Origin of the sequence: Brevibacillus formosus, from assembly GCF_003013405.1 — a bacterium.
Taxonomy (GTDB): Bacteria; Bacillota; Bacilli; order Brevibacillales; family Brevibacillaceae; genus Brevibacillus; species Brevibacillus formosus.
Genome location: NZ_PXZL01000013.1, coordinates 633,449 through 691,119 on the forward strand (window position 1 = coordinate 633,449; position 57,671 = coordinate 691,119).

Annotated in this window: 48 protein-coding genes (1 of these 48 cut by a window edge); 35 read left to right on the plus strand and 13 right to left on the minus strand. The window is 47.0% G+C overall.

The genetic code is table 11. From position 1 onward, the window contains the following. Positions 1 to 24 precede the first annotated feature (24 nt). From C7R91_RS15680 to ybaK, 8 genes are all read left to right on the plus strand, one after another. Positions 25 to 1,125 carry an ATP-binding protein gene (locus tag C7R91_RS15680; RefSeq protein WP_174769353.1) on the plus strand — a complete coding sequence of 367 codons (1,101 nt, stop codon included), beginning with the start codon at positions 25 to 27 and terminating at the stop codon, positions 1,123 to 1,125. Next, positions 1,086 to 3,488 carry a DUF5682 family protein gene (locus C7R91_RS15685; RefSeq protein ID WP_047069221.1) on the plus strand — a complete coding sequence of 801 codons (2,403 nt, stop codon included), beginning with the start codon at positions 1,086 to 1,088 and terminating at the stop codon, positions 3,486 to 3,488. The genes C7R91_RS15680 and C7R91_RS15685 overlap by 40 nt, the downstream gene beginning before the upstream one ends. Next, the gene (locus tag C7R91_RS15690; RefSeq protein WP_047069222.1) at positions 3,473 to 4,612 is read left to right on the plus strand and encodes a VWA domain-containing protein; all 1,140 of its coding nucleotides are present in this window, start codon (positions 3,473 to 3,475) and stop codon (positions 4,610 to 4,612) included. The genes C7R91_RS15685 and C7R91_RS15690 overlap by 16 nt, the downstream gene beginning before the upstream one ends. 25 nt (positions 4,613 to 4,637) lie before the next feature. Further along, positions 4,638 to 8,105 (plus strand): DUF4132 domain-containing protein, encoded by a 3,468-nt coding sequence (locus C7R91_RS15695; RefSeq protein ID WP_047069223.1) that lies wholly within the window; start codon positions 4,638 to 4,640, stop codon positions 8,103 to 8,105. A 2-nt stretch (positions 8,106 to 8,107) separates the two neighbouring features. Then, a complete protein-coding gene (locus C7R91_RS15700) occupies positions 8,108 to 9,766 on the plus strand; it encodes a hypothetical protein (RefSeq protein ID WP_047069224.1) in 1,659 nt (552 codons plus the stop codon). A gap of 24 nt (positions 9,767 to 9,790) precedes the next feature. Beyond that, the gene (locus C7R91_RS15705) at positions 9,791 to 10,081 is read left to right on the plus strand and encodes a hypothetical protein (RefSeq protein ID WP_047069225.1); all 291 of its coding nucleotides are present in this window, start codon (positions 9,791 to 9,793) and stop codon (positions 10,079 to 10,081) included. A 208-nt stretch (positions 10,082 to 10,289) separates the two neighbouring features. Beyond that, complete coding sequence (locus C7R91_RS15710; protein ID WP_047069226.1) at positions 10,290 to 11,867, plus strand: glutathione ABC transporter substrate-binding protein; 1,578 nt, start codon at positions 10,290 to 10,292, stop codon at positions 11,865 to 11,867. 122 nt (positions 11,868 to 11,989) lie between these two features. Further along, the gene (gene ybaK, locus C7R91_RS15715) at positions 11,990 to 12,469 is read left to right on the plus strand and encodes a Cys-tRNA(Pro) deacylase (RefSeq protein WP_047069227.1); all 480 of its coding nucleotides are present in this window, start codon (positions 11,990 to 11,992) and stop codon (positions 12,467 to 12,469) included. Positions 12,470 to 12,510: 41 nt separating this feature from the next. On the opposite strand, the gene C7R91_RS15720 is transcribed toward ybaK, so the two are convergent. Then, entirely contained in the window at positions 12,511 to 13,335 is an 825-nt protein-coding gene (locus C7R91_RS15720; protein WP_047069229.1) for a hypothetical protein, read from the minus strand. Positions 13,336 to 13,459: 124 nt separating this feature from the next. Here C7R91_RS15720 and C7R91_RS15725 point away from each other — a divergent pair, with 124 nt between their 5' ends. The 4 genes from C7R91_RS15725 (at position 13,460) to C7R91_RS15740 (ending at position 17,644) form a co-directional block, all read left to right on the plus strand. Next, positions 13,460 to 14,437 (plus strand): AraC family transcriptional regulator, encoded by a 978-nt coding sequence (locus C7R91_RS15725; RefSeq protein WP_047069230.1) that lies wholly within the window; start codon positions 13,460 to 13,462, stop codon positions 14,435 to 14,437. A 144-nt stretch (positions 14,438 to 14,581) separates the two neighbouring features. After that, entirely contained in the window at positions 14,582 to 15,559 is a 978-nt protein-coding gene (locus C7R91_RS15730) for an ABC transporter substrate-binding protein (RefSeq protein ID WP_047069231.1), read from the plus strand. Positions 15,560 to 15,638: 79 nt separating this feature from the next. After that, positions 15,639 to 16,664, plus strand: a complete 1,026-nt coding sequence (locus C7R91_RS15735) for an AraC family transcriptional regulator (RefSeq protein WP_047069232.1) — start codon at positions 15,639 to 15,641, stop codon at positions 16,662 to 16,664. Between the two features lie 188 nt (positions 16,665 to 16,852). Further along, the gene (locus tag C7R91_RS15740; protein ID WP_047069233.1) at positions 16,853 to 17,644 is read left to right on the plus strand and encodes an SDR family NAD(P)-dependent oxidoreductase; all 792 of its coding nucleotides are present in this window, start codon (positions 16,853 to 16,855) and stop codon (positions 17,642 to 17,644) included. Between the two features lie 54 nt (positions 17,645 to 17,698). Here the strand turns inward: C7R91_RS15740 and C7R91_RS15745 are convergent, their stop codons facing one another. Continuing rightward, complete coding sequence (locus C7R91_RS15745; RefSeq protein WP_047069504.1) at positions 17,699 to 18,133, minus strand: VOC family protein; 435 nt, start codon at positions 18,131 to 18,133, stop codon at positions 17,699 to 17,701. 75 nt (positions 18,134 to 18,208) lie between these two features. Then, positions 18,209 to 19,111 carry a glutamate biosynthesis transcriptional regulator GltC gene (gene gltC, locus C7R91_RS15750; protein ID WP_047069234.1) on the minus strand — a complete coding sequence of 301 codons (903 nt, stop codon included), beginning with the start codon at positions 19,109 to 19,111 and terminating at the stop codon, positions 18,209 to 18,211. Between the two features lie 124 nt (positions 19,112 to 19,235). Between gltC and gltB the strand changes: the two genes are divergently transcribed. Further along, complete coding sequence (gene gltB, locus C7R91_RS15755; RefSeq protein ID WP_047069235.1) at positions 19,236 to 23,849, plus strand: glutamate synthase large subunit; 4,614 nt, start codon at positions 19,236 to 19,238, stop codon at positions 23,847 to 23,849. A 159-nt stretch (positions 23,850 to 24,008) separates the two neighbouring features. Beyond that, positions 24,009 to 24,479, plus strand: a complete 471-nt coding sequence (locus tag C7R91_RS15760; protein ID WP_236697836.1) for a YfbM family protein — start codon at positions 24,009 to 24,011, stop codon at positions 24,477 to 24,479. A gap of 61 nt (positions 24,480 to 24,540) precedes the next feature. Here the strand turns inward: C7R91_RS15760 and C7R91_RS15765 are convergent, their stop codons facing one another. Next, positions 24,541 to 24,843 carry a glycine zipper domain-containing protein gene (locus C7R91_RS15765; protein WP_371863596.1) on the minus strand — a complete coding sequence of 101 codons (303 nt, stop codon included), beginning with the start codon at positions 24,841 to 24,843 and terminating at the stop codon, positions 24,541 to 24,543. Positions 24,844 to 24,961: 118 nt separating this feature from the next. Between C7R91_RS15765 and C7R91_RS15770 the strand changes: the two genes are divergently transcribed. Then, positions 24,962 to 25,384: a VOC family protein gene (locus tag C7R91_RS15770; RefSeq protein WP_047069237.1), complete on the plus strand. Its 423-nt coding sequence runs from the start codon at positions 24,962 to 24,964 to the stop codon at positions 25,382 to 25,384. Positions 25,385 to 25,459: 75 nt separating this feature from the next. Here C7R91_RS15770 and C7R91_RS15775 read toward each other — a convergent pair whose 3' ends face one another. From C7R91_RS15775 to C7R91_RS15785, 3 genes are all read right to left on the minus strand, one after another. Next, positions 25,460 to 26,788 (minus strand): GntP family permease, encoded by a 1,329-nt coding sequence (locus C7R91_RS15775; RefSeq protein ID WP_047069238.1) that lies wholly within the window; start codon positions 26,786 to 26,788, stop codon positions 25,460 to 25,462. A 25-nt stretch (positions 26,789 to 26,813) separates the two neighbouring features. Beyond that, positions 26,814 to 28,355, minus strand: a complete 1,542-nt coding sequence (gene gntK / locus C7R91_RS15780) for a gluconokinase (protein ID WP_047069240.1) — start codon at positions 28,353 to 28,355, stop codon at positions 26,814 to 26,816. A 195-nt stretch (positions 28,356 to 28,550) separates the two neighbouring features. Continuing rightward, positions 28,551 to 29,417: a MurR/RpiR family transcriptional regulator gene (locus C7R91_RS15785; protein WP_047069242.1), complete on the minus strand. Its 867-nt coding sequence runs from the start codon at positions 29,415 to 29,417 to the stop codon at positions 28,551 to 28,553. A gap of 172 nt (positions 29,418 to 29,589) precedes the next feature. On the opposite strand from C7R91_RS15785, the gene gnd reads away from it, so the two are divergent. Next, on the plus strand, positions 29,590 to 30,486 hold the full coding sequence (gene gnd / locus C7R91_RS15790) for a phosphogluconate dehydrogenase (NAD(+)-dependent, decarboxylating) (protein WP_047069244.1): 897 nt from the start codon (positions 29,590 to 29,592) through the stop codon (positions 30,484 to 30,486). A gap of 71 nt (positions 30,487 to 30,557) precedes the next feature. Here gnd and C7R91_RS15795 read toward each other — a convergent pair whose 3' ends face one another. Then, complete coding sequence (locus C7R91_RS15795) at positions 30,558 to 31,262, minus strand: MerR family transcriptional regulator (protein WP_047069246.1); 705 nt, start codon at positions 31,260 to 31,262, stop codon at positions 30,558 to 30,560. A gap of 179 nt (positions 31,263 to 31,441) precedes the next feature. Here C7R91_RS15795 and C7R91_RS15800 point away from each other — a divergent pair, with 179 nt between their 5' ends. Next, positions 31,442 to 32,707, plus strand: coding sequence for a class I SAM-dependent methyltransferase (locus C7R91_RS15800; RefSeq protein ID WP_047069248.1), 1,266 nt, complete (start codon positions 31,442 to 31,444; stop codon positions 32,705 to 32,707). A 2-nt stretch (positions 32,708 to 32,709) separates the two neighbouring features. Then, positions 32,710 to 35,295, plus strand: coding sequence for a metallophosphoesterase (locus tag C7R91_RS15805; RefSeq protein ID WP_047069249.1), 2,586 nt, complete (start codon positions 32,710 to 32,712; stop codon positions 35,293 to 35,295). Positions 35,296 to 35,347: 52 nt separating this feature from the next. Here the strand turns inward: C7R91_RS15805 and C7R91_RS15810 are convergent, their stop codons facing one another. Together C7R91_RS15810 and C7R91_RS15815 are read right to left on the minus strand one after the other, a co-directional pair. Then, positions 35,348 to 36,763, minus strand: coding sequence for an alanine/glycine:cation symporter family protein (locus C7R91_RS15810; RefSeq protein ID WP_047069251.1), 1,416 nt, complete (start codon positions 36,761 to 36,763; stop codon positions 35,348 to 35,350). Positions 36,764 to 36,806: 43 nt separating this feature from the next. Next, entirely contained in the window at positions 36,807 to 37,784 is a 978-nt protein-coding gene (locus C7R91_RS15815) for a glutaminase (RefSeq protein WP_047069252.1), read from the minus strand. Positions 37,785 to 38,048: 264 nt separating this feature from the next. Between C7R91_RS15815 and C7R91_RS15820 the strand changes: the two genes are divergently transcribed. From C7R91_RS15820 to C7R91_RS15850, 7 genes are all read left to right on the plus strand, one after another. Beyond that, entirely contained in the window at positions 38,049 to 39,308 is a 1,260-nt protein-coding gene (locus C7R91_RS15820; protein ID WP_047069506.1) for an ATP-binding protein, read from the plus strand. A gap of 4 nt (positions 39,309 to 39,312) precedes the next feature. Beyond that, the gene (locus C7R91_RS15825; protein WP_047069253.1) at positions 39,313 to 40,245 is read left to right on the plus strand and encodes a response regulator; all 933 of its coding nucleotides are present in this window, start codon (positions 39,313 to 39,315) and stop codon (positions 40,243 to 40,245) included. 156 nt (positions 40,246 to 40,401) lie between these two features. Beyond that, entirely contained in the window at positions 40,402 to 41,154 is a 753-nt protein-coding gene (locus C7R91_RS15830; protein WP_047069254.1) for an alpha/beta fold hydrolase, read from the plus strand. An 8-nt stretch (positions 41,155 to 41,162) separates the two neighbouring features. Continuing rightward, the gene (locus tag C7R91_RS15835; protein ID WP_047069255.1) at positions 41,163 to 41,762 is read left to right on the plus strand and encodes a TetR/AcrR family transcriptional regulator; all 600 of its coding nucleotides are present in this window, start codon (positions 41,163 to 41,165) and stop codon (positions 41,760 to 41,762) included. 206 nt (positions 41,763 to 41,968) lie between these two features. Next, positions 41,969 to 42,631, plus strand: coding sequence for a GntR family transcriptional regulator (locus C7R91_RS15840; protein WP_047069256.1), 663 nt, complete (start codon positions 41,969 to 41,971; stop codon positions 42,629 to 42,631). Positions 42,632 to 42,642: 11 nt separating this feature from the next. Continuing rightward, positions 42,643 to 43,980, plus strand: coding sequence for a serine hydroxymethyltransferase (glyA, locus tag C7R91_RS15845; protein ID WP_047069257.1), 1,338 nt, complete (start codon positions 42,643 to 42,645; stop codon positions 43,978 to 43,980). A 146-nt stretch (positions 43,981 to 44,126) separates the two neighbouring features. Next, entirely contained in the window at positions 44,127 to 44,609 is a 483-nt protein-coding gene (locus C7R91_RS15850; protein WP_047069258.1) for a MarR family winged helix-turn-helix transcriptional regulator, read from the plus strand. Between the two features lie 18 nt (positions 44,610 to 44,627). On the opposite strand, the gene C7R91_RS15855 is transcribed toward C7R91_RS15850, so the two are convergent. After that, positions 44,628 to 45,524, minus strand: coding sequence for an NAD-dependent epimerase/dehydratase family protein (locus C7R91_RS15855; RefSeq protein WP_047069259.1), 897 nt, complete (start codon positions 45,522 to 45,524; stop codon positions 44,628 to 44,630). Positions 45,525 to 45,713: 189 nt separating this feature from the next. On the opposite strand from C7R91_RS15855, the gene C7R91_RS15860 reads away from it, so the two are divergent. From C7R91_RS15860 to C7R91_RS15900, 9 genes are all read left to right on the plus strand, one after another. Next, positions 45,714 to 46,700 (plus strand): substrate-binding domain-containing protein, encoded by a 987-nt coding sequence (locus C7R91_RS15860; protein WP_083995044.1) that lies wholly within the window; start codon positions 45,714 to 45,716, stop codon positions 46,698 to 46,700. Between the two features lie 64 nt (positions 46,701 to 46,764). Further along, on the plus strand, positions 46,765 to 47,733 hold the full coding sequence (locus tag C7R91_RS15865; protein ID WP_047069262.1) for a sugar phosphate isomerase/epimerase family protein: 969 nt from the start codon (positions 46,765 to 46,767) through the stop codon (positions 47,731 to 47,733). A gap of 11 nt (positions 47,734 to 47,744) precedes the next feature. Next, positions 47,745 to 48,803: a Gfo/Idh/MocA family protein gene (locus C7R91_RS15870; protein ID WP_047069263.1), complete on the plus strand. Its 1,059-nt coding sequence runs from the start codon at positions 47,745 to 47,747 to the stop codon at positions 48,801 to 48,803. Positions 48,804 to 48,826: 23 nt separating this feature from the next. After that, on the plus strand, positions 48,827 to 50,164 hold the full coding sequence (locus tag C7R91_RS15875) for an extracellular solute-binding protein (RefSeq protein WP_047069264.1): 1,338 nt from the start codon (positions 48,827 to 48,829) through the stop codon (positions 50,162 to 50,164). 108 nt (positions 50,165 to 50,272) lie between these two features. Then, positions 50,273 to 51,583 (plus strand): carbohydrate ABC transporter permease, encoded by a 1,311-nt coding sequence (locus C7R91_RS15880; protein ID WP_047069507.1) that lies wholly within the window; start codon positions 50,273 to 50,275, stop codon positions 51,581 to 51,583. A gap of 12 nt (positions 51,584 to 51,595) precedes the next feature. Then, positions 51,596 to 52,423, plus strand: a complete 828-nt coding sequence (locus C7R91_RS15885) for a carbohydrate ABC transporter permease (RefSeq protein ID WP_047069265.1) — start codon at positions 51,596 to 51,598, stop codon at positions 52,421 to 52,423. 19 nt (positions 52,424 to 52,442) lie between these two features. Then, entirely contained in the window at positions 52,443 to 52,934 is a 492-nt protein-coding gene (locus C7R91_RS15890) for an SRPBCC family protein (protein WP_047069267.1), read from the plus strand. Positions 52,935 to 53,380: 446 nt separating this feature from the next. Further along, entirely contained in the window at positions 53,381 to 54,673 is a 1,293-nt protein-coding gene (locus tag C7R91_RS15895) for an NPP1 family protein (RefSeq protein WP_083995045.1), read from the plus strand. Between the two features lie 159 nt (positions 54,674 to 54,832). After that, positions 54,833 to 55,243: a hypothetical protein gene (locus tag C7R91_RS15900; RefSeq protein WP_146142142.1), complete on the plus strand. Its 411-nt coding sequence runs from the start codon at positions 54,833 to 54,835 to the stop codon at positions 55,241 to 55,243. A gap of 253 nt (positions 55,244 to 55,496) precedes the next feature. On the opposite strand, the gene C7R91_RS15905 is transcribed toward C7R91_RS15900, so the two are convergent. Both C7R91_RS15905 and C7R91_RS15910 read right to left on the minus strand, forming a co-directional pair. Next, positions 55,497 to 56,402 (minus strand): hypothetical protein, encoded by a 906-nt coding sequence (locus C7R91_RS15905; protein ID WP_047069269.1) that lies wholly within the window; start codon positions 56,400 to 56,402, stop codon positions 55,497 to 55,499. Positions 56,403 to 56,434: 32 nt separating this feature from the next. Next, positions 56,435 to 56,752 carry a hypothetical protein gene (locus tag C7R91_RS15910; protein WP_047069270.1) on the minus strand — a complete coding sequence of 106 codons (318 nt, stop codon included), beginning with the start codon at positions 56,750 to 56,752 and terminating at the stop codon, positions 56,435 to 56,437. An 893-nt stretch (positions 56,753 to 57,645) separates the two neighbouring features. Here C7R91_RS15910 and C7R91_RS15920 point away from each other — a divergent pair. After that, positions 57,646 to 57,671, plus strand: the start of a protein-coding gene (locus C7R91_RS15920) for a class I SAM-dependent methyltransferase (protein ID WP_047069272.1). The gene runs 856 nt beyond the window's last position; the window shows 26 of its 882 coding nt (coding positions 1-26); the start codon lies at positions 57,646 to 57,648; its stop codon lies off the right edge, out of view.

The following is a 57,671-nucleotide window of genomic DNA, read 5'->3' on the forward strand; positions in this document are numbered from 1 at the left end:
ACCAGAAATGGAGTGGGCATTTGGATGGAAACAATGAAGCCACCTATGGAAGTGTTATATGCGAAACAGCTGAATGCGCTGCGATCCCATGATACAGGGACAAAACCTCCCAATTGGCTGATGTCGCCCAGAGCTGTGCGCGACTTTATTTTAGGAACGGATGAACCCCTCTCTTATGAGGGCGAAAGTATATCGATTACGAAGAAGTTCTATGGAGACGATGTGCTTATTGAGCGCGCGATCGTCACGTTGGCGGGCAATCGCGGCTTGATGCTCGTTGGTGAGCCTGGAACGGCAAAGACGATGCTGTCTGAGCTGCTGTCTGCGGCCATCTCCGGTACGAGCACGAATACGATTCAAGGCACCGCAGGAACGACAGAGGATATGATCAAATACTCCTGGAATTATGCAATGCTGCTGGACAAAGGTCCTTCGTTGCAAGCGTTGGTTCCTTCCCCGTTATACAACGGAATGAGCAAGGGAATTATTACCCGTTTTGAAGAGATTACCCGTTGTCCGTTTGAGGTTCAAGACGTGTTGATTAGTATTTTGAGCGACAAGGTGATGAACATTCCCGAGCTGTCAGACGGCATCCTGTTTGCGAAGCCCGGTTTTAATATCATTGCAACAGCGAACCTGCGGGACAAAGGCGTCAATGAAATGAGCAGCGCGCTCAAACGCCGTTTTAACTTCGAGACAATTGCGCCTATTAATCATGTGAAAATGGAAGCGCAAATTATCGAATCCCAAGCAAAAGTGATTCTGGAGCAAAGCGGCGTAAACATCGAAATCGATCGCGATGTGGTTGAGATATTGGCGACGACCTTCATGGAGCTGCGCATGGGTGAGACCAAGGAAGGGTTCAAAATCGATTCCCCTCAATCCGTGATGAGTACAGCCGAAGCCGTATCCGTTTATGTCCAAAGTGCGATGACGTCCCATTACTATGATGGCAGGCCAATTTCCATGGATCGACTGGTACAGAATATGCTGGGAGCGGTCGTCAAGGAAAACCAAAAGGACGCAAATATCCTGAAAACCTACTTTACCAAAGTGGTCAAAGAACGGGCAAAGGAAGAGGGTCTATGGGGAACGTATTACAACGAGAAGAAATGGATCAAATAAAGAATCAGGACCGATTCATAAAATCATTTGTCGAAGAAGAGGTCTACAATCTCAGCAAACAGGTCGTCTATTTCCCGGTTCGTCATCATAGTCCAGCCTGCTCGTTTCATTTGAAAAAAACGATCGAAGAGTACCAACCGGAAATTATTCTGATTGAAGGCCCGGACCATAGCAATCATATCATTCCGATTTTGACGGATGAACGGACGAAGCCTCCTGTGAGCATTTATTATGCGTACGCCTCAGGGGAGCAAAAATACGTCTGTTACTTTCCGTTTCTTCTTTATTCGCCGGAATATGTTGCTTTGGTTGAAGCAAAACGTCGGCAGATTCCTGCTGCTTTCATTGATTTAAGCTACGGAAGCCGCCTGGAAAGCTTGGAAGACGGCCATGATTTGAAAAAGAAGAATGAAAAGCTGTCCTATCACGATGAGCGCATGCTGGCAGGCTCGCAGTTTATTCAGCGATTGTGCCAGACGATGAAATGCCGGAACTTCGATGAGCTGTGGGAAAAGGTTTTTGAGATTGATGGTATTCGCAAACAGACGCAGGATTTCGTCAAGGATGTCTTTGCCTACTGCTACCTGTCTCGAAAATGCTATGATGACGCTACTTTGGAAGCGGAAGGCGATTTGATTCGTGAGGCGCACATGCGTCAAAAAATTGCAGAGGCAAAGAAAAAACATGCGAGAATTCTCGTGATTACCGGGGGCTTTCATACATACGGACTCATCGAGGAGCGCAAGACCTCCTACAAGATACAAAAGGTGCAGGAAGAAAAAATATATCCGATGGTGTACACGTACCAGGAAGCAGATCAGTTGAATGGATACGCAAGCGGGATGCCGTACGTTCACTACTATGAGAGTGTGTGGAAGGCACTGGAGAAGAAGGAGCCTGCTCCCTTCTCGAAAAGCGCGTTAACGTACCTTCCGCAACTGCTAAAAAGACTGCGTGGCAAGGGAGAAACGACGTCTACTGCGGATGCGATCGAAGCGTACAGCCTCATGAACGGCTTGGCTGTCATGCGGGAAAAGGCTGAGGGCGGTGCCTATGAGCTGATCGATTCCGTTCTCTCTGCTTTTACTAAAGGCGAACGCTCGATTGCAACTTCACAGCCGATTGAGACATTACGAGAGCTGTTGACCGGAGACGGAATCGGTGAAGTTGCCCCAAATTCACTGGATGTGCCTATCGTTCGAGATTGCAAAGACAGATGTAAATCGCTAAAGCTCGCGATCACGACAACAGGGCGCAATCAGAAGGTGCTGGAGCTGTATGCTAAGAAGTCGCATCGTGAAGCCAGCCAGTTCTTTCACTGCATGCAGTTCTTGGGCACAGAATTTTGCGCCAAAGAAGCGGGACCAGACTGGATGAACAATCGAAATGTCAATCTCGTCCGAGAAACATGGCGCTACAGCTATTCCTCCTTCGTAGAAGCCCGTCTGATCGAGAGCTCGGTCTACGGTGGGACGGTGAAGGAAGCAGCCGCGCATAAGCTAGCCGATATGGTAAAAGAACTGCCGCAGCACCAGAGCCATGAACTGGCAAAATGGCTTTTGATGTCAGTCGTTATGGGGTTGGAAGAGCTGTCGGAAAGGCTCTTTGAATCTGTACAAGAGTCCGTTAGGCAGGATGGACATTTTCTCTCTCTTTGCAAAACGTTGAAGACACTCACCATTCTTTTGGAGCAAAAACGGTTGTTCGGTCTTAGCGAAACAGAACGGCTGGAGAACTTGGTGGAAGAAGTATATTACCAGGCTGTGACCAAAATCGTTGAGCAGGGAAACCCGAACCCCAACGAACTGGATGAGTTGGCCGATCAGCTCAAATTCCTCTACATGCTGAGTGAGAAGAGACAGGCGGATGATTCCCGAGAGATTTTCAGTGATCAACTGCTGGATTTGCTGCGTAACGACAAGCTCCCTGCGAAACTGGAGGGGGTAGTGGTCGCGATCTTATGCAATCTTGAAGTGATCGAACGCGCAGAAATCTCCAGACGTGCGCGTGCCTACATGTTCGGCTCGCCTGAGCAAATGCTGCATACCGCCGCGTATTTACATGGCGTTTTTATCGTGGCTCGTGACTACCTGTTTCATCAAGAGGAAATCTTGCGAGATCTTCATCAGATGATTACATCCTTGGCCTACGACGACTTTTTGCAGGTAGTGCCTGAACTGCGATTGGCGTTTACATATTTTAGCCCAATGGAAATTAGTATGCTCTCGGAAAAAGTGGCAGCTCTCTTCCAAACGACGGTGGAACAAGTCACGAATCCAGTCATCGATGAGCGTACCTTGCGTGATGCCCGCATGCTCGATCAAGCGATCAAGGAGGAGTTTGCCAAATGGAACCTGATTTGAGCCGCGAAGCCTTGAACCGCTGGCGGTTGTTATTGGGCTCTCATGCCGAGGAATCATTGGAAGGCAGCGGGGGCTATCAATCATCCGAGTTTTCCTACCAGGAACTAGACTCGACTCTTGAATTTTTATACAACCGGGAATACGGAGAAGAGCAAGGCTACCGAAAAGAAGGCGGCCGAGGAGATTCGGCATTGACGGTTCCCACTTGGCTGAATAAAATCCGCAAGCTGTTTCCCAAGAAGACGGTAGAAATTCTTGAGCGGCAAGCTCTGGAACGTTATAACATGACAGAGCTGTTGACAGACAAAAAAGTGTTGGAAAGCATGGAGCCCAACATGACCCTCTTGAAAAACATCCTCCAATTTAAAGGCAGGATGAAAGGAGAGGTCGTGAAAAGTGCAAAGGAAATTGTGCGCAAGGTCGTAGACGATCTCCGGCGCCAGCTTGAGAATGAAGTGCAGACCAGCATCGTCGGCAAGCGCAATCGCCACAAACGCGGCTATACGAAGTCGATGAAAAATCTGGATGTGCATAAAACGATTCGTAAAAATTTGAAAAACTACGATCGCAAAAATAGCCGTTTTATCATCGATGAGCTGTATTTCCACAGCAATATCCAGCATCACAACAAATGGAACATCGTCATTGTCGTGGACGAGAGCGGAAGTATGATGGACTCTGTGATTTACAGCTCCGTTATGGCAAGTATTTTTTACAAGCTCGCTGCCTTGAAGACGCATCTGGTTATTTTTGATACGAAGGTCGTTGATTTGAGCGATAGACTGGATGATCCGGTCGATGTGCTGATGAGTGTGCAGCTAGGTGGGGGGACTCATATTGCACAAGCGCTCAAATACGGAAGATCACTGCTCGAAAATCCATCGAAGACGATATTTATCCTCGTCAGTGATTTGGAGGAAGGCTATCCAATCAAGGAAATGTATCGCCAAAGCAAGGAAATCATTGATGCGGGCTGCAAGTTCTTAGTGCTGACGGCTTTGGATTTCAATGGTAACGCTACGTACAACCAGCATGCTGCGAGGGTATTGAGCGATATGGGAGCAAATGTCGCCGCCATTACGCCTGATGAGCTCGCGCAATGGATAGGCAAGGTTATCAAATAGAGATAGAAAGAAGGAGGAGTAAGGAATGGTTTTACGAAAGACAGATCTGAATCCGGTTACGAAGAAATTTGTGGAGGAGTTTATCAGTGCAAGTGATCGAAACAAGCATTTGTACGATCAAATCACTGATTACGTTGCAGGTGACACAGACGAATGCCCGGCAATCGCAGAGGACCCGAGGTTTTACAGCTATACGGTTCGATCCGAATTTGACAAGCTGAAAAAACGCGGCGAGGAGCTGGCCTTCTATCGAGCAGCGGTGCTGATCTACAAGGCTAGCAACCGTTTTTACGATAAGAAAAATGTGATGGATGAGTGCTTCCTGGATCAGATCGAACTTCAGGGTATGAAGGACATCGATGATGCTGATATCCGAGCAAAAGATCAGAAAGCATTGGAGGCCATGAGAAAAACGATCGAGCATTTCGGACATGCGTTGTTTGCCGAATTTTTGTTAAAAGCCGCGGAGGATTATCGTGTAAGCATCAGCCGTGACTACTCCTCGACATTTGATCGGGCCGAATTTTTGCTATTCATTTCGTATGCGTACACGATTTCTCCGAGCTTCTTGGAAGAAGCAAAGGAAAAGCTGATGCCGATCTATTATTACCTGATTACAGGCGATACGCGCGAATATATAAAAGAACTGCATGCTATTGCCAAAGAAGTCGTGACCATGCAGTTTTCGAGCAACAATTTGCTGACCAACGAGTCGTTGTATCCTTTATACCTCAAAGAGAAAAAGGCTGCATTGCGAGAAAAATATTATCCAGGAGAGCAGGTCAAGGAAGGCTCCCTTTTGAATCAGAAGCATTTGAAGCGTTATATGGAACTGATCATCAGCCTGCTGTATTTCCGCATTCACGTCAAAGGCGGGACCAGTGCATTCCTGAAGAAGGAAGAGGAGATAGACCGGGAGCTGCACGACACCTTGCAAATCTTTTTTGACATGTTCCCGCTTGATATCATGTCCGAAGATAAGAGACTGGCTGACCTTGTGCAGATGGAGGAGCCTTACGATCTACTGCTGGGACTTCGCGAGCATTTACTATCTCCCCCGACGCTTTGGGAGCAGGTGAAACAGCTGGCGCTTGAAGATGTAACCAAATCAAGACGAGCGCTTGAGCTTGCTTCAATCCCGATGGTCAAAGGATTTTTATACAAAACGCTGGCGGCAGCAGGCGTGGATCTCTCCGATTTCCAGCCTTCTTTGGAAGGGATTATTCAAGACGCGCTGCGACGTGCGAAGGGCTCGACGAAGCTGGCGAGCTATTTGGATGAAAAAGCTGCCCTAGAGGATGTGCTCGAGCATGTGCATCTGGAGGACGTACAACTCGTAAGACAGCAGATGATCCTGTTGAGCTTCTTGCCTGTGGACCATCGGTTTATTGCCCGTCTGATTCCGTTCATGTGCCACTACAAAGACAAGTCCAATCGCAGAGTAGGCCATATGTGCTTTGCTCATGCGTTTCAGGATCGATTGACCGGCATCATCGATCATTACCGGAAGGACGAAGCTGTAGATGTCCAGACACTTTTCTATCAGATTTTGTCCATCAAGGAGATGCACTATTATTATACTGACGTCAATGAAGAGGTGTATCGTTCGTTGGTCGTAGCAAATCCGGATATGAGTCTGGCTCAATTTGACAAGCTGGATACGGAGCTTCGCGTGTTTGTGATGCAAACCCTATTGGCGGCAAAGGAGACGCTGTCAGAGGAATTGCGCAACCAAGCCATTCTGCTCGGGTTGGCTGACAGCTCGAAGAAAGTGAGCGGCCTTGCTGGTGCAGCGTTTCTTCAGGCAAAAGACAAGGAGCTTTATTTGCACGTCTATCAAACCGAGAAAAAAGCAAAGGTTAAGGAAATGGCGCTGGATGCGATTCGCTCTCTGGACGATAACAAGGAGATTTTCCAAGAGCTACTGACAAATGAAAAGAGCAGCAAATTTAAAACGCTGCTGCAAACATTTATCGACGCCGAAGAGCAAGGGCCAGATGCGAGCTTGACCCATTTGGGCAATCTGACAGACAAGCGCAAGCTCACACGGATTAAATGGATGCCACTCGAGCGCATGCCAGTCCTTCGCGACCAAGACGGCAATGAGCTGGGAAAAGAAGTAATGGAGTACATGCTAACCGCCTCAATCGATTTCCCGACAGCGCCAAACCAGCTGGTACTTGACTTGAAACCGTCTCTGCAAGCGGCATCTGCTGCTGACTTTACTACAGAAGTTTTGCGCACATGGATCGATAATGGAGCAGTCGCCAAAGAAAAATGGGTCATGCCGCTTTGCGTCGCCTTCGGAGATCGACGTATAGTCGATACGATCGGTCAGTTGATTAAGGAGTGGACAGATCACTCTCGCGGTGCTTTGGCTGCGGACGGTGTTCGTGCTCTGTCGTTCTCGAATGATTTGACAGCGCTGCGTCTAATCGACCAGATCAAGCGTACGATCAAAAACAGGCAAGTCAAATCAGCAGCAGAAGAGGCGCTGTCCATGGCGGCTGCGAATCAGAACATTTCCGCGATGGAACTGGAAGACCGACTGGTCACGACGCTTGGCTTCGATGCGTCTGGCAAGCAAATGTTTGACTACGGTGACCGCACCTTCACGGTCAAAGTCAGCAACGAGCTGGAGCTGGAAGTTACGAACGACAGCACAGGAAAAGCGGTCAAAAATCTGCCCGCACCGTCCGCGAAAGACGATCAGGAGAAGGCAGAACAAGCGCGATTGACTTTTGCTCAATTGAAAAAAGATCTGAAAAATATGGTGAAAGTGCAATCTCTTCGTCTGGAGGAGTCCCTGTCGAAATCGCGTTATTGGTCAACGGCAGCTTGGAAACGTCTCTTTGTGGAGAACGTGTTGATGCAAAAATTCGCCATTGGGCTAATCTGGGGTGTATACGAGGACGGAAAGCTCATAGATACGTTCCGCTATATGGACGACGGGACATTTAACACCGTGGACGAGGATGAGTATGAGTTGGCAGATGAGAAGCTCATTGGTTTGATTCATCCACTGGAGCTGGACGAAGAAACGTTGAACGGCTGGCGTACTCAGCTAGAAGATTACGAAATTACGCAACCGTTCGAGCAGTTAAGTCGTGAAGCGTTCCTGCCAACGGAAGAAGAAATAAAAGCCAATGAAGTGCTCCGCCTTCCTGTTGAATCGTATTCACCGACTGCTTTTGCGAAAATGATGGAGAAATTCGGCTGGGTCAAAGGAACGCCGCTCGATGCCGGTTATTATTACGAGTTTTACAAACTGTATGACGGTATGGTGGCTGAGTTAAAAATCAGCGGGGCGAGCATTTCGTATTGGGAAGGAATGGAGGATGTGAAGCTGGAAGCGTTGGCTTTCTTTCCAAATAAAGATGCCGAGTACAAGCATTTCTACTTCAAACCAGTGGATCGAATGAAGCTCACTGATATTCCAACACGCATTTTCAGCGAAACCGTCTATGATGTCATGCGAGCAGCAGGAAAATAACGATGGCGGATTTCACATCAGAATTTCATCGGTTTATCGCGCTGTGCAACGAAGAGTATTTGATCAAATACGCGAACAAAGGAATTTACAACCGTTCCATCAAGGAAATGGAAAAAGGAATGACCGTTTCCTACGAGTTCGGGGACGATTACGTCGAGTGTGCGCTGTCAGATGACAGCGTATGCCGACTTCATGCAAATATTGATCGCTTTTCCTGCTCATGTCCATCAGACAAGATTTGCAAGCATGTCATCATCGCCATCGTCTACTATGCCGAAAACCATTTGCAAGCAGGGGCAGAGACCGAGGAAGAGCTGGAGACCTACAAGCCTGACTTTAGCTGGCTCTTGCAATTGCAGCCGTCTCACATTAGCAAGGCTTTTACCCCAGCACAGCTGGAAGAAGTGCTGTTTCGCCTCGACTATTTCGAGGAGATGGATATCGTTGAAACATCCTTTTTAACCATGACATTGCGTACCCAAGATATTTCCGTATCTTTTGACAGTGAATCGGAGATCGGGAAGAGCATGTGCACCTGCAAGGCGAAGGGCAATTGCTTGCACAAGCTGGAGGTCATTTTGCGCTATCGGGCCATGCATCAGCTGCAGGATCGTGAGCAGTTACAAGCATCCGTAACCGATGTCAGCTATGAAACAGATGTCGTAGCGGAAGCCAAAGCGCTAATCGCAGAGATTCTTGGCATCGGCTTGGCAAAGCTATCCCAGACGATTTGTACACGGCTGGAGCTGCTTGCTATCGCCGCGCATAACGGCAATCTTCCCAGCGTGGAAAAAGACATTCGCGGCATTCATGGGGAGCTGAACTTATTTTTTCAGCGTCATGTCAAGTTTTCGACGGAAGCGCTGCTCGACCGGCTTTCCCGGGTGTATCTCAGTTTGCTTGCCCTAGAGAGGACCGATCACATCGAAGTGAAAAAGCAGCTGCTCGGCAGCTTCAAGAGTAAGTACCATATGGTTCCGCAGTTAAGTCTGTACGCTTTGGGAGCAAATCCATGGGAGACGCGGTCAGGGTACAAGGGAATTACGTATTACTTTTATTCGCTTTCTGATCAACGCATCTACACGTATACAGAAGCGCGTCCCGTGTATTATGAAGGCATATCGTTTTCCTTTAAGGACAGCTATAAAGGCAAGGTACCTTGGGGTGGGTTGATCTCCATGGAGGAGCTCTCTCATTCACAGGTCATCCTGACACAGGCAAAGACGAATCGGGAGCAGCGCTTGTCTTCCAGTGAAGAGACGCAGCTAACCATCGTTCCCAGGGACAATATCGAAGAGCTGGATCTCGGCAAGGTACTCGTTCGCGACTGGTCAAGTGATTGGAAGGACGCGGCAGGAGATATGTTTGAGACTGCGTTGGACTCGGTTTTTCTATTGAAAGCGAAGAAGTTCAACCAAGTCGATTTCGATCAGAAGACGCAGCAGTTGATTTTGACGATCGAAGACGAGCAATGTGATTCCCTCCCATTGAGTATCTCCTATCAGGGGGAATTTGCCCGGAATATACGTCATCTCGAACAAAACAAGCGGCTGCTAGAGTTGCGCGATGTGTATTTGCTTGTGCAAAAAATAGGAGATGGGCTTTATCCGATCAGCATCATGCAGGGTAAATCGCTGACGAGCTTTAAGCTAGACCTATAACGGTGAGGGAGTGGACGCAAAATCATGGAGGAGTTATATTCCTTTACCGAAAAGCTGACTGATTGGCAGGAACGCTTGTTACTCAAAGGAATCCATAAACTTGACAAGCAAGATTTGCAGGAATTGAAAAAATTGCAAGAGCTCGCAACCGAATACGATATGAGCTTTCTGGGCTCATTGATAGAAGACCTGCATGTGGAGGGCAATCGCTATTTGCAGGAAGTAAAAGCAGACGCCGAGTTGCTAACACAGCAGTATTTGTATGTGGCGCAGTACATCAATATGATGAAAAAGCCTTTGACTCGATCATCGTAATAGGGTCTAGTGAAGAAAGAGAGATTCTTGAGGAGTCTCTCTTTTTTACTCTCTCGCTACCAAAGGGGAGAGTTTTTTGTTTATATACAAAGTTGTAAAGAAACTGAAAATAAAGGTAAACAAAGTGAAAATACAATGACTGAATATTGTCTAAAATAAAACATGTTTGAATGCTAAAACATTTGCAACAAGAATTGGGGGAACACAGATGAGAAAGAAGAGCTTTTATCACACGCTGATAGCCATGACAATCGCGGTATCTGCGGCTATGGCTGGGTGTTCGTCGGGGCAGGATGCGTCGACTAGCGCCGGACAAGCAAGGGGTACTGCCGAAGCTGGCAAAACCGGAGGAACACTCGTCATCGCGCGTCTGTCCGATGCGAACAACCTCGATCCGCATTTCCTGTCCCAAATCCCTTCAGCAGCAATCATTCATCACAAAGTTTACGAAGGGCTTGTCCGTATGGATAAAGAAAGCAAATACGTCCCATCCCTGGCAAGTGAGTGGAAGCAGCTCGATGACTTGACGTGGGAATTCAAGCTGCGTCAAGGCGTGACGTTCCATGATGGCGCACCTTTCAATGCGGAAGCGGTAAAAGCAACGATCGCTCGCGTTCAAGACCCTGCCGTTGGCTCCAGCCGGATTAATATGTTTGAAGCAATCAAAGAAGTGAAAGTAGTAGATGAGTACACGGTACAATTTATTCTGAATTACCCGTACGCACCGATCTTGTCTGTTTTGGCGAGCGCAGAGGGAAGTATCATCAGCCCGAAAGCCATTGAACAATATGGAAAAGAATTGAGCAAGCATCCAACCGGTACGGGCCCGTACAAATTCGAAAAATGGACGCCGGGTCAAGAAGTGGTTCTCGTGAGAAACGATAGCTACTATGGCGGTACACCAAATTTGGATAAAGTCGTTTTCAAAACCGTACCGGAAGACACAACTCGCCTTGCCATGGTTGAGACCGGAGAGGTTCAAGTGGCAGAAAACCTGCCTGTGACGGACATCGATCGCGTACAAAATTCGCCATCCATGCAATTGGGTCGATACCCTGGATTCTCTGTCGATCACATTGGATTGAATACAAAGAAAAAGCCGTTTGATGATGTGCGTGTCCGCCAAGCCATTGCCCACGCAATCGACAAGAAAACCATTATTGAAGGCGTTTACAACAGCGTGGGAACACCAGCTCACTCCTCGATTACACCAGCGATGGTTGGGTATAGCCCGAATGTAAAAGACATTCCGTATGATGTCGAGAAAGCGAAGCAATTACTCGCAGAGGCGGGATATCCAAACGGCTTCAAAGCAAAAATCGCGTTGAATGACAACAAAGCACGTATTAGCGTAGCAGAGGTTTTACAGCAACAGCTCAAGTCAATCGGTATTGACCTGCAACTGGATGTGATGGAATTCGGGGCTTATATCGATGCAGCATCCAAAGGGGAGACAGACCTGTTCATGAGTGGATGGGGAAATGCTACGGGCGATGCCGATTACAACCAAGCGAACCTGTATCACTCGAAAGCACACGGCGCACCTGGCAACCATTCTTTCTACAACAATCCAGAAGTAGACAAGCTGATTGACGAAGGCCGCCGAGAAACAGACGCAGAAAAACGGAAACAACTCTATGAAAAAGCGCAACAAATCGAAATGAACGAAGCTCCGCTGATTCCGTTCCGATTCTCCGAAACCTTGGCGGCCATTCAAAAGAATGTACAGGGTGTATGGATTAGCCCTGCAGGTCATATCGAGATTGACGAAGTAACGATTCAATAAGAGTAATCAATAGACGCCGCTGACATGCTTGTGTCAGTGGCGTTTTTTGGTTGAAAAGTAGAACGCCATCCCCTAAGATAGATTATATTTTGTTGACCAGCGTGTAGCGGAGGTGGAATGGCATGAAGCAAGGAAAAACGAATGCGATGCGGATATTGGATAAAGAAAAAATCGCATACACCATGCTGACATATGCAACAGATGATGGAAAAATCGACGGAATCGCTGTCGCCCAAAAGATCGGTCGCGAAGAAAACGTTGTCTATAAAACATTGATTTCGCAAGGGACGAGCAAATCGTATTATGTGTTTGTCATTCCCGTTGAAGCCGAGCTTGACCTCAAAAAAGCGGCGAAAGCAGTCGGGGAGAAGAAGATCGAGATGATTCCCGTGAAGGAGATCACAAAGGTATCCGGCTATATTCGTGGTGGATGTTCGCCAGTTGGGATGAAGAAATTGTTTCCGACGGTGATCGATCAACGAGCACAATCGCTAGAGACGATCATCGTCAGTGGCGGAAACATTGGCGTCCAGATCGAGATGGCAGTAGAGGGCTTGTTACAAGCAACGAAAGGCTCTTTGGCGGATGTATCTGCAAGCTAACAGCAAGAAGGCCACGGCATTAGCTGGGGCCTTTTTGCTGTTTATGGAAAAAGCCCCGACCAAACTTGGATAGGGGTGTCGCATGAGCAGCAGTTCAATTCACCAGCAAGATAAGGAAGATGGGCAAGCAGCTTTTTATCCCCAATCTCAAGTGCACGTTGGTATAATCTCTGAAGTCCGCTGTCATTTGTCATGTCCGGTCTTTTGGCGACGATTGAAAATCGTTTCGCTGTACCGTGAGAAACGGGATCATCTTCGTAAGCGAACAAAACCTCTTCATCCTTATCTGGCCATAAGTAGATTGACTGATCGCACGTCGGACACACCGTTACATATTCGTCTCCCTCCAAAAAGGTGAGAAGCATGTTGGCGACATCTTTGTCCCCGCGAAACGCAGCATCCGCAGCTAGTATGTAGCGCTTGTCTGCTTCATGCTCCCCCATCCGTGCTAGGTGAAGGATGGATTCTGTCTGCTCTGTCAGTGATAGAATGGCATGTCGGTATTCACGATAGATCTCTCTGATGGTCTCATGATCCAATAATGGTGTCTGATCTCGTAAAAACTCCGATGGCACATCCAAATGAGGTGCATTTTCGCTACTGGCTTCGAAAATGCCGCAAGTTATGAAGATGTCCAACAAAATATCGGGGTCCTCCGTTTTTAAAGCGATCCCTACTAAATAGGGGAATGCAGCATATGTACATGGATAAATCGTATTTTGATGATACAGAAGCTCCCAATACAACTCTTCTTTTTCCTCGGAAAAATAGTCGTGCCCAATATGCTGTATGAACGCAGGGATGCGATCGGAAAGACCATAAGGACCTTGTAGCTTCCCCCATACAGGGCTTGCTAAATCTAGCATAAGAACAACCCCTCTCTTGCTGAAATGTGCCACTATTCCCATATCATAGTAAAACTTTCCTCCATCCGCTATAATTTGAGAATGATTATCATGTGCATTTAAACATCAGATGGGGTGGACAGAGTTGAGTTCTACAGATATTCAAGAAAACTTTCATCACTTTTTCGACAGCATGAATCTGGATACACAGAATGTGGATCAGAAAACACATCTGACCCTTCATCCAGAGATGGGGGAGGGGTATGTTCGGCGGTTTCTTCCTCGGTATGATATGGAAGTTGTTGTATCCGATTATACATTTTACCGATCTGAGAGCATCTCTCTATGTACGAAAAGCCCTATGGTAGAGCTGAATTTTTGTTTAAAAGGGCAAAGAGGCGTAAGCGTGCAAGGTAAAGAGCACCAATTGGGGCCTGGTCTTTGCTCGCTTCAATTCATGTCAGAAGTGGAAGCGAGGTTTGAATATATTGGAAATGAGCCGTTCTACATGCTTGGCATCGGTATTCCGGTGTCGACCTTTCATCATTTTATGGAGGAGTCGAACGGAAAGCGGTCCATTGAATTCGCACAAGTTCTTGGAAAACAATCGTTCCGTATCTTTCAGGAAAAGCTGTCTCCTGCGGCTTCCGTTGCACTCCAGCGTGTGATGCAGTTCGCCACCAAACCGGGAGTGAAAAAGATTGAGATGGAAACTGGCGTTTTGGGACTGCTTTCGCTGGCGTTTCAATCCTTTCTGTTTGATAGCGAAACGGCGTCTGCTCCTTTATCGAAAAGAGACAAAGAAAAGATCGAGCAAGCAAGGAAGATCATGTTGGAATGCATGGTAGAACCGCCCTCATTACCTGAGCTGTCCCGGATGATTGGTTTAAATGACTACAAGCTGAAGGCAGGCTTTAAAGCAATGTTCGGCACAACCGTTTTTGGCTACTTGCGAGAAAAGAGGTTGGAAAAAGCTTTGTTTTTGCTTCAACAAGGGGAAATGAATGTGACTGAAACCGCGAGTGCCATCGGATATACCAATACGAGCTACTTTGCGGAAGCATTCCGGGAGAAATATGGAGTCAACCCAAGCGAATTTGTGAGACGTTCCTCTAACAGGTAGGCTCAGTATCCCGATAACCAGCAAACTATTCCGTCTACAGGTGGTATGGATGATCGGCCAGTAGTATTATTTGGGGCGTTGATAACGAATCTCATTTACATGTTTTATTATGTAGGAGAACCTCAAAAGGAGAGAAGACGGAGTATGCAGCGACGAGGTACTATTTTTTCGGCCCTTTCTATCATTTTAGTTCTGATGATAACAGGATGCGCCGGAGGATCGAGCCAACAAGCAATTGCACCAGCTACGAACAAACATGTGGAACACCAAGACGCAACGCCTGTAAAGAGCGAGAGTGCTTTTCCACGCACGATCTCGCATCTATCAGGTGAAACAGTCATTCAGGAAAAACCAATAAAAATCGCGACGCCGTACATTGCTTTTGTTGACTACTTGGCCGTTTTGGATGAGTATCCGATTGCTGCCCAAGGTGTATCGACCATTACGGCGAATTTCCCCAGTCTCAGCAAGCGAGTAGCGGAAAAAAATATCATCGATCTGGGGATGGAGGTTGATCTGGAGAAGCTGCTGGCTGTTCAGCCAGATGTCATCATTGCCGCAGAAGACATGCGCGACCAATACGAAAAATTATCGCAAATTGCACCAACTGTCATCTTGCCACAGGCTGGGGATTGGCGTGAAACCCTTCAACAAATAGCAGCCATTATTGGAAAAGAGGAGAAGGCTGCGAATGTGCTGGCTGAGTTTGATCGAAAATCGGCGGCATACAAAGAACAGCTCGGCTTTCGCAGTCAGCAGTCCGTCATGTTCGTCATGTACAGAGGGAAAGAGCAGTTTATTACTTGGAATGATGGACGCTTCGATCCATTTTATGATGGACTTGGCTTGAAGCGAACAGAAGGGGTAAATGAAAATGGGCAGCTCTCCCTGGAGAGCCTCGCTCAATTAAATCCAGACCACCTGTTTGTCATCAATAATTGGCAAGCGCCGATCCAAGGTGGAGTGAAAGAGGCCTTGAAAGGAAGCAACGTGTGGAATAGCTTGAACGCGGTCAAAAACAACCGGGTCTATGAATTGGCAGATCCTTCGTTACCAGGACCGATGGCTCTCGCGAAAATAGACGGGATTGAAGAAATCATGAAAGCGATGGGCAAGCAATAATAACAGATACGATCAGCGTCATGTATACTTAAGCATAAGCGGAATCAATCGGTAAGCAACCAAAGGAGATCCATACGTAATGAAATCAGACCGAATAAAATTCCCGGCGGGATTTTGGGCAGGATTACAACGACTAGGGATTGCCCCCTATGACCTCATTCGCAAAGCGCGCCTGCCGCTCACCATTCTTACAGAACCAGCTGTAGTCACCACTGCTCAATATTTCAGAATATGGAAAGCGTACTCCGATCTAGCTGGTGACATTGCTACCGGAATCATCAAGCTTTCCACCACTTTTGAAACGGCACAATATCCACCAACTGTTTTAGCGACCTACCATGCTCGTGACTATCGCGACGCGCTTAATCGAATGGTACGGTATAAACAACTGTGCCCTCCGGAAAAGTTGCGTATAACAGAGGAGGGAGAGCGCTGTACAATCGAATTGGAGTGGATGCATAGTGAGCAAACCGGACCACCAGTCCTGGTTGGAATCACGCTCGCCTTTCTTTTAGAGCTTGGACGACGAGGCACGGGCAAGCGATTAACTGCACAGTCCGTGGAATTTTCTCACTCGATGGGGGATGTAACTGCACTTGAAGCTTACTTCGGTTGTCCGATACGGATTGGCACCACCGCGAACCGATTAACACTCCATCGACGCGACCTGGACTGCCTCTTTCTTTCGTATAACAAAGAATTGCTGGAGATATTGACACCTGTATTGGATCGATCATTGGATGAACAGTACAGTCATACCGTTGCTGAGATGGTCAAGTGGATTTTGAAGCGAAGTCTAACCGGAGGCCGCCTTGATATTCGAGCTGTTGCGAGCGAGCTGGGCATGAGCGATCGTACCTTGCAGCGCAGACTTACGGATGAATCCACAACGTTCAAGCAACTGTTAACACAGGCTCGGCATGAACAGGCACGAGAATACTTGGCCGACCCCAAGCTCGATATAAAAGAAGTGGCTTTTTTACTGGGATATGAAGATCAGAACTCATTTTACCGAGCCTTTCGCCTTTGGGAAGGCGATACACCTTCAAATTGGCGTTCCGAATACTATCGGGTTAATCCCGCCGTCATAGAAGCCCTGACATAACCCGCTCCTAGCAGGGCTAGCATTTTCAAGGTTTCCATATTTGGCGGGTTCAGCAAGAACTTTGGCGTAGTACGCTAGTTACCCAACGATCCAGAAAAAGTACGATAATCTCTATCCGGAGCACAAGGATGTTCCAAGATGAACTTCTAGTCAGCTTGCCGTAAATGACTACAAAGGAGACAAGTGTCATGGATATGGGATTAAGGAACAAAACTGCTTTAGTTACTGGATCGACGAAGGGTATTGGGAAAGCAATTGCCATTGAGCTTGCCAGAGAAGGCGTCAATGTCCTCGTAAATGGACGGAATGATGAAGAGGTAGAGCGTATCGTAAATGAATTGAAGTCGGAATTCCCGGATACTTCCCCTCAGAATGCTACGGCCGATCTGGTGGATAGGCAGCAAAGAGAAGCTTTATTTGAGAAATATCCCCACGTTGATATTCTCGTTAATAATATGGGTATTTATGAGATCATGTCCTATGAAGATGTTGACGATGAAGTATGGGAAAAATACTTCCGAACAAATGTCCTAGCCGCAAATGGATTATCTAAATTTTACTTGCCTAACATGTTGAAGAACAATTATGGACGAATTATTTTTATAGCAAGTGAAGAAGCAATCATGCCTTCAGGGCAAATGCCCCAGTATTGCATGACGAAATCGATGCTATTATCACTGTCAAAAAGCCTATCTAAACGAACGGTAGGAACAGAAGTCACCTCCAATACAATCATGCCAGGGCCAACGCTTTCCGAAAATGTCTATCAAATCATTGATCGTTTGTTTCCTGATGACATGGCATTTTCGGAAAAAGAGAAGCAATTTATGGCAGCAAACCTGCCCCAATCCGAGTTACAGCGGTTTATCAGGCCTTTTGAAATAGGCAGGCTGGTAGCATTCGTATCCAGCCCTTATGCAACCGCATTTAAAGGTTCACCAATTCGTATGGACGGGGGCATGGTGCCAACTATTTTTTAAAATACGGAGATCGATACACAAAGTCCTGATGCATCTGTTCATCAGGACTTTTTCTTACTCTGGTTGAAACGAAGCGAGAATCTCCAGGTAATGTGCATTGTACATAATGCCGAGGACATTCCCAAATGGATCAAGGACAGAAGCCGTTATGAATCCGTCACCACGCTGGATGAGGGGCTCGTATTCTCTTGCTCCCATGGATAAAAGCTTATCCAGTACGGATTCGATATCGTCGACGTGCCAGTACATCACTGCGCCACCCGGGCCAGGTACCGCTTTTGCAGGCGAGAACCGACGATCAATGAGGCCTAGCTCGTGCTTGTAGTCGCCAATACGAAACTCGACATAGGCGAGCTGTCCATCCGGTCCAGAGCGTTCGAAATATGGCGCAATGCCCAGTAGCTCTGTGTACCACTTTTTTGCCGCCTGCATATCATCCGCCCAATAACTGATCGTAGCAAAGCCCCGCAAGGTTTGGTTGTGACTCATCATCGAAGTTCCTCCTTAAAATGGATGGTACTTCTGATTTTAAGGCCCAACTACTGACAACTGTCTGTCAGTAGTTTAACTGTACTTACTCAGCACATCAAAAAACTCTTTCAGAAAATGATAAAAAAGCTTTTCAGAAGGGGGAAGCTCCCGGTTGTTGGGGATGATAATGCCCACAGTTCGCGTAACCAATGGCTCACTTATCGGGATTTTCACGGTCTCACGAGGAACGTTATCCGTTAACGTAAGCTCTGGCAACAAAGTGACGCCCAAGCCTGCTGCCACCAACCCTTTAATGGCATCGATATCTTCCCCTTCAAACGCAACTTTAGGAGAGAAGCCCATTTGTGAGCAAGCATTGACGGCTATATTTCGCAGGATGAAACCGGATGGAAACAACACAAAAGTATCTTCCTGCAACTGACTGAGACGCAAGCTTGGTTGTTTGGACAGCGGGTGCTTCGCGGGAAGGAGCGCCACGATATTTTCAGCGAAGAAGATGTAACTGCGCACATTTTTTTCCTGAGTGGGAACAGGTCCAAGAAAAGCCAAGTCTATTTCTCCGTTGATGACCGAGTTGATCAATCCCTGATAAGAACCTTGCTTCAATTGAAAGCCGATGTCCGGATAACGCGCGCGAAAACCGGAGATGACCGTCGGAAGGGGATTGGCGGCAAGACTGCTCGTAAAACCAACACGAATCGTGCCCCGAGACGGATCAAGAAACTCTTCGATCTTTTCCTTGGCTTTCTCGATTTCGTTCATCGCCATTTCGACGTGCTGCAAAAAAATTTTTCCAACTGTCGTCAGCTTGATATTGCGACCTTCGCGGAGGAACAGTGACACACCGAGCTCCTCCTCCAGGTTGGCGATTTGCCGACTAAGGGCCGACTGGGCGACGTGCAAATGATGTGAGGCCTCGGTGAAGTGCTCTCGTTTGGCAACCTCGATGAAGTATTGAATCTGTCGTAGCTCCATGAATACCCCCACCTTACCTATTGATCTCGATTTGAGATAGATTTTGCATAAATTATATATTGTTTGTATCGTTTCACTCAATCTAAAATGTACATACCAGAGAGAGCAAGGAGAGTGGAGATACATGACGACACAAGGAATGCCTGCTAAGCAAGGTCTGTACGATCCGATTTTCGAACATGACGCTTGCGGAATTGGTTTTATTGCAAATTTGAAATCCAAATCGACGCATGATATGGTCCGGAAAGGTCTGAAAATTCTGTGCCAACTGGAACACCGCGGCGGTCAAGGCAGTGATCCGGAAACGGGAGACGGTGCAGGGATTTTAACGCAAATTCCACACGCCTTTTTCAAAAAGACCTGTAAAGAGCTGAATATCACGCTGCCGGTGCCAGGAAAATACGGTGTAGGTATGCTGTTTCTTCCGATGGATGAAGCGAAACGGCAAAAGTATGAAGCTCTGCTGGAGGCGATTGTAGCAGCAGAGGGACAAAAGCTGCTCGGCTGGAGAACGGTTCCTGTCGACGCTACGAAAATCGGGAAAACGGCTGTAGCCAGTCAGCCTTATGTCCGCCAAGTATTCATCGGAGCCAGCTCGAATATACAGGACCAAATGGCATTTGAACGGAAGCTGTACGTCATTCGCAAGCAGGTGGAACGGGCAGCAGGTGCTGATTTTTACGCCGCTTCCATGTCTTCGCGTACGATTGTCTATAAAGGCTTGCTCACACCAGGACAACTGGATGCTTTTTACCTTGATTTGCAAGATAATTCTTACACTTCTGCCTTCTCCGTCGTTCACTCGCGTTTCAGCACGAACACATTCCCTACATGGGAGAGGGCACACCCGAATCGTTATTTGATTCACAACGGGGAAATCAACACCTTGCAAGGAAACATGAACTGGATGATGGCTCGTGAAAAAATGTTCCAGTCCGAGGCGTTTGGTGCTGATTTGGCAAAAGTGGTGCCAGTCATTGATATGGCGGGCAGTGATTCAGCGATTTTGGACAACTGCGTGGAGTTTTTCTCGTTGGCAGGTCGCTCCTTGCCGCATGTTGCGATGATGATGATTCCTGAACCGTGGGATCAGGATGAGCGAATCGACGAAAATAAGAAAGCTTTTTACGAGTACCATAGCTGCCTCATGGAGCCGTGGGATGGCCCAACAGCTATTTCTTTTACGGATGGCAGACACATCGGCGCGATTCTCGACCGAAACGGCTTGCGACCGGCGAGATACTATGTGACGTCTGATGATACCATTATTTTCTCATCGGAGGTTGGCGTTCTCGAAGTACCAGATGAAACGATTGTTCAGAAAGGCCGGCTTAGTCCTGGACGGATGCTGCTTGTTGACCTTGAGGAAGGCAGAATCGTATCTGACGAAGAAATCAAGCAAAAAATCGCAAGCGAACAGCCATATCAGCAGTGGGTGAAAAACAACCTGCATGCTATCGAGGATTTGCCGGCAGCAGGTCACATGGAGGAACTGCAAGGAGATAGCTTGCTTGCGTACCAAAAAGCGTTTGGCTATACACAGGAGGAAGTCGACAAGGTACTTGCCCCGATGGTGGCAGAACAAAAAGATCCCATTGGTTCAATGGGCGTAGATACTCCTCTCGCGGTACTGTCTGATCGTGCACAGCTCTTGTACCACTATTTCAAACAGTCCTTCGCCCAGGTCACGAATCCGCCGATAGATGCGCTGCGGGAGGCCTGCGTAACATCGACTCATACTGTGCTTGGTGCGGAAGGAAACCTGCTTGCACCGGATGCGAGCAATTGCCGCAGAATTCGTTTGTCCAATCCGTTGATCTCCAATCAAGAGCTGGCGAAGCTTCGCGCGAACCCATACCAAGAGTTCAAGGCAAAAACATTGTCGATACTCTTCCCGGCCCAAGGGGGCGAGCAGGGCCTAGAGCTGGCACTTGATCAATTGTTCGCTGCGGCGGATGAAGCGATTGCTGCTGGCTGCACCTTGCTGATTTTATCTGATCGCGGAATGAATCAAGATTTGGCTGCAATGCCTGCCTTGCTGGCTGGAAGTGGACTTCACCATCATCTGGTCCGCGCAGGTACACGTACCAAGGCGAGCATCATCATAGAATCCGGTGAACCACGGGATGTGCACCAATTTGCCATGCTGATTGGTTACGGTACCGACGCGATCAACCCATACGTCGCGATCTCAACTGTGAACCAGTTGGTTGTATCGGCTAAGCTGAAGGATACCACAAGCGACGAAGCAGTCGAAGTGTACCTGCAAACAGCAATAGAAGGTGTCGTAAAGGTCATGTCCAAGATGGGCATTTCAACCATTCAGAGCTACCGTGGCGCACAAATTTTTGAAGCGGTGGGCATTCATTCCGCTGTCATCGATCGCTATTTTAGCCGTACGCCTTCTCAGATTTCGGGGATTGGACTGGATGTGATTGCGCAAGAGACTTTGATTCGCCATTCGAAAGCATTTTTGCCAGAGCATTCCGAGGAAGCATTGGAGGCAGGCAGCGATTTTCAGTTCCGCCGTGATGGTGAGTTCCACCTGTTCAATCCGAAGACGGTTCATGCCCTGCAAAAAGCTTGCCGGGAAGGCAGCTATGAGCAGTACAAAATCTATGCGGAGCAAGCGACGGCACAGCAATTCGTAGCCCTGCGGCATTTGCTCGATTTCAAGTCGAATCGACAGCCGATCCCACTGAGCGAGGTAGAATCTGTTGACTCCATTGTTCATCGTTTTAAAACAGGGGCGATGTCATACGGCTCTCTCAGCAAGGAAGCGCATGAGACCTTAGCAATCGCCATGAACCGCTTGGGTGCGAAAAGCAACAGCGGGGAAGGCGGCGAAGATTCGGCACGCTACATCATGGATGAAAACGGAGATTTGCGACGCAGTGCCATTAAGCAGGTCGCATCCGGACGCTTTGGCGTATCCAGTCATTACTTGGTCAATGCCTCTGAAATCCAGATCAAGATGGCACAAGGGGCAAAGCCAGGCGAAGGCGGTCAATTGCCAGGAAGCAAGGTCTATCCGTGGATTGCCGAAGTACGTGGATCGACACCAGGAGTTGGACTCATTTCACCGCCGCCTCATCACGATATTTATTCGATCGAGGATTTGGCACAGCTGATTTTTGACTTGAAAAATGCGAATCCGCGTGCACGAATCAGCGTGAAGCTCGTTTCCAAGGCGGGAGTTGGAACGATTGCGGCTGGTGTGGCAAAAGGTCTTGCGGATGTCATTGTGGTAAGTGGACACGATGGCGGCACTGGCGCTTCCCCCAAATCAAGCATCAAGCACGCAGGACTGCCATGGGAACTCGGTCTTGCTGAGACACATCAGACGCTCTTGCTCAACCAATTGCGCGACCGTGTGGTTCTGGAAACAGACGGCAAACTGATGACGGGACGCGATGTCGTCATTGCAGCTCTACTCGGTGCGGAGGAATTCGGCTTCGCTACGGCACCACTTGTTTCGATAGGGTGTGTCATGGCTCGCGTATGCCACCTCGATACATGCCCAGTGGGAGTGGCGACACAAAATCCCGAGCTGCGCAAACGGTTTAAAGGCGATCCGCAGCACGCTGTGAATTTCATGCGTCTCGTTGCCCGTGAAGTTCGTGAGATCATGGCGGAGCTGGGCTATCACTCCATCGAGTCGATGGTCGGTCAAAGCCATGTGCTGAAGATGAGTGATACGGCAAAAGAACACTGGAAAGCCAAGCACATTGATTTGTCCGCGCTCTTGTTCCAACCGGATGTCTCCGAGGATGTGGGCCGCTATCATCAGCGCAACCAAGATCACAAGCTGGAAGAAACGCTGGATCGTCAAAAACTGCTCAAGCTGTGCAAGCCAGCATTGAATAAACAGCAGCAGGTAGAGGCAAAGCTCGCCATCACCAATACGAATCGAGTGGTCGGTACGATTTTGGGCAGCGAGGTAACCAAACGTTTTGGCGAGCACGGTCTGCCGGAGGATACCATCCGCCTGCATTTTACTGGCTCGGCAGGTCAAAGCTTCGGGGCATTTGTTCCGCGAGGGATCACGCTTCATCTCGAGGGAGATGCAAATGACTACGTAGGAAAAGGGTTATCGGGCGGTAAAATAACGGTCGCACCATCGAAAAACAGCAAATTCGCTCCCGAGCAAAACATGATTATCGGAAACGTTGCCTTCTACGGAGCGACCTCCGGGGAGGCGTATATCAACGGGATGGCTGGTGAGCGATTCTGCGTTCGCAACAGCGGCGTGACTGCAGTGGTTGAAGGAGTAGGCGACCATGGCTGCGAGTATATGACTGGGGGACGCGTTGTGGTTCTCGGCCCCGTAGGAAAAAACTTTGCAGCAGGCATGTCGGGTGGTACTGCCTACGTTCTGGCTGAGGATAAAGAGAAGTTTGCTGCGATGTGCAATCAGGAGATGGTACTCCTGGAGACATTGGAAGATCAACGGGAGATTACTCGAGTCAAACGCTTGCTGGAAAACCACGTCAGCCACACAGGCAGCCGTCATGCAAAAGCTTTGCTCAATGAATGGGAACGTACCGTCCAACAGTTTGTCAAAGTCATTCCAAAAGATTACAAGCAAATCGTCTCCACGATGGAGGAGTTGGAGAAATCCGGTATGAAGCGCCAAGAGGCGATATTGGCAGCTTTTGAAATGAGCCAGAAGAAAGGCGATGCCAAAGCACCGAAAAAGAAAGCGCCCGAGCAATCCTTTGTTTCAGTGGGGAAATAAGGAGATGGCCGATGACTTATTTTGTGAGTCGTCGGCTTTTTTTCTTTTGGTAACCAATGCGACGCGGTAGGGGATTGGGAAGTGGAAGAAACTTTGCTATGATGATGAGTAACTCGAAAAAAGAACATTTTCAAAGGTGGAGGAGGGATCGCAGTGGGCATGTGCGGCAATTACATGATAGCAAATGACGAGATGATCGATTCATGGATTGCAGGGACGATCGATTTATATGAGGTAGAGCTAAAAGAAGAGGATATGCTGGATATAGATAAAACCTGGCAAGCCATTCCCTTTACATTGTGCGGAGAACTGATGGATGGAGAGCCGCCTTTTTGCTACGTGGTACCATTATTAACCGACCAAGCAGCTGAATTCGGGGAGTTTGGCGCATTCTATTTACATAGTGACCAGGTAAAAACAGCGTATGAGGCTATTGCCAATATGACGGAGTCAGATCTAAAAGAAAAATATCATTTTCCTACCTTGTTGGAAAATGATGTATACCCACTTCATGAGGAAGATGAAGCGGAAGGATTTTTCGCGTACATGTATCATCATTTTCAGTTCATTCAAGCATTTTTCAAGAGAGCAGTAGCGCAAGGGAAAGGACTCATTTTCTACATCAGTTAATGGAAAAGAGGTGCAGGTTTGCCCCTGCACCCTGTTTTTTCAAACATAGAAGAAGCTTGTTTTATTCTGTTCGGTCTCTATCGGCATCATTATTCACAACATTATTCACAACATTATTCGCAACATCCCACGTGTCATTGCCATCAGCCGCCACATTTTCCCCCATTTCGTTGCCAAGTGCACCCCCGGCAACAGCGCCTGCAATGGTGCCGAGCGGGCCTAAAATAGAACCTACAGCAGCACCTACTGCCGCACCGCCAACTGTTCCTACAGCTTCAGCAGCTCCATTGCCTGTCAGGTTTGCTTCTACGTTGTCAACAGCATTGTTGTCATTGCGTTCGTTGTCAGTAGCCAAGATTGTCACTCCCTCGATTAGTGTTGGGAAGCTCTGCTATATCAAACGTGCAGCCCCAAGGCATAGGTTGCCCCAAACCATTTATTTCATTCCAAAAATAACCTTGAAGTCTGGAGGTATTGAGATCATGATTCAATCCATCGTTCATATCGCTTTAGTCGTCAAAGATTATGATGAAGCGATTGAGTTTTACACGAAGAAGCTCAACTTTACCTTAGTGGAAGATACGTATCAGCCAGAACAGGATAAGCGGTGGGTTGTCGTATCTCCGCCTGGTTCGGTTGGAACTACGATCTTGCTTGCAAAAGCATCCAAACCTGAGCAAGAGTTATTCATCGGGAATCAGGCTGGCGGGAGGGTTTTTCTCTTTTTAAACACAGACGATTTTTGGAGAGATTATCATGAGATGGTCGCAAGAGGAATCCAATTTGTGAGAGAGCCAAAAGAACAGCCGTATGGAATGGTGGCGGTCTTTCAGGATTTATATGGCAACCTGTGGGATTTGCTGGAGCTGAATGAAGACCATCCGATTGCCAAACGAATGAAGTAGCAAGTTACCCAGCCAGATCAAAAACAGGTCTTACCTCCAGTGATATGGATGGAAAGACCTGTTTTTCATTTTGTGTTACACGATATAGGACAGTCCCATGATCAAAATGATTGCCACAACAGAAAGAATGGTCTCCATCACTGTCCATGTTTTAAGCGTATCTTGTACAGACATATTGAAGTATTCCTTGATCAGCCAGAACCCGGAATCGTTTACATGAGACAGGATCAGGGAGCCAGAACCTGTTGCCAGGACCAAAAGCTCCGGACTCGTTCCAGGGATTTGCAACGCGATCGGACCTACGATACCGGCAGCCGTCATCATGGAGACGGTCGCGGAGCCTGTTGCCACACGGATCAAGGCCGCGATCAGCCAGCCCAGGAAAATAGGGGAGATCGCAGATGCCGTAGCGAGCTCGGCAATATAGTCACCCACACCGCTGTTCAGCAGTACTTTGTTAAATGCGCCGCCTGCGCCGATGACGAGCAAGATTGTCGCGGTTGGGGCCAAGCAATCATTTGTGAATTTGAGAATATCGTCTTTCGTAAAACCACGGTTGAACCCGAGCGTCCAGAAGGAAACAATCACGGCAATCAGCAGAGACGTAATCGGGCTTCCGATAAAATCAGCCCATTGGCGAATCGTATGTTCTTTTGGCAGAGTCACATCCGCAACCGTTGCAGACAACATCAACAGCACAGGGAGCAAGACGGTGAAGACAGTGATCCCAAAGCTGGGCAAATCACGCTCGGATTTTGGCTCCGCCAACTGGGAAGCGAGCTCTGGAGAGATGCTGGCCTTGACTCGTTTGCTAATCCAACTGCCGTAGATCGGTCCTGCAATGATTGCGGAAGGCAGTGCGACAATGATGGAGAGCAGAATCGTTTTACCGACATCCGCCTGGAACAGATCGACAGCGGCCATAGCAGCAGGGTGTGGCGGGACGATCCCGTGAACGATGGAAAGGCCGGCTACGAGCGGAATTCCGATTTTGACAAGGGAGACCCCTGTTTGTCTGGCAATCGTAAACACGAGTGGAATCAAGAGTACAAAACCAACCTGGAAAAATACCGGAATCCCTACGATAAACGCCACGAACATCATGGCCCAGTGTACGTTATTCTCACCAAAGCGGTTGATAAGCGTACGGGCAATGCGTTCGGCTCCGCCAGATTCTGCCATCATTTTGCCAAGCATGGTTCCCAAGGCTAGCACGATCGCGATAAAGCCGAGAGTGCCACCCATCCCATCCTTAATTGAATCCACAACTTTTACAAGCGGCATGCCGGATGCGATTCCCACAAAACCAGCGGCCAATAACAGTGCGATAAATGGGTTCAGTTTGAAGCGAGTAATGAGAACGAGCAGGAAGACGATGGACAGCAGTGTAATGACGAGTGGCATGATGAACCCTCCCTAGTTGTTGTCTCTAGTTGTTCAACCGCTTTTGGAATTCGGCTATCAGCTTGTACTCTTCCAGCAGGTTGTAATAAACACGCTCGTATATATAGAAAAGCTCCAAATAGACACTGGATCGATCCAAATCAGGCTCATGGCGATGGGAAATATGAATCATCTTTTTCACATCTTGCAAATGATCCATCGCTCCCAATGCATGCATTGCCAAAAGAGCGGCACCAAAGCTCGAGCTTTCATGACTCTCCGGAATCAGCACTTCATACCCGAACATATCAGACATAATCTGCCGCCATTCCCGCGAGCGGGCGAATCCACCCGATGCACGGATTTCCGTGGCTCCACCTGCCAGGTCGCGCAGGGCGATACCGATGCTGTAGACGCTAAACAAGATTCCTTCGAGAACAGCTCGAATAAAATGCTCGCGTTTATGATGCAGGCCGATACCGAAGAAGGAGCCTCTTGCTTGTGCGTTCCAATACGGAGCTCGTTCACCCGACAAGAAGGGGAGAAAGAGCAACCCGTCTGCACCAGCTCGAACATGCTCAGCAGCTTGAATCATGACTTCATAGGGATCAACGCCGAGTTGTTTGGCTTTTTCCACTTCGGGCCAACTGAATTCGTCACGGAACCAGCGAAGCATGATCCCACCGTTGTTTGAGGGTCCGCCAATCACCCAATGGTTTTCCGTCAGCATGTAGCAGAAAGTCCGTCCCTTTGGATCCGTAATCGGCTCTGGAACGACTGTTCTAACAGCGCCACTCGTGCCAATGGTGATGGCTACTTGCCCGGGGTCAATAGCTCCAATGCCGAGGTTTGCCAAAACCCCATCACTGGCCCCGACTACGAAAGGCGTATCTGGATCGATCCCGATCTCTTCCGCATAACGAATCTTCATTCCTCGCAGGATATGGGTAGTCGGTACAGGCTCACTGAGATGTTGCTTGGAAATGCCTGCGACTCGCAACGCCTCCTCATCCCAGTCGAGCTTTCTGAGATTAAACAGCCCCGTAGCAGAAGCGATAGAGTAATCGACGATATACTCACCAAATAGCCGATAAATGACATATTCCTTGATCGAAATAAACTTGGCTGCACGGCGAAACGTATCTGGCAAGTTCTCCCGTAGCCACATGATTTTGGGCAGAGGAGACATGGGATGGATAGGTGTGCCCGTTGTTAAGTAAATCTGATGACCGACACCGTCTGCTTTTAGTCGATCTGCTTGTGCCACGCTCCGATTGTCAGCCCAGATGATGCTGTTCGTCAGGGGATTGCCACTCGGGTCGACAGCGATCAGACTGTGCATGGCAGTAGAGAAGCCAATACCACCGATCTCGCTTTTTACAATGCCTGCGTGCTCCAGTGCTTGTTTCAATGCCTGGATGACAGCAGCAAAAATCGTCTCCGGCTCTTGCTCAGCCCAAGACGGCTGGGGAACGAGTAGCTGATAATCGATATTACCCGTACCACGGATGGCACCGGAAGGAGTGAAAACAATTGCTTTGGTACTGGTTGTCCCGATATCAAGCCCGATAAAGTAGGATTGCGTCATAGAAGTCACCCCTAATTGAATACGCTTTCAACGTGTTGTCATGGAGATAACGAGATTATATCGAAATTTTTTTCATTTGTTAAGCAGTAAGAAAAAAATTATTTCGTAATTGAACACTTCACGCGATGTCTGTATGATTTGCATTTTTCACCCGCAAGTTGCAAGAGGAGGCAAGCAAAAGAAAAAACGCCTGATTTACAGGCGTTTAAGTGAGATGGCTTCGCGAATGTGCTGGATATTGGCGATCGTATCATTCTGCCGCCGTAAGGATACAGCTACATAGAGCAGATCAATTAAGCTGAGCTGAGCAAGCCTGGACGACAGGGCTTCTGTACGAAATACCGTTTCGCGCGAAGTCGTGTACAAGCACATGTCTGCCAGACGCACGAGAGGAGATTTTCCATAGCTCGTGATGCCGATTGTTTTTGCTCCGGCTTCCTTGGCAATCTGGAGGGCTGCCAAAATATCTTTATTGGACCCAGAATGCGAGATGCCTACGACGACAGCACCCTCAGTAAGTAGAGAGGCGGACATCACTTGATAGTGAGCATCAGAATGATAGAGACAGGGAATACCTGTACGCATAAATTTGTGGTATGCATCCTGGGCGATGACGGCCGAGCCTCCCGAGCCATAAAACTCGATTCGGCTAGCGTTTTCCAAACAGGAGACGATTTTCATTAACTCATCTTTATTGATAATTTGCTGTGTGTCCCGAATCGTCTCGATATTCGCTGTGAAAATTTTTTCAGCAATCGCACTGACGTCATCGTCGTCGAGATTGATTTCTTGGTGAATCGTTTGCTTAGGATTCGTGACTTCACTAGCCAAGGCGATCTTGAATGCTTGGTAGCCGCGAAATCCAAGTCTGCGACACAGACGAAATACGGTAGCATCTGCACACTGGCATTGATCGGCTAGCTCCGTGATAGAGAAGTGAATAATTTCGCTGGCATGCTCCAAAATATAGTCGGCGATCTGTTGTTCTTTCCCGCTTAATTGTGTATAGATGGCGCGTAATTGCGTGAGCACACGAGGAGCATGCGGGGTGGAAGCGTTCATTAATAGGTACCTCCTAACGTTCCATTGTGACTCTGTACTGATAGTATAAGGAAAATCAGACTCCTTTTCATAGGTTCGAAAAAATTTTCTTCATTTTTGATGAAAGATGAAAATTTTTGTCTTATAATACGTGGTAACGGATATGAATCCAAAAAGGAGTGACGTACACGATATGAAGCTAGCGATCCTCGGATTAGGAAAAATGGGGTACAATCTCACGCTAAATTTGCTTTCGCATCTGCATGAAGTTGTAGCCTATGATGTAGATTCTACGCGTGCAGAAGAGTTGAGTCATGAAGGCGCGATTCCAGCAATTTCGGTGGAGGACGCTGTGGCGAAGCTGCCGACACCTCGCGTAGTATGGCTGATGGTACCGGCGGGAGAAATTGTGGATCAATTGGTTGATCAACTCTCTACCTTGCTTGATGCAGGGGATATCGTCATAGACGGTGGCAACTCTCACTACAAGCAATCATTAGATCGCTATGCACGCTTAAAAGATAAAGGCATTCACTTCATGGATGCAGGTACGAGCGGAGGCATGGAGGGAGCGCGCCACGGAGCATGCATGATGATTGGTGGAGATCGGGAAGCATTCACTCATATCGAGCCGATGATTCGCGACATTAACGTCGAAAACGGATATTTGTACGCTGGGGAAGCGGGCAGCGGCCACTTCTTGAAAATGATCCATAATGGAATCGAATACGGCATGATGCAGGCGATTGGGGAAGGCTTTGAGGTGCTTGCGAAAAGCCAGTATAACTACGATTTTGCCGAGGTCGCACGTGTGTGGGCAAATGGGTCCGTCATCCGGGGCTGGCTGATGGACTTGACAGAGCGAGCTTTTCGAAAAGACGCCAAGCTTGATGAAATCCGTGGGGTCATGCATTCTTCCGGGGAAGGAAAATGGACGCTGGAAACCGCCCTGGATTTACAGGCAGCCACACCCGTGATTGCAATGTCCTTGCTGATGCGTTACCGTTCGTTGGACGAGGATACGTTCCACGGAAAAGTGGTCGCTGCTTTGCGCAATGAATTTGGCGGACATGCCGTAGAAAAGAAATAAGAAATGGGATGACCGTAAAGGTGCTTCGGTGGTTGAAGCTCCGGGGTCATCCTTTTTTATTCAGTAGCTAATCACACGAGCTTCAGCACCTCACACAATTCAACCAACCGCCTAACTCCGTACATCTGGTGGCGATTGCGATCGTGAATGCTTCTGATCGCATCCGCAGTCACTTTTTTGGCCTGCTCAATACTTTGATTTTCTACTGCTTGTACAATTTCTTTCATATTCGTTAAAAAATACACCGTATTGCGCAATGTGCGGATAAGCAAAATCTTTCGTATATCCATGGAGGTGAATTGGCGGTAGCCATTCTCAGGATCACGTGGAAGTACGAGCAAGCCTTCTTTTTCCCAATGGCGAATCGCAGACGTTGTGACTCCTGTGTAAGCAGCGACTTCACCAATCGTCATGCGGTTTCGCCACTTTTTGTTTGGGGCCAAGGAGACGTCGAGATTTTCCAATAGTTCGAGTGTTTGGTCAGCTGCGACCTTCTCTTGTTGGAGGTTGGCCTGTTCTTTATTCACGAGCCAAAAGGCAGCATCCATATCCGCTTTTTGAATCGATCGAAGGACTTCACAGGTGACGGCGACTCCGAAGCCGGGGAACATGGCGCGCAGACAACGAAAATAGGCAAGATGGATCTCTGTATACAGTCGATAACCATTGTCTGCACGATCAGGAGCAGGAACGACTCCCCATGATTCATAATGGCGCAAAGCACTCGTGCTAATATGTAGCTCGCGAGCGATCTCAATCGGCTTGTAATAAGGCATCTGACGCACCTCCCGCTGGTTTGTTATCGCGGATTTCACTATACCAAGAACAGCATTTCGAAGCAAATGTTCCGGTCATTTTTGGTAGGTCGTAATACTTTTACCCTGTTCAGCATGGGCTAGAAAAGCAAAAATTGTCAGTAGGTATTCATTCTTCTATTCCAGAGGTGAGACAACGTATGGCCATTGTTCAGCTACGATCAGAGAACCCGGACTTCTCGTACATGATCAAGAAAAACCCAAATTCCGGACTGAGTTTACGATCCATTCGAAAAGGCATCGCATACGGGTGGTTTTCCAATACGGATACTTATAACGTTTACTTTAAAGATGCAGAAAATGAGGTCTCCTACAAACAATCCGAGCAGGAGCATTTTGAATATTTGAATGTCTCCCGGTACAATACACCCTTGTTTCCGTTAAATGCGATTAATGAATTTTTTTCCGCTCCGATGAAGCAACACGACGAACGGGATGCAGAAGGGTACGAGCATGTTTTTTTCATCAACATGATTCACATCGAACGACTGCTATATCTGTCATTTTTTGAGAAGCATCTGAAGGACTTCACCTTTGAGCTCAAGCATCACGCCGATAAGAGCTATGCTCTGAGCATCACAACGAGAACGAGTCTCCATCAGCTTCTCCACGTGGTGAGTGTGCTCTGTCTATTCTTGAGTATGTTTGGAAAAGAGTACATCGATATTTCCGATAACATCCTGGATAAATACATCAAAAGCATCCATGTCATCGACGCACCTTTTTACATACGAAGTCTGTTCGCTCGCAACTTCCTGACAACCAGAGAGCGCTATCGCAAGTACAAGACCGAGATCGAGAAGACAAGCCGCTACCCCATTCAATTGGAGTATGGCAGCACCGGTTTGCAGAGAAGGAACTATATTGCGCGTAAGCTTCCTTTTACCAAATCGATTGTGGATATCGGATGCGGAGAAGGATTTTATGCGATTCCGTTTGCTACCAAGCTGCCGCAGTATTACTATGCCATCGATATCGATGAACAATCACTGCAATTAGTCCGACGCAGGGCCGAGGAAAAAGAAATCCCGAATCTGATTTTGTTCCGCTCGCTTGATCAGTTTTTACAGGATTACAACGGGGAACAGGTAGATGTCATTTTGACTGAGGTCATTGAGCATATGAGCAAAGAGGAAGCGAGAGTGCTCATCCAGCAAATTTGCAGTCGATTGGATTTTGACCATTTTATCATTACAACACCGAACTCGGATTTTAATCAGTTCTATGAGCTGGAGGGCTATCGCCACGACGATCATAAATGGGAAATGGGACAAGAAGAGTTCCAGGCATGGATGACCGAGATCATGGAAGAAGCCGGAGTACAGGGGCAATTTGTATCCATTGGTGACGGCGTGAACGACATCCACACCACACAAGGCGTCATTGTCCAGAGAAAGGGGGCGTAACGATGCTGTTACAGACGCAGGTTCATACCATTTTTATGCTCGTCGGTCCTACTGAGTGTGGGAAAACGACTTTTGCCAAGGAAGTACTCATGCCGAGACTTTCATTTGAAAATGAGCAAAAAAACGTAAAAGCAAATGTTCAATATATTTCCTCGGACAGCATTCGCCAGGAACTGCTGGGCCATGATTACGACAAGTACGATCAGGTGATGCTGGAAGCCAGCGAGCAGGCATTTCAGCTCCTGTTTGAAAAGCTGCGCCTAGTGACTTCTTTTCCGATCAACGCCGAATTCGTGGTTGTCGATACAACAGGGCTAGCAGAAGACTTCCGCTCGAAAGTCCGCGACATTGCAGCAGAGAACAATTACCGATTGGAAGTGATCCTCTTTGATTATCGCAATCGGGAAGATTACTACGCATCCGAGCGGTCGAAAAAACTGATTACCAACCATATTCTCCGGTTGAAGCAAGAAGTGCTCCGGGCATTATCCAAGGAAGGGTACCACAACATTCACCGGATACGGCACAAAGATTTTTACGCACTAGCAGATGGGGTGGCTAATCCTCGCTATGAGGTCGTGATCGAAAATAAGGATGCCTATCTGGCTACAATCCTCCCAAAAGATCAAAGGTACATCATCATCGGAGACATTCACGAATGCGTCCACGAATTAAAAGGTCTCCTGCAAACTTACGGATTCAAGCTCGAGGACAATCGTCTCATCTCGACTGACAGGGTACAGCATACCAAAATCATCCTAGCAGGGGACTGGATCGACAAAGGAGCGCAAACAAGGGAGATCATCGAGTTTTTATACACGAATCAAGAGCATTTCTTGTTCGTTCTCGGGAATCACGAAAATTTTGTCTACAAGTACTTGTGCAAGGAACTAAAAGGGGTAGACCCACAGCTACTGGATACTTATTTTGATTCCATACACGTTCTGGAAAAAGACGCTGATTTAACAGAGAGGTTCAATCACCTGTATACGCTGGCTCAGCCGTTTTATCGATCTAACGCACTGACTGGCCCGTCTTATTATGTAACACATGCTCCTTGCAAAAAGAAGTATATTGGAAAGCTTGATGCGAATTCGATGCGACGCCAACGCAATTTTCGGATAGACCGGACAGCTTCATTGGAAGAGCAGCTCGCATTTTTGACGGTTGAAGCGGTCAATAACCACCCGTACCATATTTTTGGACATATTGCGGCACAAAAAACGTTTCGCCTGAAAAACAAGCTCCATCTCGATACCGGATGTGTGCACGGAAATGCTTTAACGTCAGTCGTGATCGCACACAAGCCATTTTTCAAATCGTTTCAGTCTAAGCATCGAGTGATGACTGATGAACTGCCGCTCTTGTTCCATGCAGAAAAACAAGTATCAATGGAAGATTTGGAAGAGGAAGAACTCCGTCGACTCCGTTACTGCTCGGAAAATAAGGTCAATTTTATTTCTGGAACGATGCCCCCGGCGGATAAGGATGAGGCGACTCAGGAATTGGAGTCGTTGAAGGCGGGGCTGGATTATTTTGCGAGTCGTGGCGTTCAGCAAGTCGTGTTGCAGCCGAAATACATGGGTTCGCGATGCAATCTCTATCTCCATCATGATCGAGACAAATGCTTTGCGATCAGCAGAAACGGTTATGCCATCAATCAGGTTGATTTGACACCGATTTATGAAAATCTGCATGCAAGGTTCCGCGCATACATGGAGCGAAATGAAATAGCGATGCTCATCTTGGATGGCGAATTGTTGCCGTGGAGTGCAATAGGGAAGGGCTTGATCGAAAAGCAGTTCAAACCAATTGAATCCGCGCTGCGCAGTGAATTTGCGTTTTTGCAGGAAAACGGTTTTGAAGAGGCGCTTCACCAACTCATTCACAGCTATGACGAGAGTGGGTTCGAAAAAGACCAGTTCCACCTATCCAAGGGTGCACTCACGGAAAAATTCGGTTCGAGCTTGTATCAAAACTATAAGTATTTACGAGAAATCAAAGAGAGCTACGTTCCTGTAGACGAGCATTTGGAGGCCTATCACATTTACCAAAAACAGATGGAGCTCTATGCAGGAGAAGGGGAGCTTGCCTACAAGCCTTTTACGATTCTAAAGACCGTCTATTTGAATGGGGAAGAGCAATTGCCCGATTGGAAAACATCCGAGATGTATCGCTTTGTAAATGACGATCATTTTCTCACTATCGATTTGTCTGAGCCGAATGCGTATGAAGAAGCAGCTCGTTACTTTTCCACGATTACACTGGAAAACAAAATGGAAGGCATCGTGATCAAGCCAGAGCTCGTCAATCAGAAGGCCGTTCCTGCCATGAAGGTTCGCAATCCGGAGTACTTGTCGATTATTTATGGCTACGACTACCGCTTCCCACACAAGTACCGCAAGCTTTTTAATCAGAAAAATATTACACAAAAGCTCAAGACTTCGATGCAGGAGCACAGGCTGGGTGAGCGGATGCTTGGTTTCAAATTCGACGACATTTCTCCTGAAAATACGGAATATCAACAAGTAGTCGCAACGCTGCTCTTTGAAGCGGCGAAGGAAAAAGAGATCGATCCGCGATTGTAAATGAAAAACGAGAAGCCGCTACCACACAGGCTTCTCGTTTTTATTCGTAGAGCTATTTGTTGGAGGAAGGAGTAGCATTATCCCAGGCTTCAATATTATCGAGACCTTCAATACTGTCCTTGTAGAACACAGGATCTTTTCCTGCTTTTTTCTGTTCCAAATAATCATGTAGCGCAGCATACGCGACTTTTGACAACATGGCGATCGCAATCAGGTTGACAATGACCATGAAGCCCATGAACAAATCGGCCAAATCCCATACAAGCTGTACCTTTGCCACTGATCCGAACAACACCATGGCCAGAACACTTAAACGATACAGCAAGAGCCATGCTTTGCTTGTCTTTAAAAACTCGATGTTAGTCTCGCCGTAATAGTAGTTCCCGATCAATGTACTGAAGGCGAACAGGAATACCATAATGGCAAGGAAGGCAGAAGCCCAAGGACCGATATGAATGCTCAGTGCTGCTTGTGACAGCTCAATGCCACTCAGTCCTTGTTGCGTGTACGCGCCGGACAGCAAAATGATGAAAGCTGTGCTTGTACAGATCACAAGGGTGTCAAATAAAACACCGAATGCTTGAATCAGACCTTGCTTCACTGGATGGCTTGTCGTCGCCGTTGCCGCAGCATTCGGCGCACTACCCATACCAGCTTCGTTCGAGAACAATCCTCGCTTGATACCGTGCATGAGCGCTGCACCGAGAGAACCGCCCGCGATTTGTTCGAAGCCGAATGCGTTTTTCACAATCAACGCGATCAGTGCAGGCATCTCGGAGATGTTCATGATTACGATGAAGAGTGCCATCCCGATGTACAATACAGCCAATACAATTACGATGTACTCAGACATTTTCGCAATACGTTTTACACCGCCAAAAATGATAGCTGCAAATGCGATCGTCATGATGATACCCAGTATCAATCGATCTGTCCCAAACGAATTTTCAAAAGCAATCGTGATCGTGTTGGATTGCACGGCATTAAATACGAGACCAAACGATAGGGTGATGAGGACAGCAAACAGGGCACCCATCCAACGTTTGTTCAGCCCTTTTTCCATGTAATAGGCTGGACCGCCACGAAAACCGTTCTTATCCTTGATTTTATAAATCTGAGCGAGCGTACTCTCAACAAAACTGGAAGCTGAACCGATAATTGCAATGACCCACATCCAGAATACGGCGCCAGGACCACCTAGAGCAATGGCAATGGCAATTCCCGTAATATTCCCTGTGCCGACACGCGCGGCCATACTAATAGCGAAAGCTTGAAAAGGGGAGATACCACCATCGTCTTTCGCTCTTCCTTCTTTAATAGAACGGATCATTTCCGGCAACATACGCACTTGCAAAAATTTGCCCCGGAAGGTAAAGAACAAGCCTAACGCGATTAGCATGATAATGATAATATAGGACCACAAAAAATCGTTTATGGAAGCTGTTACATCGAGTAGGAATTGTTGCATTGTGTCACCCCGGATTTTGTTATGAATTTTTCCTTAGTATTCTCTAAAAAATTGTTACATCCCATTCGTGAGCCATATGTTTTAACAAAGAAACGCCCGCTACACTGTTTCCACAACCATCAATGGAAGGTCCAAAAATACCGATTCCACAGCCATCTTGAAACGGTGAATGTGGTTTGCGGTTAGGTGGAACCAGCGTCATGATTCCGCCTGAGACGCCACTTTTTGCTGGCAAGCCAACATTCGCGGCGAATTTGCCCGATGCATCGTACATGCCGCATGTGAGCATCAGCGCTTTGGCTAAACGGACGACATCTTTTGGGAGAACTTGTTCGTTGCGAAGCGGATGGAAGCCGTCGAGTGCCAACAGGAGACCGATCAAGGCGATTTGCTCGGTGGTTACTTCAATCGAGCATTGCGTTAAGTAAACCTCCAAAGCCTCTTCCACTTCACAGGCCAGATAGCCCGTATCCTTTAAATAATGGGCGAGTGCCCGGTTTCTGTGAGAGTTTTCCCATTCGGAAAGAAACACTTCCTCGTTCACCATCGGCGTAACACCTGTGATTTTACTGAAAAATGCATACAAGTAACGCAGTTTATGATCCGGTGTTTGACCTGGGAGGAGTGAAGATGTCGTAATCGCTCCCGCATTGATCATCGGATTAAAAGGCTTACCTGGCTTGTTCATTTCCAGTCGGATAATGGAGTTGAATGCATCTCCAGTCGGTTCTACATCTACCCGATCCAACACGTAAGGGATGCCATGGTAGCAGCAAACAGCAATAAAACTGATTACTTTGGAAATACTTTGCATCGTAAAAGGAACTTCCCAGTCACCCGCGGTGTGCATTTTTCCTGTAGGCTCGATGATACAAATACCTAACTGATTCGGATCGGTTCTGTACAAAGCCGGGATATAACTGGCACATTTTCCTTCAGATGCCTTGGAACGATATTGTTCCACCCATTGCTCTAATTCATCCACAAGTAAAACCTGTTGAATCAACGCCTGTCCCCCCAAAAATCGAATACACTGCTCTTACGCGAGGAGGAAGAGAAAGCGCTTCCACACCTCGCAAAATACATATAATGATCACTTTACAACCACCCTACAAAATAAAACAAAAACTCACAGATTGTTTCATGAGAGTTTCACATTTTTTTTTACTTGTCCTATATGCGAATCCTCGGTAAAAATAGATAGGGGCATCAAGAAACAACGTGGGAAGTGAAAGGCGTGCGTGTTCAGACACAAGTAAAACGGGATTGGTATATATTGGTGCTCATGCTTATTACGGTCCCATTGGCAGGGGAGTTGAAATTTTATCCCGTCAATGAGACATTTCGAATCAGCTTCGGAGCCCCGACCTTTTTCTTCTTTTTATTACTGTTTCAAAGAATTCCATCTGTTTTCGCTGGCTTTTTGACGGGGATAACGGTCGTATGCTTCCGGATTGTGATTGACCTTGTCGCCGGGAATCATACAGCATGGGAGGCTTCTCTCCAAGCGCATTATTCTAGCTTTTTCTTTTATTTCGCTTATTGTGTTCTGTTTTATTTAACCGGAATACGCCATTTTCACAACAGGACCATTTTGGTTGGATTACTGGGAATGGTCATCGAAGTGTTGGCTGACCTCATTGAGTTTCTCTCGCAACATGTACTGCTGGATACCGTCCTCACATGGGGAGCGGTGCAAGAAATGCTCGTCATCGCCCTATCCCACAGCTTTATCGTGATTAGTTTTCTCAACATGATGAAGCTGTACGAAGCACAGTCGCGAGAGCAACAGACAAGAAAACAGAACGAACACATGCTTATGCTGATTTCCACTTTGTATGAGGAATCGATTCATTTGAAAAAAACGCTGCAAAATGCCGAGAGTATTAGTATGAAGTCTTTCGAGCTATACCAAGGCTTGCATGAGCTTCATAAGGAACAGGTAGCCACGAGTGTAGAGAGCTTTGCCAAGAAAGCATTGATTGTTGCAGGCGAGGTTCACGAGATTAAAAAGGATAATCAACGCATTTTTGCAGGGCTGCACAAGCTGATTTCCGATGAAAGCATTACGGATTATATGGACATCCATCAGCTCGTGGACATTATCAGACGAAGCAATATGAAGTATGCTACTTTGTTGGAGAAGGACATACAGATCACAGCTTCCATTTCGGGGACACATCCGCTCTACCATGTATTCATGATGCTTTCCCTGATCAATAATCTGGTGGCAAATGCTGTAGAAGCCATCCAGCAAACAGGAGCTATTTCCATTGATATTGATCGGATAGGGGATCTTGTGGAAATCAGAATCAACGATGACGGACCGGGAGTGCCTCCAAGGCGAAAGGCTCTGCTGTTCAAGCCTGGCTTTACTACGAAATACGATCAAACCGGCAACCCCTCTACAGGGATCGGACTGTCTTATGTACAACAATTGGTAGAACAATGGCAAGGGGAAATCTCCCTACAGGATGGAGCAGATGGGAAGGGGACAACTTTTCTCATGCGATTACCAATTGATCCGATAACGAAGAAAGAGTGAGAAGATGCTGTTTTATTTAGTGGATGACGATGATGCTGTACGTCTCATGTTGACGGAAATTATAGAAGACGAGAATCTGGGCGAAGTTGTGGGGGAAGCATCTGACGGCTCGATGGTAGACGGTCATACGTTAACCGCACGCAATGTAGATATTTTGCTGATCGATTTGTTCATGCCCAACCGGGATGGGATTGAGACGATTCGCCAAGTGAAGCCGACATTCACAGGAAAGATCGTCATGATCTCTCAGGCTGAAACAAAAGATTTGATTGCCCAAGCTTACGCCCTTGGAAGTGAATACTACATTATCAAGCCGGTAAACAAGATCGAAGTCGTGACAATTCTTCAAAAAGTGATCGAGAAAATTCGCCTCGAGCGTTCGATACGAGACATTCACAAATCGCTGAATGCGGTCATGCAAGTGGACCAGCCGCCTTCCGGACAACTTCGTCCGTCACTGGGCAAACCCCTTCGCGAGGCGGGGCAATTTCTATTAACAGAGTTGGGCATAGCGGGAGACAATGGTAGCAATGATTTGCTCGATATTTTGGACTTCTTGCATGGATACGAACAGACGCATACGTTTAAAAATGGATTTCCGGCCTTGAAAGAGATTTTTGTGGCAGTAGCACAGGAAAGGCTCGGAGTAGCAGTGGACGATCCACAAATCGCCAAGGTAGTCAAAGCTTCTGAGCAGAGAGTCCGTCGAGCGATCTATCAGTCGCTGAATCACTTGGCGTCTCTTGGGCTTGCTGACCTGTCGAATTGGAAGTTCGAAAATTACGCTTCGCAGTTTTTTGATTTTACGTACGTGTGGAAGAAGATGGCGGAGTTAAAGAGCAATGCCGCATCGCCAAGTTCAGATATTCGGATTAATATGAAAAAGTTCATTCAAGTTCTGTATGCAGAGGCGAAGCGCATACAGTCGGAAGCGTGATATTTCAGTGTCTGGCGTGTAGAAGTAAGTCCTGATCAGGTTGATTAGGGCTTTTTGTTTTGTATGGGAAATACACTTATTTTTTATTGACTAAACGTTCATTCAACAATAAACTGGGATCATATACCAAATCCACATTTCATGGAGGGATCACCGATGGATTTGTACTATGAGGTTTCAGGGGAAGGAAAACCAGTCATTCTATTGCACAGTGGCGGTGCTGATTTGCGAGATTGGACCTTTGTCACGCCGATTCTGGCGAAGCATTATCAGGTCATCGCTTTTGACGGACGCGGCTGTGGGAAATCGCCGTCCCCAACAAAGACAGCGAACTACGTCGATGATTTGCTTTCTGTCATGGATCACTTCCAGCTGGATGAAACCACGCTCGTAGGGCACTCGATAGGCGGGCGAATTGCAACAGAGTTTGCCTTGGCATATCCTCAGAGAGTGAGCAAGCTCGTGTTGATCGCTCCAGATTTGTCAGGCTATACATTCAGCAAGCCTTTCACAGAATGGATGCAGACAATTCAAGCGGCAGCACCGGATGTTGACCGCATGTTGGAGCTTTCTCTGTCCTCCTGCTCGTACCGCGTCGTGATGGCAAGTCCCCAGAAGGACCTCATGGTAGAGATGACGAAGCATAATATAGCGAAAATGTTCGAGTGGGCCACTTGGGAGTCCATATGGCCGCAACCACCTGCGATTGAGCGTCTGGGAGATTTGGCTGATAAAACATGTTTTCTCCTCGGCAAGGAAGATGCGCCTGATCTACACCGTATCGCCGAACATTTTCAACAAGTTTTGCCAGAGCATAGGGTTATCGAGATAACGGGTGCCGATCATAAACCAACGTTGACACATCCAGAAGAAATCGCTCGCGCCATCACTGATTTTTTGGAGGATTGACGTAAACCGTGCCGCGTACCCCAGCTGAAAATGAGCGAATTCGCCAAGCTGCAAAAGATAAGATCCATAATGCCGCGATGACGCTGTTCATAAAAAAAGGCTACCACGCGACCTCAATCGACGATGTAGCCAAACAGGCCCAGATATCAAAGGGACTGCTTTACAATTATTATAAAGGAAAAGAAGAGCTTCTCGCCGCGATGGTCCAGGTACGGATCGAGGAAGTAAAAGAAGTGATGGAGGCTGCGACTCAGCTAGCAACGCCGCACGAACAGCTGCGCCATATAGTCGACGGTGCGCTTGATAACGTCTACCAGCGACCGGATGTCTATCGTTTTTACTTGAATTTGCAAACGCAGCCGGAAGATGATCGGGTACTTGCTTCTTACAGAGAGCAGTTAAATGAGGAGTCACGCAGGCAGTTTGAAGTCCAGTGCCAGATCTTCAAACAATTAGGCGTAAAGCAGCCCAGATTGAGATCACTCTATTTTTCGTCGGCGCTCCAGGGCGCAATGCTGATGATGACGACTTATCCGGAAGGGTTTCCGGTTGAAGAGATGAAGGAGCAGATTGTTCGGGAGTATTGTAATGACCCAACAAACCCATAGGTATCGTTCAATAATGAAGAGGCTAACCCATTCGTAAATGATACTGGTGGGGCAGCCTTTTTTCCTGTAATACCTTTGGTACTTTGGTATACCTGCAAATAGTTAGAGAGGCAAAATAAAATGAGTTCGTATAGTGTATTCGTTCAAGTTGATATATACGAAAATTTAGAATTGACAGAAATCAACAAAACCAATATATTGGTTTTATGGACACGAACCTAATCAAACAGATCGAACGCCCCACATTACGCGAACAAGTATACCAAGGCTTGAAAAAAGCGATCATCATGCTAGAACTAAAGCCAGGACAACGAGTCAACGACAACGAACTGGCGGCTTTATTTGGCGTGAGTCGAACACCCGTAAGAGAAGCGCTCAAACGGTTGGAAGACGAAGGTTTAATTGAATCCGTTCCGGGATCTCTCACACGGGTAACACCCTTACTTGAAAAGGAGGCGAAGCACGCTTTTCCGGTTGTTGCGGCCTTACATGGGGTGGCAGCACGATTGTCGATGCCATTTGAAAGGGAGGACATCTGTAGTCTGGAGCAATGGAATGAAAAGCTGCGGGTCGCGCTCGAACAGCAAGATGTGATCAAAGCGATTGAAGCAGATGACGGCTTTCACGACGTGATCCTCGAGGCTGCGGGTAATCGAGAAATCTATTTGGCACTTGAGCGAGTTGTACCGAAAGTTCGGCGTTTGGAATTTGCTCGGTTTGGTTCCTTAGAAGGGGGGGAATCAGTAAAACAGCACAGCAGAATCATCGAAGCATTTCGAGACAACAACAGTCAGCTTGCCTCTTCTTTGGTGGAAGAAAACTGGATCAGCCTTGGCAGATTGCTTACGGACCATTCCAATGATGAATAGGGGGTAATGGCATGAGTACGGTTGAAATGAAGGGGGAAGTACATGATTCGCGTGTTTTGCAATGGGCGCGATCCATTATCGAAGAGAGTCCGTCTCACCGTCTGATTCAGCAAGAGATCGTGAATGCTGTCAACCGCAATGCGATTTGGCGAGGCGAGGAATGTTTGAATTTGCTCGCACCAGAAGCACCCACCACGCCCATCGTACGTCAATTGCTCGCTTCTGAGGTTGGTACTCGCGCTGCGGAAGGACATATCGGCAGCACGCAGAGATGGTTCGCGGGCACAAAATATATCGATGAAATCGAAGCGTTATGTGTTGAGCTGTTAAAAAAAGTATTCCACGCTAACTTTGCGGACCATCGACTGGTAGCGAGCATGATCGGGAACATGACGGTCTACGCGGCGTTAACGCAACCGGGCGATACGATTATGACGATCGCGCAACCGTTTGGGGGGCATTCCAGCAATCGGGTAGACGGGCCTGCTGGCATTCGTGGTTTGCAAATTGTCGATGTGCCCATGGACCCCGTTGAGCTTACCGTTGATCTGGAAGAGTTCGCTAAAGTCGCACGGCAAGTTAGGCCAAAGCTCGTTACCCTAGGAGCGTCCATGACCTTATTTCCATTTCCACTGAAGGAGATGGCTGAGATCGTGAAAGAATGGGGCGGTCGCATTTATTTTGATGGCGCACACCAGTTGGGGTTGATCGGTGGCGGTCAATTTCAGGACCCGTTGCGAGAAGGGGCATGTGTGATGACTGGCTCTGCTGGGAAAACGTTTAGCGGTCCACAAAGCGGCATCATCGTCTGGAATGACCCGGAACTCTCGGTACCGATTACAGATGCCATCTTCCCAGCCCTTGCCGCGACACATCAAGTCAACCGGGTAGCGGCATTAGCAGCGGCGGCGGCGGAGTTTTTGGCATTTGGCAAGGAATACATGGCGCAAATTGTGACGAATGCACAAGCACTGGGAAAAGCATTCGATGAACGGGGAATACGGGTGCTTTGCGCACACAAAGGCTATACACGTACACACCAAGTCATTCTAGACGTAAAAGAGTTTGGCGGTGGGTACGAGGTAGGCAAGCGATTGGCAGAAGCGAACATCATTACCAACAAAAATTTGATTCCTGGTGACGGTCCTGAAGATTGGGACTTTCCAAGCGGTCTGCGCATTGGGACGACAGAAGTCACTCGCTTTGGCATGAAGGAACAAGAGATGGACACGATTGCAGAGTTGATTGTAAGTGTGTTGTCAGGCAGGGAAAAGCCAGAGGTTGTCCAATCTAAGGTGATCGAATTGCGCAGATCGTTTAGCAAGATGCAGTTCTGCTTCCCAGAATAGAGTAGTTAGGAATAACACCGTATGCCGGAGTTCTGACCTTGGCATACGGTGCTTTTTCGGGTAGTAAGTGGACTCTCATTCTTGACAATATCATTTCATTTCGTAAATAATCGATTGATACCATCAAAGAATGGGAGTCTAAACGGATGAGTACAGACCATACAAACTCGGATGTTACCATTGATCAGACGACGAAAGAGCTAGCTCTCGTATTTGGTCAGTTGAAGCGGATCGGACATGTTTTCAGTCCTTCGAAAGACCTCCGGCAGAGCGAATTGAATATGCTTGTTTACTTGACCTACGTTAGTCCACCTGGTACGAACGGCATCAGAGTCTCCGAGCTAGGCAAACAGTTGAAAATAACGTCAGCAGCTGTGACCCATGTCATTCAATCACTCGAACAGCTTGGGCTTATCACCCGTACCGTGGGACCCAAAGATCGACGCTCCATTCTCGTAGCCCCTACGAAAGAGGGCTTTGATTTTGTGGCAGCGAGGGAGCAAGAGCTGTTTAATCGTTTTCAGCAGCTGCATGAGCATCTTGGTACGGATGATGCGCAGGCACTCATACGGATTTTAACGAAATCAATCAGATTCCTGCATACCTACCAGGATAGCGATGAAGCATGACCATAGTTCGAAGATGAACTATGGTTTTTTATTGTTTTGATAAGAACCTTGCTCCAGCTCTTTGAGGAGCGAGTTCGCAGAGGGGCTCCAATGCAGCTGTTGTTCAGCGCGCAATCCAGATATCCTCTGGTTGATGCTCGCCCCCCAAGCGGCTGGTCCTAATGCTTTGGCCGCATCCTCGTAGCTCCATGATTCCACTTTTTCTATCCCAGCTATTTTGGCAATCGAAGTCATGAGCTCTTTTGTCGTGATCATTTCCTTGGAAGTTGCATTGAATAATGAGCATGGCTGTGCTCGCAAAAAAGCGGATTCGTAAAGCCTCGCCAAATCATCAACATCGATAGTAGACCATGCGGTTTGCCCGTCATCGATATAGTTGGCTGATTGAGAGAGCTTCGTCCTTTGAATCGTTGCTTGAATGAGTCCACCGCCACGACCATACACAAGTGTAGGACGTATGACGATCGTACGAATATTGCGCTTGGCAGCTCTTAAAACTTCCTGTTCCTGGTTCGCTTTCCATTGGAGAAAAGGCAAAGGGTTGAGAGGAGAGTCCTCATCCACGACATTGTCGTACGTATCGTTATAGATCAGCGTTCCGCTCGTATAAATGAATGGCTTCCCTGTGCCTTCCAAACCATCAAGCATTGCCTGAACCGCTGCTACATCCAGTTTTTCCATATCAGGAGTGTGCGAGATCGCCATATGAATGACCCCATCGAATTTTTTAACGCTTTTTGTTAACAGGGTGGTATCCGCAAGATCGCCAATAATCGGGGTGAAGCCTTGTGAGAGCAACAGCTCTGCTTTCTCTTCCGATCGAACAAGACCAGCAACCTGATACCCCTGGGACTGAAAATACTTGGCCACTACGGACCCGACATAACCTGTTATCCCTGTAAGGAAAACATTCATGACAAAACCTCCCTCAAACACAATTAATTTAGTAACTAAATTATTTAGTAACTTTAATGCGATGTCAACAGTGTTTGTAATTAACTGAATATTGACAAAACAAAAGTTGGGTGTTATTTTCAAATTAGGAAAACGTTTACCCGTTACATAGAAAGTGGGTGAAGAACCATTACTGTAACCATTAAAGACATCGCACAACTCGCCAACGTTTCCATCGCGACTGTTTCGCGCGTGCTGAACAATTCCAAGCCAGTCCGTCCAGAGCTGCGGGAAAGAGTCTTGAAAATCGTGCAGGAGACGGGCTTTCAGCCGAATGCGATTGCCAGGAGCTTGGTCAGCAAGGAAACCCGCATCATCGGGGTGATGGTTCCCGATATCTCCAACAATTTTTACTCCAATCTCATTTACGGAATTGACAGCGTCATTAGTGAGTACGACTACAGCATGTTCTTGGCGATATCCGATGAAGTGGTGGACAAAGAGCTAAAGTACTTGCGACTGTTCAAAGAAAAACAAATCGATGGTGTCATTATTGCGAGCATTCATTTCCTGGAGGGCAATATCCAGACGCTGCAAGAAATTCAGGTTCCCCTTGTTGTTACCGGCCACGATTTGCCCGGCTATCAGATTCCGACTGTCAACGTCAACAATGTGCAAGCCTCCTATGATGCTACGGCCTATCTCATCTCGCAAGGCCATACCAAGATTGCGTGTATATCTGGTCCACTGTGGGACCCGCCGTGCGGTCTGGATCGCATGGGCGGTTACCGAAAAGCCATGCGGGCACATGATTTGCCGATCCATGAAGGATTCGTCGTGGAAGGGGAATTCACAGCCAAGAGCGGTTACGAAGCCATGCGCCGTATTTGTGAGGAAAAAATTCGCCCGACAGCCGTTTTTGTCGCCACAGACCTGATGGCGGTGGGCGTCCTCAATTACTTGTATGACCATGGCATTCGTGTACCAGAAGACATCTCCGTCATGGGCTTCGACAATTTGGAGCTCGCCTCATTATCCCGCCCCATGCTCACCACCGTGCACAATGACCCGTTCATGTACGGAAAAGCCGCAGCAGAGCAGTTACTCAGACAAATCCGCAATGAACCTGTAGAGAGAATGAGCACCGTCCCACACCATCTCGTGATTCGCCAAACCGTAAGCGCTTTACTGAAGTGAGGCAACAAGTCTTACCATATAGAAGAAGCAACCGAGTTTACTCATTCAAAAGGGGTGAAGAGATATGAAGCTTGGCGTATTTACCGTTCTTTTTAGCGAGAAGTCGTTCGAAGAAATGCTGGATCATGTGAAGGCGGCAGGTTTAGAAGCCGTGGAAATCGGCACAGGCTGCTATCCGGGCAATGCACACTGCAACCTGGATGAGCTGTTGGAAAATCCGGAAAAAAGACGAGCGTACAAAAAAGCAGTAGAGGATCGGGGATTGATAATCAGCGCGCTCAGTTGTCACGGCAACCCGTTGACACCAGATAAAAGCTTTGCGCAGCAGTCCCACGATACGTTTGTGAAAACGGTACAGCTTGCCGAGATGCTGGAGGTGCCTGTGGTCAATTGCTTTTCCGGCACGGCAGGCGACCACGAAGGAGCGAAGTACCCCAGCTGGCCTGTTGCTCCTTGGCCCAATGAGTATCGAGACGTGCTCCATTGGCAATGGAACGAAAAGCTCATCCCGTATTGGCGCGAATGGGCTGCTTATGCGACTGAGCATCATGTCAAGGTTGCGTTGGAACTGCATGGCGGCTTTCTCGTCCACACACCAGGGACACTGTTGAAGCTGCGGGAACAGGTAGGCGAGGGAATCGGGGCAAACTTCGATCCTAGTCATATGTGGTGGCAAGGGATTGATCCAGTAGCTGCAATCAAAATCTTGGGCAAAGAAAAAGCCATTTATCATTTCCATGCCAAAGACACGTACATTGACCAGGAAAAAGTGAATATGTACGGGCTGACGGATATGAATTCCTACGCCAATCTACATGAACGTGCGTGGTATTTCCGGACTGTAGGCTATGGTCATTCACAGCAGACGTGGGCAGATATGATGAGTGCACTGCGCATGAATGGATACGATTATGTCGTGAGCATCGAGCACGAGGATGCCATCATGTCGATTGAGGAAGGCTTTCAACGAGCTGTTCAAAATCTGCAGCAAGTCATCTTGCGAGAACCAGTCCAGAATCTGTGGTGGGTGTAGGAGGGGAGAATATGACGAATCAGCGCAAATGGAAAATCGGAATCATCGGTGCAGGGGGGATTACAGAAGCACACCTGGAGGCGATCAGGGAAGAGCCGCGAGCAGAGGTAGTTGCCATTGCAGATATTTCCTCAGAAATGGCTTCCTATCGTGCGAAACGGCATGATATTCCACAAGTTTTCACTGAATACGAGACAATGCTACAAGAGTCTGATACAGACGCGATTATTGTTTGTGTCCCGAACTACTTGCATGCAGAAGCAACAAAAAGTGCGCTTGCAGCAGGCAAACACTTGCTATGCGAAAAGCCGATGGCGATGAATGCCCAAGAAGCAGAGGAAATGATCGAAGCCGCGAAGAAAGCAGACAAAATCCTCATGGTAGCACAAAACAACCGATTCCGAAGCGATTCCCTGCAAGTCAAAACATGGCTGAAGGAAGGAAAGCTGGGGAACATTTATCATGCCAAGACCGGATGGGTCAGACGAAATGGAATACCCGGATGGGGAAGCTGGTTTACGCAAAAAGAATGGGCAGGCGGCGGTCCGTTGATTGACATCGGCGTACATATGCTCGATTTGACCTTATGGCTCTTGGACCATCCAAAGCCTGTATCCGTCCTCGGACAGACGTACGCGCAATTCGGACCTCACAAACGCGGCTTGTCAGAGTGGGGAAGGATCGATGATAACGGGAAGTTTGACGTGGAAGATATGGCAGTGGCGATGATCACCTTTGAGAACGGATTGTCGCTTACGCTCGATGCAAGCTGGGCTTCTCACATCGCAGAGGAAAACGTTTTCCTTCAACTATATGGACAAGAGGGTGGGGCATCCCTTCGTTTATTGGAGAACCAGTTCACGCTTTACCACGAGTGGAACGGCGTAACTGCTTCGACAGAATTAACACCAAAACCTCAAAAAGAACGCATACTCTTATTCCGTAATTTCATAGACGCCATCGAAGGGAAAGCAGAGGTTCTCTGCACACCGGAACAAGCCTTGTACATCAACAGATTGATTGAAGCCATCTACGCATCCGCACAAAAAGGTGAAGCAGTCCGTTTCTAACATGAGCATAGGGGGTTACTTAGATGAAAGTTGCGAAAAGACTTACATCCGTTGGACTTACCTTATTAATGGCCTTCTCACTGGCAGCATGTTCTTCCACACCTCAGCAAGCTTCTACAGATACAACTCCATCACAGCCTTCAACACCAACCGCACCCAAAACAGAGCCAGCACAGCCCACAGCCGAAAAAATCAAGCTTGTCTACGCACGCGGAAAGGACGCGACGGATTCCACCAAAAAGCTCGTGGAAGCGTTCCAAAAGGCCCATCCGAATATCGAAGTAGAAATTCGTGAGATGCCTGCTGATTCCGGGCAGAGTCATGATCAATACGTCACCATGTTTAGTGCCCAATCCTCCGAGATCGACGTGTTTGACCTCGATGTCATCTGGCCAGCTGAATTCGCACAAGCGGGTTATCTTCTGCCGCTCGACCGCCTGATGGAACAGGACGGGATCGAAACCGGAAAATATATCAAAGGGGCCATGGATGCCGGGAACTTTGGCGGTCAGCAATGGACCATGCCCAAGTTTATCGACGCGGGACTCTTGTTTTACCGCAAAGATCTCGTATCCGAAGCCCCAAAGACGTGGGATGACCTGATTGCCCAAGCAAAAGCAACGAAGGGCAAGGGCGGCACGAAGTTCGGCTACTTGATGCAAGCCAAGCAATATGAAGGATTGGTTTGCAATTTTGTCGAGTTCAGTGCATCGTACGGTGGAAAAATTTTGGATGAACAAGGCAAAGTAGCAGTCAACAATCCAGCTACGATCAAAGGATTGAAAAAAATGATCGAGGTCGTCAAATCTGATTTCGTCCCAACCAATATCACCACATTCATGGAGCCGGAATCACACACGGCGTTCCTAGAAGGGCAGGCACCATTTATCCGCAACTGGCCGTATCAGTTCGCGTTGGCGCAGGATCAGGCCCAGTCCAAAATCGTTGATCAAGTCGGGATCGCTCCGCTGCCAGCAGGCGATGCAGGCTCCGCAGCAGCGCTCGGCGGTTGGATGGGCGGAATCAACAAGTTCTCGAAGCACCCAAAAGAAGCATGGGAATTCCTCAAATTCATGACAGGTCCAGAGGGTCAGAAAATATCGGCAGTAGAAGGTGGGCTCGCACCAACCTACCTGCCAGCTTACGAGGATGCCGATGTTCAAAAAGCCAGTCCGTTGTTTGCCAACAAAGATTTCGTCGATGGCGTAAGCGCTGCTGTATCCCGTCCAACGACTCCGATCTATCCAAAAATTTCGGAAGTAATCCAGATCGAAGTGTCCAAAGCGCTCGCGGGACAGCAAACAGCCGAGCAAGCGGTGCAAAACATGGAAACGCAGATGAACGAATTGATCAAAAAATAAGCGGCAACATATGGCGCTTCCAAGGGGGGCTAACCGGCCTCCTTGGAAGTTGCACAACAATCTGGCAAGCACAAGCAAGCTTCTAGCGGGAAGGAAGGTGGTGAACGGATGAATCGATCAACCAAAATGTCTCTCTCAGAAAAACAAATGGGGTATTTGCTGATTTTTCCTGCACTGCTCATCATACTTGTTATCGCGATTTGGCCTGTCATGCGATCCTTTTGGATCAGTCTGCACGACATCCGGTTGAACGACCCGACGAAATCAGAGATTCACTCTTCATACGGACTAGATATGGAACGTTACGTCAGCACGTTACCCAATCTGCTCCGGTATATAAAGAGGGAGGCAGAATCTGCAGAAGGGTCATCAAAGGAAAAACTGAACGCGCTCCAAGCGCAAATCGAACAAACGAACACCTCCCTCAACCAATCAGGCGAGATCGCGAACCGATACCAAATGATCGACCAGCTATTGCTGGACTTTAAACCAGTCCCGACAGAACTCAAATATGTGAGCCTCTCAAATGAACAAACAGAGTCTATCAAAACCAGCTTGGCGGAAGTCAGAGCGGTTCTTTTGCAAATGAGTGAACAAAAGCTGCTTTCGAAGCCAGAGGGTGCTCTTGGCGTGATCCAAGGCATTGAAGCTTCGATTATCGAGCCCAATTTTGTTGGCTTTGCCTACTACCAAAAGTTTTTAACGGACGCGCGGATGTGGGGGGCTCTGTACAATACGGCGTTTTTTACCGTTATCTCCGTTGCCATTGAACTGGTGCTCGGCATATTGATTGCATTGTTGATCAATCGACCTTTTCGTGGAAGGAGTCTTGTTCGGGCAACCGTGTTAATTCCGTGGGCGATTCCGACTGTCATCTCCGCGATGATGTGGAAGTTTTTGTACGATGGGCAGAATGGCATCATCGCCTATCTCTTTGAGCAGGCGGGGCTGATCTCGGATATGGGGATGCTTCTTACGACAAAGGCTGGAGCCATGTTTTCCGTCATTTTGGCAGACGTGTGGAAAACCACGCCGTTCATGGCTTTGCTCATATTCGCTGGCCTGCAAACGATCCCCCAGAGCTTGTATGAAGCAGCATCTGTCGATGGTGCCACCCGCACCCAGCAATTTTTTCGTATCACGCTTCCGATGCTGAAATCAACCATTCTGGTGGCGTTATTGTTCCGCACACTTGATGCGTTCCGCGTATTTGACCTGATTTACACGCTGACAGGTGGGGCACCCGGGAACTCGACCGAGACCATTTCTATCTACGCGTATAAAACGATGTTTGCTCAAATGAGCTTCGGAGAAGGTTCTGCGCTCGCAGTCATTGTCTTTTTATGTGTGGCATTGATTTCCATCGGCTATGTCAAAATATTGGGAGCTGATCTGCTGAGTGACGGCAGTGGCAAATAAGGAGTTGATTGGATGCGCAAACATACGGGTCCCTTGTTTTACGTGGGTCTACTGCTATTCGTCTTTCTTGTGATGTTTCCGTTTTTATGGATTCTCCTCGCAGCATTGAAGCCACCAGCGGAGCTGTTTGGAGATCGAGCCTTTCATTTTATCATCCAAAATCCTTCGTTTGACAACTTTGTCCGTGTCTTTACGGAAAGACCGTTTGCCCGTTACTTGTGGAATTCGACTGTCGTGGCGACGTTAACCACTCTCTACTCCATTACGATCGCTTCCTTTGCTGCATATGCGATTGCCTGGCTGTCCTTTCGGGGAAAGGCGATTATATTGGGTGTTGTACTTGCTGTGTCCATGTTTCCGCAGATCGCTACCATCTCACCTATTTTTATGTTCATGCAATCGATGGGCTTAACGAACAGCTACACAGGCCTAATTATTCCTTATACAACTTTTGCGCTGCCGCTAGCCATCTGGAATTTGACGATCTTTTTCCGCAAAATACCGAGTGATTTGGGCGAAGCAGCCAAAGTAGACGGCGCGAGCATTTGGCAGACGATGACCAAAGTATTTTTCCCACTCGCCATGCCTGGGGTTTTCACGACCGCCATCCTCGTTTTTATAGCAGCGTGGAATGAATTTTTGTTCGCCTTGACGTTGAATACGCAGGAAGCGATGAAGACAGTGCCTGTGGGAATCGTCATGTTTCAGGGAATGTTTACAATCCCGTGGGGAGAAATATCTGCTGCGTCTATTATTGTGACGATCCCGCTTGTGGTGATGGTGTTGATTTTCCAGAAGCGGATTATCTCAGGTTTGACTTCTGGAGCAGTAAAAGAATAAAAGGGAGTCATTCAATTATTTGTCTCACAAGTATGATTGTGATACGGTGGAAGCAGCAATCCGAAAGAGAGTTGACGAGCGCATGAATAATCTTACAAAATTTCAGATTAACAGGCCTGCCCAAGAATTGTTCGAAGCATTCGTGGACCCGGCGAAAATCGGCAACTTCTGGTTCTCTTCCAGCTCAGCAAGGTGGGAGGAAGGGAAGAGCATTACGTTATTCTACGATATTTACAACGCAGAAGTGGGGATTACCGTTCACGAAATCGAAGTGAATAAACGAATCGTTTTCCAGTGGGCTGGAGAAGAAAATATTGTAACGATTACGTTAAAAGCGGTGGATGAAGCCACGACGATCATTGAAGTGAACGAAGAGGGTTTTCAAGAAGAGGATCCAGCGCTCCTGCAAAAAATGGTCGACAATAAGGAAGGCTGGGTGTACGTCTTAAGCTGTTTGAAGGGGTATCTGGAGCATGGGATCAACACATTAAGAGAAGGGCTTGTGAAATAGGTCTGGATGTATTGCGAGAATAAATGAGAAAGCCCGAACCTGGTCTTACCCCTAGGCTAGGCTTGCAGAAAAATAATGAAATCGATTGTAACGATTCATCACGAGGAGGAACCGTCAAGAATGCACTGACGGTTCTTTCTGCTAGTTTTCGTCTTCTCGATATGATTCCTCGATCTCCTCCATCTGAATGATCCGTTTACAGCATCTACGGTTAGCCGATCCTAATACCGCAACCTGCTGCCGAAATGTCATCGGAGGCAGGTTGTTTAATTAGAGCTAAATTCGTTTATTTACTGGAATATTTTTCATTTACATACTATTTATCCCATAATATGATTAGTCGAATCAACAAATTGTTGATTACTAAAAATTTTTAGGAGGGATCCAAAATTAATACGAAAAAAGCTATTTCTAAAGCTACTGTCGTTTCCGTTTTTGCACTTTCAATGCTGTTGAATGCTGGAAATGCAAGTGCAGATGTAATTAGTTCGCTGCCACAGAATGCATCGCAATTAGAACTGGAGTTTGCACCGTTATATGACTATGATAAAGATGGATGCTATGCCACCTCAGCAATAACCCCTGAGGGGAGGACTAATCCCGGATTAGCTCTAGGTGGAGACGTGAACGGGAACTGCCGAGACCCTCGACAGCTCGAAAACTCAAATACCTACTCTAGATCCAAAACGAATAACGGTTGGACTGCGATTATGTATGCTAGCTATTTTGAAAAAGATCAGTCTACTCTTGGTCCGGCGGCAAGTGGGCACAGACATGACTGGGAACATGTGGTGGTGTGGATTCAAGATAATCAAATCCAATATGTGTCCCGTTCAGAACATCGTGGTTGGAAAGTAGATCCTCGATCCAACGTACTGTTTGAAAACAATCACCCAAAAGTGGTTTACCACAAAGATGGAGGTTCCACTCATTTTATTCGTCTAGCAAACAGTAATGACGAACCACCTGAGAATTATACAGGTAAATGGTTTTCACCACCGTTAGTTGGATGGGATGGTTATCCGAACCTTCATGTACGAAATACACTGATGCAAACAGACTTTGGATCCGCAACGATTAAAATCAATGATGAACGATTCAATGACGCCCTTAACAGTGCAAAACCTCCGGGGATTACTTTTGATGCCTATGCAGATGATTCAAAGCGTAACTTTGTAACATTTTTTGAAAATTATTCAGGCACAGGCCAGTCTTTTAGAGATTCAGTCTCAAGAAACTGGGTGGGAAGTTATCCAGGCGGAGCATACTTTGAAGATAAAATTTCTAGTGTAAATTTGGACCCACACACAAGGCTTGTGGGGTATCAACATTCGAATAAAGGCGGATATAGACATACGATCATAAATGATAGTAATGATGTGAAAACCTACGATCTCACTACCTTTAATGATACGATATCGTCATACGAAATTGATCCACTTCCACAGCATAGTGTAACGTTTTTACAACATCCGTATAATAATAACGGCAATTCAGGATATTACTATACCGAAACAGTCTCACAACCTTCATTCGCCAATAGTCCAATTGGTAGTTCTTTTAACGATATGGCTTCAACTGTGATTGTAGGAGCATATACAAAAGTGGAACTTTTTGAACATGCAAACTATGGTGGGGCTAAAAGAGAATATGTAAATGATACGAATGCTGAACAGGTATTTATCTTGGAAGGTTTTCATGACAAAGCATCATCATTTAAAATTAGTAATACACGCTGATTTGGAGAAAAGGTATGTTTCAAAGAAAGATACAAGTTTAAGCAGCCAGTCGTCGGAATTCAACCGGCGACTGGCTGTTTACAAGTGTGGGGAGATCGAGAGGGGAAGATCAGGAAGTATGAGCTGAATATTTCGGCTGAGTACCTGGATGTTGAGTTTTTGGAGACGATGGATACCATGCTCCTTGAAATGGTTCACTTGTACAACGCTGTCAAGGGCGTGCAAGACACATCCAGGAATGGGACATATCACAATAAGCGTTTCAAAGCTGAATGTGAGCGGCGCGGTTTTTATTTTCCGGATAAGGAGCCAGATAAGAAATACGGTTGGGCTTTTCAGAAGCTGGCCGAGGAAACCAAAAAGAAGATCATGGAACTGGAGATTAATCAGGGTGTTTTCGTGATTGCCCGCAAAGCCTTTGGGGGCGGCGGCAGTGGTGGCGGAGAGGGCGAGAAGAAGTCAAACTCTTACAAATGGGTTTGTCCTGGATGCGAGCTGACAGTGCGCTCTTCCAAGCCCGATATATCTGTAAGGTGTGGCGAGTGTGATTTGTTAATGATCGAAGAGTGAATATTCGTTTTCTGGAGAAAAAAGCTGGCTGCAGGAGGCCATCTCTCCAGGAATGTGTTTCCCAAATACGAACGATCGAAGCGAGATCCATTTGGCCAAAAACCCAAAAAACGAAAATAGGGTAACCGCCAACATCATTTGCCCTTCTATTCAATCTATTCCAAAAAAAAGAGGCAGCTTTCGCCGCCCCTCGTGTTTACTGCTTTTCCCACTTGCCGTTTTTCAGTACGAACTCTACAGCTGCATTTCTTTACTATTCCTTTTCAGACTGCTTTGTTTTGTCAAATTCAATTTTTTCAATCGATGACGTCATGTTTTGGTAATCAGCCGGGGCTTTAAAAGTCGACATTTTCGCTTTCTTATTAAACTCAATGGAGAGTACCTCTATACTGTTGGTAACTTCATTTTTATCATTTGTTTCTTCTAATTTAAGTAACACACCGGTTTCTGTGTCAATCCACATTTTAAAGTGTGTTGCTTGATGCTTTTCTGCTAAAATAAGATCTTCGTGTTGTCCTTCAATTACAATTACAGACCGATCAAGTAGTTTTTCCGCTCCAACAATTTTATGATTAGTAGGAGTCAACCAGAATGCATAGTCTTGTGGAAAAATGACATCTTTTGCGTTTGAGGAAAAGGCTGGGTCAGGTCTTTTAACAAAGACCTTTTCTCCTTTTTCGTTTTTGGATGTGCGTGGCCCTTTCTTGTCGAAAGAAGCTGCTCCATTTTCTTTGCTGGCCTTAGTCTTCTTATACATTTTTTGGTTATGCTTGACAGTCCAATAAAACTCTCCATCATATGCAGTTTCTTTGATGATTTCTCCCTTCGTATTATTCTCTACTTTTACATGACTACGTGGATTCTTTCCTTGTTGGACTTCAAATTCTACTGTTTCGTCCACACCAATAGGGGTGAGAATGATTCGATAGGAGCCACTAACGCTCTGATAGTTATCAATAGCATTTAGCATTTTTTCTTGAATGGACTTTGAATCAGTGACGGTGACGTTCAAAATGGATTCGGTCTGTTGTTGTGCTTCAGTTTGTTGCTCTACTTCAGTTCTTGGAGCCTCCTCTGCATTACTTTTTGCGGCATAAAAACCAGTCAATCCCAAACCAACCAAAGAGGTTGCGAGAATTACAGAGTATGTTTTTTTCATTCTAATCGCATCCTTTAATATAATTTCATTACTTAAAGGGAAGCAGCGTCGGCACCTGTTTGTGTGCTTGAAGCTCCGCTATAATCTTCTCCACTTACAGTAACATTTGCTTTAGCGTTATCCAATCTAATGTCACCTACAGTGTTCCAGCCGGATGGAGCAGAGTACTGGTTAACTGAGCCTACAAATTCTGTATAACCCCATCCTTCGGAAAGTGCATCATACTCTGCGTCTCTGTTTGTGAACTTAGAACTGCCTAAGTAAACTTCCAACGTAGCTGTTCCTGAAGGGAGTGTTGGAAATTTCCATGTATAAAAATCGCTGGTACTTGCGCCAGATCCTTTTTTCATTTAGCTCACCTTTTTTTTATTTGTTGTTGGATTGAAGGTTGGTTATTAATCTAGTACTTATTAAATTTCACCTCCTTTAGGAATTTTTACAATATTAATATATCAACCAAAAATTGATATTTTTTTCGCATTTTGTCCTAAATGCATAAAATAGTAATTATTTCCTATTATGATGTTTCTTCAAAATATTATTGAAATAGATTGTATACATCAGAGTTGGTTAGGCGGAGTGGGAGCGGAAGGGGCGTGGCTGCAACCGATAAAAAGCCCGTTCATTTTAACCTGGAAGACCCAATCGAAAAAGCAATGTTTGAATATTCCAAGACGATCAATTTTTCAGGTTGGGTAAAGGAGCAAATGAGGCCCGTTTTAGATTCCATAACCTGAACCTGAAACTCGCTAGTTCATCCTCTTCAATTACTGGCTGCTTAACAAGTTGCTTATCTAATTGGTGTTGATAGAGTAATGTTACATGTTCCGGCAATATGAATTTCATACCGAACGGATCTTCTAGTCTGCCTGCCAAAATGAAAACCTCCGCGAAATAGGAACATATGTTTCTATTTTGCTACAAAACAGCCTATTCATGCAACAAGAAATAACGTACTTTTGTTCACTGAAAATAATGTTTTAGTATTAGACTGTGAAAATAAAGATTTAGACTAACTTTGAGTCCATTACGCGATTGGGAAGGTGATGAAGTTTTAGATTCCTTTACAGTGTTCCACTCCCTGAAACCCTGTTGTAAAAATGTAGAAACCAGAAAATACAAGCTTGACAAAAATTTTTATTTATGATATTATTAAATTTTAAGCTGTTGTAATTTAGTGTTGATTTGATATACTTCCTTTTGGAGTACCGTGGATTCAATTCCAAATAGGGGGGACATTCAAATGAAAGAAAACCAAGTTAGCCTAAC

Excerpts from the sequence above, each read along its gene's own strand:
- C7R91_RS15770 (WP_047069237.1), top strand. The coding sequence starts at position 24,962 with ATGATTCAATCCATCGTTCATATCGCTTTAGTCGTCAAAGATTATGAT.
- C7R91_RS15825 (WP_047069253.1), top strand. The coding sequence starts at position 39,313 with ATGCTGTTTTATTTAGTGGATGACGATGATGCTGTACGTCTCATGTTG.
- C7R91_RS15895 (WP_083995045.1), top strand. The coding sequence starts at position 53,381 with ATGCTGTTGAATGCTGGAAATGCAAGTGCAGATGTAATTAGTTCGCTG.
- C7R91_RS15875 (WP_047069264.1), top strand. The coding sequence starts at position 48,827 with ATGAAAGTTGCGAAAAGACTTACATCCGTTGGACTTACCTTATTAATG.
- C7R91_RS15775 (WP_047069238.1), bottom strand. The coding sequence starts at position 26,788 with ATGCCACTCGTCATTACACTGCTGTCCATCGTCTTCCTGCTCGTTCTC.
- gnd (WP_047069244.1), top strand. The coding sequence starts at position 29,590 with ATGAAGCTAGCGATCCTCGGATTAGGAAAAATGGGGTACAATCTCACG.
- gltC (WP_047069234.1), bottom strand. The coding sequence starts at position 19,111 with ATGGAGCTACGACAGATTCAATACTTCATCGAGGTTGCCAAACGAGAG.
- gntK (WP_047069240.1), bottom strand. The coding sequence starts at position 28,355 with ATGACGCAATCCTACTTTATCGGGCTTGATATCGGGACAACCAGTACC.
- C7R91_RS15745 (WP_047069504.1), bottom strand. The coding sequence starts at position 18,133 with ATGAGTCACAACCAAACCTTGCGGGGCTTTGCTACGATCAGTTATTGG.
- C7R91_RS15680 (WP_174769353.1), top strand. The coding sequence starts at position 25 with ATGGAAACAATGAAGCCACCTATGGAAGTGTTATATGCGAAACAGCTG.
- C7R91_RS15730 (WP_047069231.1), top strand. The coding sequence starts at position 14,582 with ATGCAGCGACGAGGTACTATTTTTTCGGCCCTTTCTATCATTTTAGTT.
- C7R91_RS15810 (WP_047069251.1), bottom strand. The coding sequence starts at position 36,763 with ATGCAACAATTCCTACTCGATGTAACAGCTTCCATAAACGATTTTTTG.
- C7R91_RS15850 (WP_047069258.1), top strand. The coding sequence starts at position 44,127 with ATGAGTACAGACCATACAAACTCGGATGTTACCATTGATCAGACGACG.
- C7R91_RS15690 (WP_047069222.1), top strand. The coding sequence starts at position 3,473 with ATGGAACCTGATTTGAGCCGCGAAGCCTTGAACCGCTGGCGGTTGTTA.
- C7R91_RS15855 (WP_047069259.1), bottom strand. The coding sequence starts at position 45,524 with ATGAATGTTTTCCTTACAGGGATAACAGGTTATGTCGGGTCCGTAGTG.
- C7R91_RS15700 (WP_047069224.1), top strand. The coding sequence starts at position 8,108 with ATGGCGGATTTCACATCAGAATTTCATCGGTTTATCGCGCTGTGCAAC.
- C7R91_RS15910 (WP_047069270.1), bottom strand. The coding sequence starts at position 56,752 with ATGAAAAAAGGATCTGGCGCAAGTACCAGCGATTTTTATACATGGAAA.
- C7R91_RS15760 (WP_236697836.1), top strand. The coding sequence starts at position 24,009 with ATGTGCGGCAATTACATGATAGCAAATGACGAGATGATCGATTCATGG.
- C7R91_RS15695 (WP_047069223.1), top strand. The coding sequence starts at position 4,638 with ATGGTTTTACGAAAGACAGATCTGAATCCGGTTACGAAGAAATTTGTG.
- C7R91_RS15840 (WP_047069256.1), top strand. The coding sequence starts at position 41,969 with ATGGACACGAACCTAATCAAACAGATCGAACGCCCCACATTACGCGAA.
- ybaK (WP_047069227.1), top strand. The coding sequence starts at position 11,990 with ATGAAGCAAGGAAAAACGAATGCGATGCGGATATTGGATAAAGAAAAA.
- C7R91_RS15830 (WP_047069254.1), top strand. The coding sequence starts at position 40,402 with ATGGATTTGTACTATGAGGTTTCAGGGGAAGGAAAACCAGTCATTCTA.
- C7R91_RS15865 (WP_047069262.1), top strand. The coding sequence starts at position 46,765 with ATGAAGCTTGGCGTATTTACCGTTCTTTTTAGCGAGAAGTCGTTCGAA.
- C7R91_RS15685 (WP_047069221.1), top strand. The coding sequence starts at position 1,086 with ATGGGGAACGTATTACAACGAGAAGAAATGGATCAAATAAAGAATCAG.
- gltB (WP_047069235.1), top strand. The coding sequence starts at position 19,236 with ATGACGACACAAGGAATGCCTGCTAAGCAAGGTCTGTACGATCCGATT.
- C7R91_RS15795 (WP_047069246.1), bottom strand. The coding sequence starts at position 31,262 with ATGCCTTATTACAAGCCGATTGAGATCGCTCGCGAGCTACATATTAGC.
- C7R91_RS15710 (WP_047069226.1), top strand. The coding sequence starts at position 10,290 with ATGAGAAAGAAGAGCTTTTATCACACGCTGATAGCCATGACAATCGCG.
- C7R91_RS15905 (WP_047069269.1), bottom strand. The coding sequence starts at position 56,402 with ATGAAAAAAACATACTCTGTAATTCTCGCAACCTCTTTGGTTGGTTTG.
- glyA (WP_047069257.1), top strand. The coding sequence starts at position 42,643 with ATGAGTACGGTTGAAATGAAGGGGGAAGTACATGATTCGCGTGTTTTG.
- C7R91_RS15805 (WP_047069249.1), top strand. The coding sequence starts at position 32,710 with ATGCTGTTACAGACGCAGGTTCATACCATTTTTATGCTCGTCGGTCCT.
- C7R91_RS15820 (WP_047069506.1), top strand. The coding sequence starts at position 38,049 with ATGCTTATTACGGTCCCATTGGCAGGGGAGTTGAAATTTTATCCCGTC.
- C7R91_RS15800 (WP_047069248.1), top strand. The coding sequence starts at position 31,442 with ATGGCCATTGTTCAGCTACGATCAGAGAACCCGGACTTCTCGTACATG.
- C7R91_RS15720 (WP_047069229.1), bottom strand. The coding sequence starts at position 13,335 with ATGCTAGATTTAGCAAGCCCTGTATGGGGGAAGCTACAAGGTCCTTAT.
- C7R91_RS15880 (WP_047069507.1), top strand. The coding sequence starts at position 50,273 with ATGAATCGATCAACCAAAATGTCTCTCTCAGAAAAACAAATGGGGTAT.
- C7R91_RS15885 (WP_047069265.1), top strand. The coding sequence starts at position 51,596 with ATGCGCAAACATACGGGTCCCTTGTTTTACGTGGGTCTACTGCTATTC.
- C7R91_RS15705 (WP_047069225.1), top strand. The coding sequence starts at position 9,791 with ATGGAGGAGTTATATTCCTTTACCGAAAAGCTGACTGATTGGCAGGAA.
- C7R91_RS15870 (WP_047069263.1), top strand. The coding sequence starts at position 47,745 with ATGACGAATCAGCGCAAATGGAAAATCGGAATCATCGGTGCAGGGGGG.
- C7R91_RS15785 (WP_047069242.1), bottom strand. The coding sequence starts at position 29,417 with ATGAACGCTTCCACCCCGCATGCTCCTCGTGTGCTCACGCAATTACGC.
- C7R91_RS15735 (WP_047069232.1), top strand. The coding sequence starts at position 15,639 with ATGAAATCAGACCGAATAAAATTCCCGGCGGGATTTTGGGCAGGATTA.
- C7R91_RS15740 (WP_047069233.1), top strand. The coding sequence starts at position 16,853 with ATGGATATGGGATTAAGGAACAAAACTGCTTTAGTTACTGGATCGACG.